Genomic DNA, 57,671 nt, shown 5'->3' with positions numbered 1-57,671 from the left:
CTTAATATTCTGCACCCAAGGGACGCATAAAACATGATGATATCAAGAAATTCGAAGAGGAGATCCGGGCTTGTCCAATCCAGGTCAACTTGGTCGGCGCTGAATGTGGTCCAAACATGTCTTTCTCCCTTGCGGGTTTGGTAAGGAGTAAGTAGTGGAGAGGCTCGGGGTCTGACAACCGAGGAAAGATCAGCTTCTTCATCTCCTTCAAGAATGTAATTACTTCCCGGTTCAATACCGGAAACATATTCGCGGAACCAAGGACTTTTCGAGGAACAGTGATTAAGGACCAAATCGAACATCAGTTCAAATTCTTCCGATAAACGGGAAACATCATCCCAATTTCCATACCTCTTATCCACCTCGCGGTAATCAACTACTGAAAATCCATCATCCGAAGTCCATGGATAGAATGGTAAAATGTGAATCGCGGAAAATGCACCCTTAAGCCGGGCGGTACAAAATTCTTTTAGGGTGGAGAATGGATGTGCCTTTCCATCCGAAACCATATCCGCATAAGTAATTAACACCGCATCCTTTTGGGAAATTACTTTGGACGACAAGTTGGTTCGGTTCACCCCTACTCCGTAACGCCCGATCATATGAAAAAATCGATCCAATAGAGTATCCGCTTCCTCTACTCCATACAGATTGGCCAAACGCTTTCTAATCGTTTTTAACTTAGCACTTGATACGTGTTTTACAGAGGATGTGATCGCTGAACTCTTCATAAATTAATAACCGGTTAAGCTGGCAATAAATGCACGTAAATTACTCCGCACAACAGAATAAGAATAAAAGTGACGGGCGACTTCATAGTTGAAATTGACAATCTCTTTTCGAAGCTCTGCATCAAACAGAATTTGCTTCACGCGTTTTGCCAAGCTTGGAGTAACAAATCCATCCATTGTTAATAAACGAAAGCCCTTGGGTTCAATATCGCGAACAAAAATAGAGTATCGATTAATCAATACTGGCTTTCGGAAGTAAATGGCTTCTAAGAGTGCATTTCCGAATCCTTCATAGGTACTGGGGTAAGTAACAAAATCTGCATGAAGATAAAGATCCCATAGGGTATATATTTTCTTACCTTCCGAATCACGTTGCCTCACTTCTCCCACTCGGTCTGCAACCACTCGCATATCAACACCTTCTTCATTTGCGAGTTGTTCGAGCATTCCCAAATATTCATATCCCTCGTCGCCAGCTTCATGGGAAATTACTAGTTTACAGCGCGGATCTTTCAGCAAACTGACTAATTTGATCGCCTGTTCAATTCCTTTTCTCGGTACCACGCGAGTGGGTTGAAGAATAAAAAAATCATCCTCTGCCAATCCTAGTTCTTCTCGAACATCCGAGGCATACTCGTCTATATGGTCGGGAGGATTATCAAAATCGAATACATTGGGAATTACCAATGATGACAAACCTTTCCGCAAAGCAAGCTGTTCCTGTGCCTCCTGGTTGATCACCACATTTCTCATATTGGAAAACTTGGGGGGGAAACTCATGTCCAAGTATTCGGGAACCGAGTTAACAGAAAAGCGAGTACGCTCCCAGAAAAAATCATGGTGATGGGCAATCGCAGGCATCTGTGTTTCCGATAGAAATTCGGTGAGCGCGATTCCGAGTGGGAGGTGCATTGGAATTGCCAGGCAATTTTGAGGAATTACGATATCAATATCAAATCTCTCCACAAATCGATAAATTGTACTTTTGATATAATCTGCAAGATCGCGAATCCTTGAAGAAACAAATCGATCTCTTTGACCGGAACCCCAAATTCTTTCGTTAATCCATTTATTTTCAGAAAAACCAAAATATGCTTCAGGCACTACGAAACTGATGTCTGGGTCCCGGTCACTCTGACCACTGTACCAGTAGCTGACATGTTCGTCCTCCCAAAGTACTTCTGCCCACTTTGCACTTTCAAGAGATACCCCGTCCTGCCCGGCAAAACGAGTTGAAATAAAACCTATATTTTTTGACATAAAACGAGGATCGTCATTTGCTATTAATTGCCACGAACGATCTCTCATTATGTGAAGTAACTCGAAGATTTTTTCAACCAATAAAAAGAAAAAATCACTTTGTAATGGCAAGATATTTAATAATACATTATGGCGAGTGTATCAAATGATGCTAGAAACTACTTCAAAAGAATTTGACCTTGGGAATTTGCTCCAAGATTTACCCACTCAAATCGAAAAACTTAAGGAAGCACGGAAACTTGTTCTAACCGATGCGGTTTTACTGGGCGAAGTTCCTTCCCCCACTTTTAACGAAGAAGATCGAATCCGACTGACGGTTGACCGATTTAGGGAAAATGGAATGGAGGATCCGGAAATAGATGAACAGGGAAATGCATCGGCGGTATTGCCCGGCAGTGAGGGACGATCCTCCATCTTGGTGATGGCGCATGCAGATTCCGTTTTTGATGCGACCACTCAGCATGTTTTAAACGTGGGTCCGGATTCAATTACAGGTCCCGGAATTGCCGATAATGCAATTGGCCTGGCCACTGTTGTGGCATTACCCAAGCTACTAAAAATCCTAGGAATCACCTTAAAGGATGACCTAATTCTGCTAGCGAACACAAAAAGCTTGGGTCGTGGAAACCTAGAAGGAGCAAGATATTTTTTAGACACCAAGCAACGGCCGATTAGTGCCGGAATCTGCGTGGAGGGAGCGAGTCAGGGTAGATTAAGTTATGCAGGACTGGGTACTTTACGGGGAGAGATTCGCCTCGAGGTGCCCAGTAATTATGACTGGAATCGTTTTGGTTCCTCCGGAGCAGTGGGACACCTAACTCGAATCATTAATCAATTATTGGAAATACCACTCCCCAAGGAACCCAAAACTAAAATGGTCCTTGGTGGATTAACCTGTGGGACGACTTATAACAAAACACCCCACCGTGGATGTTTGCGTTTTGAAATTACCAGCGAAGCGGATGAAGTGATTGCGGAACTTCAACAAAAAGTAAATGACCTTTGCGAACAATGCTCTCTTGAAAATGGGACCACTGTAAAACTTGAAGTGGTCGCGACCCGACCGAATTGTGGCATTCCATTTACTCATCCACTCGTAAAAGCAACCCGTTCAATAATGGATGAAATTGGAATCACCCCTCAAGTAATCCCTAGTACAGGAGACTTAAATGTACTAATCGAGGCGGGGTATGCCGGTGTTACTTTGGGCTTAACCCATGCAGAAAATATTGGTGAGGAAAATGAAACGATTCAACTTGCCCCCTTACAAGCAGGAATTGCCCAGCTTGTTACTCTTCTTCAAGCAATCGATAAAGGAATTTGCGAATCATGACAGGCGATAATCAAAAATGGCTCGAGAACAATACTTTTCACCACGGAGAATTTTGGGATATTTTGGATTTAGTGAAGGAGAAAGAAAAAAAAGATCTGAAAATTTCTCTATGCATTCCCACTCTTAATGAAGAAAAGACTATTGGGAAAGAAGTTTTGATTCTTCGTTCTGAACTAATGGAAAGATATCCATTAATTGATGAGTTTGCTGTTATTGATTCGGGCTCAAATGATAAAACCCTCGAGGTGGCTGAAAGCTATGGCGCAGATACTTACTTAGCCTCAGAAATCCTTCCTGAAGTCGGGGACAAGCGAGGAAAAGGAGAGAACCTTTGGAAAGCAATTCATCAACTCAAAGGAGACATTATCTGTTATGTGGATGCGGATATCTCCAATATTCATCCGCGATTTGTCTACGGGCTCGTTGCACCATTAATCAAGCAAGCGGAAGTACAATATGTAAAAGCTTTCTACGACAGACCACTCAATTACTCAAGTGGTCTCCGCTCCAGTGGAGGCGGACGAGTAACCGAAATTTTGATTCGTCCATTATTTTCTTTATTCTATCCTGAACTGACTAATATTATACAACCATTGTCTGGAGAATACGCGGCAAGAAGAGAAGTACTGGAAATGATTCCCTTTCCAATTGGATATGGCGTGGAAACCTCGCACCTTCTGGATTTGTACGAAAAATTTGGTTTAAATGCCTTTGCGCAAACTGACCTCGATCGAAGAGTGCACAGAAATCAAACCACAAATGCTCTGGGTAAAATGAGTTTTGGTATTCTCCAAACTTTTATTAATCGATTACACAGCCAAGGGAAAATTGATCGGGTTCCTGATGTGGAAACCTTCTATCGACGGTTCGAGGTGGAAGATGGTTCCTATAACCAACTCGTTCAGGAGGTCGTGGAAGAGGAAAGACCTCCCATGATTGAAATTGATGGATACCGTAAGCGCACGGGTAATTCTTGATTTCCCACACAAGAAACCCGTACTGAAATGAGGGTTGCAATCGTTCATTATCACTTGGAACCCGGAGGGGTTACCCGGGTAATCGAAAACACACTCGAGTCATTTAGCCAAGAACTTGAATCACCCCAATTTGTAGTCTTAACGGGTCGAAAATATCCGGGCGATAAAATCAAAAATGTCCAGATTGTCGAGGGACTTGATTATTCTTCACCTACTAATTCAATCTCCCCTTCTGTGCTAAAAGAACGATTGGAGAAGGCAGCAAAAGTCGGGCTTGGAGGAAAACCTGACATTTGGCATATTCACAACCATAGTCTGGGTAAAAACGCCTCTTTAACAAAAGCAGTTGCTCTGCTCGCAGAAGATGCAAATCCAATGCTGCTCCATCCCCATGATTTTGCAGAAGACGGAAGACCCTCGAATTTCAGTGCACTCAAAGAAATATACTCGTCGGCTTATCCCTCCTCCTCAACAGTTCATTACGCAACCCTTAACCATCGGGATCACACATTTTTAAAAAAGGTTTTTTCTACCAAAGCGAGTCCAGTCCATCTATTAGCCAATGCCATTTCTATTCCCTCCGCCGCACAGGAAGTAAATACCCTCCCCTTCCCTGAGTTACCGGATAATTTATTTCTCTATCCCGTTCGTGCAGTTCGAAGAAAAAACCTCGGTGAATTAGCATTGATCGCCGCTTCTTATCCTGAAAAACACTTTGCAAATAGTCTAGGTCCTACCAATCCCGAATTTCAGCCAATCTTTAAAAGATGGGCACAATTTTGTAATGAAATTAATCTTCCTGTTACTTTTGCTTTAGGGGAAAAAACCTCTGTTTCATTCCCAGAAATGGTTGATCATGCTGAAGGTATATTGTCCACCAGTATTGCAGAGGGTTTCGGTTTAGGATTCCTGGAACCATGGATGTCCGGAAAATTTCTGTGGGGTCGAAATATTCCAGAAATAACTCAGGATTTCTCAAGCCTCGGTATTAATTTAAATCACTTATACCAACGAATTAATATCAACCTGGAACACCTGCAAAACAAGGGATCACTGACATCAAAAATTCAAACGACACTTGAAAAATTCTTTCTCGAATACCAGCAGGAAATGCCAAGCAATGCGACGGATATTGCCTATCAATCAATGGTTCAGAATGATCAGGTCGACTTTGGCCGATTAGACGAGGTATTACAGGAGGAAATTATTTTATCTATTTCAAAATCCACAGAGGCACGGGATGAAATTCGATCGCAAGTTAAACTGGAAAGAATCGATTCAGAGATCATTCTGAAAAATAAAGAATCAATTAACGAAAACTTTGCTCCGAAAAGTTATACAACAAAACTAAAGCATATTTACGAAATGATCTTAGATTCAAAACAAGACCAGTACGAGTATGCACATGGCGAGCATCTACTCGATTCGTTTCTCTCCCCTGCCCGTCTAAACTTACTGAGAACCTAACTGTATTTTATTCTGCTGGTTCCAATCCCATTCCTTGCCCGAGCATATCCCACCAATTAGTTAACTTTATTCGTCCAGGAACTCCTTCAATAACAAGTGGTTCCCGTTTTAATGAGCGGTATCCCTGGCGGGCTTTTCCGGCAGCGAGAATGTTAACTACTTGAAGAAAATCGGCCCATTCATTTTTAAAGCCGGGGAAAATATTCATCTTGAAATTACCATTTGACGATAAGGATCCACTCCCCATTAGGCTAATATCTTGACCAGTTAAATCAGAGAGTGAAAAAAACCATTCTCCTGTACCTTTTCTGCTCATTTTAATGGAGCCATGCTCAAAGGAAATTTCGTCGATAAGATTGCCCAGAGCCTCAATCATTCTCGTTTGAGGAGCGGACCAGGAAAATGAACTTCCCAAGCTCTTTTCCATTCCCTCTTTGAGCAGATCGGCATTGATGTCCATCCCGCCATCCAATGGCATTACCATCAAGTTACTAATTTCAATACTACTTTGGAGTTCAAAGGTACCGTTCACTTCCCCCTTCGCATTGAGTTTCCAATTAACTAATCCATCCGTGCTCATTATTTTATTCGTGAATGAATTTAAAATAGACGCATTAGTATCTTCTCCAGTTAACTGGAGATTAAATGTCGATAGTTCCGAAGCATTGGAATCCACCCAATTGAATTGTAATTCGCCTTGAATGAGAGAATCTTGAATTTTGGATTGAAAGATAATGTTTTGATTTTCAAGATTGATCTCTGCCTTGAAATCGTTCAGTGCAATAGTAGGAGTTAGTAGAACAGTTTCGAAAGATAATTGCGGATTTAAATTTCTATTTTCTGTCAACCACCCGGCAATAATTGATTCATTTTGAATCGTCGGACGAATGCATTTTCGAAATAAATCAACCAAGTCCACTGCACTGATTTGCTTGCTATTAATTGTGAACGAATTCTTTTCTGGTACTAAACTTATTTCTAAATCTGAACGGAGGTTCTTTTGATAAGATAACTTCATCCAATGAGAAATTTGATCATTTTCATTTACTACGGTCCATTTGATTGGAATTTCAAAAGCAGGCTCTGAAGAAGAACCAAGCGTGGATAAGATCATTTGTCCGTCCAACACAAGCTGGTTCGTTTTATCAGTCCGCCAATCAAGATGATTAGTTTTAATGATCAAATTATTTAAGCTTGGAAATGGGGGGAATAAAAATCTATTTAACAACGGAGAACTAACTACAAAATCGTTGCTTGTTAAACGACTAACCCCGCCCTTTTGATTAAGGGAAATAGATAAATTACCCTCGAATCTATCTTCTTTTCTATCCATTAAAATAACATTATTTAATTCATAAATCCCCTGTTTGCCACGATGAGGGAAAAAATTCAAATCACATTGTATTTTGAAACTCTGCCCGCCCGTTGTTTGATTAGTATTTCCAATAACTTCCGTTTTGAAATTTTTAACCGTCCAGACCGGAAAGCCATTTTCAAATATAATTTCCCCAGAAAAAACAGAGTCTATTCCAGCAAAACTTAGATTTTGAAAATTTAAAAAGACTTCTGGTATAGAATCCTTACTGAAAAACGATATGGCACCGGAATTTCCTAAACTATTGGATTGGTAATTAACAAGGTCATTTTGCACAGATATTTCGAACGGATTCTCTACCCGTAAGGAAAAGAGTATATTTCTATCCTTTGTAATCAGTTCAGCATTACCGTTTTGGATAAGCCAATTGGTAGGTTGAATCACCCCTTGTAGATCGACTTTTTGAAATGAATATTGATTCGAATCCGAAAACTTTTCATGAACAAATCCGAGTGGAGCTAATTGTTCAGAAAAAGCCTCAATTTTAAAACTGAGATCCTCGGTTTGATTCAAATCCGAAAAAAGAGGAATCTTTGCAGTCACATTGAAATCTTTTTGTATTTTATCATTGTTTTTAATTTGTAAGTTACTGGATTTCAGGGAGAGTATTCCCTCGTTTACTTCTGATAAAAAATTTCCACTGAGAAGCGTACCATCTGTAAAATGTTGCTTCAATCGACCCACATCCAACGAATGGAATAACAGATTAACATTTTTGATTTCTCTCAAATCAGTAAAGGGAAGATTTGTTTCTGCCTCTATTCTTTCTCCTTTTTTATTTTCAATCTGAATACGAAAATTCTCAACACCCCACTGATCATCTGCTACTCGAACACGACTAATTATTTGACCACTAACAGTGCCCTCTTGCGGTAAAAAGAAAGAAGATACTGAAAAATTTCCCTCACCTTCTAACTCAACATTATTTCCTTGGGTATCAAACTTGATTCTACCAGAACTCTCTACGATTCCATCAACAAGGGAAAGGATAGGGAATTGTTTGATTAAATTGCGAGAAAGGATGGTAGTGTTCCAATCACCAGTAAATAGATTATCCTCAACTCCTCTTTGAGCATTTAATTCAAAACGAGCCATTTCTAATTGATTGCCCCCAAGATAAAGTTGAATCAATTCGGATTTGCTATCATGTAAATAACTCAACATTCCGAATTTTTTATTACGAATTGAAATTCTTAAAATCTGAGCTCCAAGAGCCTCCTCTCGTTGTATTTCAATATGGAGTAGTACACTTTTATCGATCGGAATAAATTGCTTAATGGTAGGAAATAAATCATCAAACCTTAACTCAATTGCTGCTTTAATAAGTCGATCCGGCTTCGAATAAGAAGCAAAAAGTGAAAATGGAACAGAGAATTTATTTTTTTCGATCCTCCCACTAATATCAATTGAATCAAAACCGTAGTTCAAGGAATTTAAACGTAGCGATTCAAGCACCTTCTCAATATCAAAGTTCGAATCGATACTTTCTTTTTCCACCACACGAAAATTCTTTAATTGCAAATGTTTGATTTGCGAATTTTCTTTCAAAAACCAATCAAGAGAAGAATAAGTAAATCGACCTTCTCCTAGGAATAAATCTCGATTTGGACTAAGCCACTGTCCACCCGATAAATATCCCTCATCCCAGTTTAACTCTGTAGTATCAAAACTAAGGTCGCCGTCCGCCATCGCACGGGCTAACTTTTTTTCAAATCGGGCAGGCAACCACCATTCAAAAATAACAAGGTCAGCCGTTGCAATAGTTACCAATAATACAAGTAATAACCATAAAGACTTTTTCATCAGTAATCTACTATGAAGAGAGTCATTCGATTGTTCCAACACCAAATTAATTCATACAAAAGATGAAATGAATCCCCAGAAGATCGGGGAAGTATGGAGTTGGTTAAAGAGAGAGTAACCGAGAAGTGAAAAATAGAATAACAGTTTTCTGTCTATTACAGAAAACTGCCTGTAAGTAACAAACTATTTACTCGCACGCCTTGCTTCAAAAAGCCGTTTTTCTTTTACCTTGTTCGCCTCTTTACCAATCCTGTCTCTCAGGTAGTACATCCGTGCACGCATGGTAACACTTTCCCGGTCCACTTCAACCTTGTCAATGAGGGGAGAATGAACTGGAAAAACTCGCTCCACTCCGACTCCAGATGCGATACGGCGAACAGTAAAAGTTTCATGAACTCCTGATCCCTTGCGCGCGATCACAATTCCGCCAAAAATTTGGATACGTTCTTTTTCTCCTTCTCGCACTCGAACATGAACTTTTACACCATCTCCCACTTTAAATTGGTCGCGGCCTTCTTTTAAATACTCTTTTGTTACTTCTTCTAGTAGTTGGTTGTTCATAATTCGGTATACTCTCAGGTTAATTTTTCAATAAATCAGGACGTAGTCTTTGGGTCTTTTCCAACCTTTTTGATTCACGCCATTTCGAAATTTGGGAATGGTTTCCGGAAAGAAGGACATCGGGAACCTTCATTCCACGGAATTCTGCTGGTCTTGTGTACTGAGGAAATGCAAGTAGTTGATCTTCAAAGCTCTCATCTTTGAGAGAATCTTCATCCCCCAACATACCAGGAATGTGTCGGCTAACTGCATCAATTAGAATAGAAGCGCTTAGAGTTCCATTAGTCAGAACATAATCTCCTACACTTATTTCACGAGTTACAAGACTATCACGAACACGTTGATCAACTCCTTCATAATGTCCGCTCAGTACCACAATATGTTTTTCTTGTGCAAGTTCTTTACATAAGGGAGTAGTTAATTTCTCACCATCTGGAGCCATGTAAATTACAGTGGATGATTGTTCCGCAATATCTTCAACTGCAGAAAACAAGGGTTCTGGTTTCATTACCATTCCAGCACCACCACCAAATGGTCGGTCGTCTGTTTCACGATGTTTTCCATCTGCCCATCGGCGTAAATCAAGAGAGTTTACCTCAATTAAGCCATTATCGATACCACGGGCGATTATACTTTCCCCAATAAAACCTTCTAATGTCTTAGGAAAAAGAGATAAAACATCGAAACGCAGAATTGGTTCCATCTTGCGAATCATCACAAAGTTTTAAAAACATACAGGAAGTAAGAGTGCCAGCTAATAGATAGCCTTACTTGGACTCTTCTTCCTTCGTTTTGCTCGCAGGAGCTTTTTTGACAGGCTTCGCTTCCTCTGCTTTCGCATCAGGCTTGGCTTCCTTTTTATCCTCTTTTGCTTCTGCGGCCGCTTTCTTTTCTGGTTTAGCTTCCTCCGCTTTCGCTTCTGGTTTGTCGGCAGGTGCTTCTTCCTTCTTGTCTTCTTTTACCTCTGCGACTGCTTTCTTTTCTGGTTTAACTTCCTCCGCTTTCGCTTCTGGTTTGTCGGCAGGTACTTCTTCCTTCTTGTCTTCTTTTACCTCTGCGACTGCCTTCTTTTCTGGTTTCGCTTCTTCCGCTTTCGCTTCTGGTTTGGCAGTAGGTGCTTCTTCCTTCTTGTCTTCTTTTACCTCTGCGACTGCCTTCTTTTCTGGTTTCGATTCCTCCGCTTTCACTTCAGGTTCGGCAACAGGTGCTTCTTCCTTCTTGTCCTCTTTTACCTCTGCGACTGCCTTCTCTTCTGGTTTCGATTCCTCCGCTTTCGCTTCGGGTTCGGCAACAGGAGTTTCTTCCTTCTTGTCTTCCATCTGAGGTGCAACATCACTCTTCTGAGCACGTGCTAATCGTTTAGCGGCTTCTCGCTCTGATTTCTTCAACCATTCCTCTGGAGTAAGACGACCTTGGCGAATTAAACTTTTAGCAGTGTCAGTGGGTTGTGCACCCACGCCTAACCAATGATCGATGCGATCCATCTTCAACTTGAGTTCTTCGGAACGAGCATGTGCCTTCGGACTATAAGTTCCGAGAACTTCAATAAACTTTCCGTCACGACGGGTGGTAGATGGAGTGACTACCATACGATAAAATGGGGAGTGGCGGGCTCCGTGTCTTTGCAAGCGAATCTTAATCATAATCTTCTTAGTAAATGAAGGGGTGCGAAATAAGGAAAAAGCTAAAAGAAAAGAATATTATTAACACTCTGTCAATGAAAAACCCCTTAATTATCGGGCATATCCACACCTTGAACTCAATGAATTTCGGTTACCAATTGTAAAGCAATCTTGTCTTTCTTCAAACGATTGTTTAAATAGGCTCAATCATGGTTTGTTCCTCCATTCTTACTCGTGCCAATGGGCAAGAAACAAAAGCAAGGCTTTTACGAACTACTGAAACATTATTCGCTTCAAAGGGTGTGGCCGGCGTTACGATGAGGGTCGTAGCCAAGAAAGCCAAAACGAATCTCGCATCTGCTCATTATCACTTTGGTTCGAAAGAAGCCATGGTCTTAGAAATGATCAAATCCAAGATAGAACCGATAAACTTAAAAAGGAGGAAAAGATTAGACGAGGCTAAAGTAAAATTCGCAGACAAAGCATTGCCCAATATAGAAATTTTCCGGGCCCTGATTCACCCCGTGGGAGAGGAAGTGGAGAAACAGATCACTAATCAAAACGGCATCATCGAAATCATTGCTCGTAGTTTTACAGAGCCAGCAGAATTTCTTGCTAAAATACAAAAAAGATTTTTCGGAGAATTATCTCAGGTTTTTATGACTGAACTGAAAAACTCCAATCCCGATGCAAACGAGGAGGATTTATATTGGAATTACCATCTGGCCGTTTCATCAATGTTAGGTACATTGGCACAACATCGTCGAATGATTGACTTTTCAGTAGGCAAATATAATGAAAATGCTGTCAGTGCCATGATCGATCGACTTATAATTTTTGTATCCAATGGTTTCGAGGCAGGTATTCAAATTAAACAATGAAAATTCACCCTATTTGTATCTTAATTCCTTTTTTTGCCCTTTTGTCGTGTCGGTCGACAAAAAAGGAAATATCAAATTTAGAGAAAAATTTAATTCCCGCCCAATGGAACTCCGATTTCGAGGTTAGATCAGCGGACCGCAATATAACCTACTGGACAGATTCTTTTGAAATCCCCCCGCTTACTCGTTTGATTTCGCAAGCGAATCAAAATAATTCTGAATTAGCATCCATGTATGAACGAATGGTTGCCAAGGGGGAAGATGCCACAATTGGGGGAGCCAATCTCTTACCATCTGCTAATGCAAATGTTACTGGAGCCAGAAATAAAAGAAATTTAATTGGGTTCAATTTTCCAAACAGTGAAACCTCATTTACTTCGAGCAGTTTCAATTCCGGAATAAATGTAAGCTGGGAAATAGATTTATGGGGAAAGATTAAAGATTCCCGTAATTCTGCTAAAAAGAGATTTGAATCAAGCTTAGCAGATTACCAAGCAGCCCGATTGTCACTAAATGGTCAAGTCGCGAAGGCGTGGTTCAATTTAGTCGAGAATTCTTTTCAGATAGAACTAGTTGAAAAAACAATTGAAACCTATTCCAAGAATCTCTCCTTTATTAATGACCGATACCAAACAGGACTGGCCACTGCACTGGAGCAAAAACTTGCGGAAGCCAGCTACCTTTCGTCTCAGGCAAACTTAGCCCAGAGAAAACGTTTGGCAATGAACTTAACCCAAACTCTTCAAGAATTAATCGGTGATTACCCGGATGGAAAAATGGATCTTAATTCTTCCATGTCTCTTCCTGACCTGGTCCTCCCTCCCCTTCCCCCCACTCCTGCAGAAGTGATCGAATCACGTTATGATTTAAACTCGGCTCGGTTAAAAGTTCAATCAACTGGATTGGATTTAAAGGTGGCGAATAAAAACCTACTCCCCTCCTTTACACTAACTGGTGCTCCAGGAAGCCGTTCGGATAATTTCAGTGATTTGGTCGATCAGAAATTTCGAGTATGGGATATTTCCGGTGCCGTAAGTCAACCGATCTTTCAGGGAGGAAGACTGCGGGCAGGAATAAGAAAATCAGAAGCCTTACAAAAATCTGCTCTTTTCGAACTGAAAGCGGTTATCCTTCGGGCATTTTTTGAAGTGGAGAATTCACTCTCTGCTGAAATCCACCTTGCAAATGAAGAAACGAAGTTACAACAGTCGTCCATTGCCTATGCAAACGCAGCTGAGTTGAGTTGGAAGAGATATCAGCGTGGAGTGGAGGGAATTTTTAATGCCCTTGATACAAGAAGGCGTTCATTTGAAGCAGAAAGTCGATTTTTACTCCTTAAAAAAGAAAGAATTCTGAACCGAATAAACCTTTACCTAGCAATTGGCATGGAAGCCATCGCCACAGAATCATGAAGAAGTTCAAAATGTTGATTATATGCGGGGTTATTATTACTTCTGCAATTTTGATTGGAAAATATCTGATCGAAAGTAAGCCCCAGTCGAAACCAAAAGAAATTGTTAAACAACTTCCCTTTGTCGACATCGTCGAAGCAAACCTGGTATCCCAAAGAGCAACAATAGAGGCATTTGGAACCGTACAGGCACGCACTCTTACCAATTTAATTGCCGAGGTACCTGGATTGATTGAAGGAGTGGCACCGTTTAAAAACGAAGTAAATCAATCGATTGCATCCTTTCAAAATGGAGGCTTTTTCGAAAAGGGAGATTTGTTGGTCAAAATTGTCGATATTGATCTCCTTGCTCGAGAGGCAGAAACATTGGCAAACCTGAGACGGACGGAGTATCAATTAGCACAGGAACGGGCACTTGCAGACCAGGCAAAAACGGAATGGGGTGACCGGGATTGGAAACTCGCCACGGCTTTAGTAAAAAGACAGCCCCAAATCTTAAAAGCAGAGGCCGAAGCAAAGGCAGCAGAAGCACTACATAACCAGGCCAAAAAAAATGTGCTTAAAGCAAATGTACGGGCTCCATTCAGAGGCAGAATCCTAAATATTTTAGCCGATGTGGGGCAACAGGTTGGTTCAGGTTCTTCCTCTGCACTCGCAAAAATCTATTCAATTAAAAAAGGGGAAGTTCAACTCGCACTTAGTAGGAAAGAACTTTCATTTCTTAATTTTAATGAGGGTTCTCCTCATGGAGAAAACCAAATTGCAGTCAAAATTGTAAATGAGGAAGGAAAGACAATCCATTCTGGCGTGATTGATCGATCTCAGGGAATAATCGATCCGCGCACTCGTCTGCACAACTTGGTTGCTCGTTTCGATAATTGTTTCACCGATCCTTTTAACCAAATTTCTAAAGTTGAAAACCCGTTAAGCATTGGACAATTTGTGAAACTAAAACTCATTGGACCAAAGATTGATGTATTCATAATCCCTATCTCTGCATTCAGAGAACAAAATACGATTCTTGTTTTAGACCAGGAGGATCGTTTGACTGTGCGGAAAGTTAAAAGTGTCAAGAGAGATGGACTGGAAGTGTGGGTTGTGGGTGGGATTCAAGAAGGGGAGAGAGTTTGCATCACACCGATGGATATTATTGCGGAAGGAATGAAAGTTAAAATTTCGTCTTCCACCGCAGACCAAAACAAGACACAGTAATGATTGCCTGGTTTGCCAAAAATGGGGTAGCAGCCAATTTACTCGCCGGGATTATTTTACTCGCCGGGATCATTTCTATTCGAGGTTTAAAAATGGAGCTATTTCCTGATTTCGATCTCGATATAGTTACAGTCTCAGTAATCTACCCGGGAGCTGCTCCACTTGAGGTTGAAGACGGAGTTTGCAAACAAATAGAAGAAAAAATTTGGGATCTTGTAGGCATCAAGGAAATGACTTCCTTTGCCCGAGAAAATACCGGTGTCATTAGCATCCAGGTTGAGAAAGGAAAAAGTGCCAAAGTTCTTGCTGATGAGATTAAAGTTCGAGTTGATGCGATCAATAACTTCCCCGAAGAGGCAGAAAAACCTATTGTTGAAGTTATGACTGCGAAACGAAGGGTTCTCGCCCTTGCGATACATGGACAGTCTGACATTCAATCAATTCGAAGGCTTGCCGAAAAAACACAGGATGACCTCACCAATATTGCAGGCATCACCCAGGTCGAAATATCAGGAATCAGAAACCCAGAAATCGGAATCGAACTCTCCGAGCAAGCAATGCGTGAACATGGGTTAAGCTTTGATTCCGTTTCCCAAGCTTTAAAGAGAAATTCAGTCGATATTCCAGGCGGAGTGGCTCGAACTACTGCCGGAGAAACACTTCTGCGCACGACTGGGAAAGCAAGGGAAGGCCGACAATTTGAACAGATTGAAATTGTATCATCTCCCAATGGTTCTTCCGTACAACTTCAAGATATTGCATGGGTAAAAGATGGATTTGAAGATAAGGTTTTATATACCACATTTAAAGGTCAACCTGCAGTAACCTTACGAATTTTTAGAGTAGGAAAACAAAGCCCACTTGATATATCCGAAAAGGTCTCAGACTATGTTGAGAAGCAAAAGCTCCTATTACCGGAGGGGATCAGCATGACGATTTGGCAGGACAGTTCCTATTACCTCCAAGGTCGATTAGATATGATGATCAGAAATGCCCAACATGGTCTAATTCTCGTATTTCTTGTTTTATCATTTTTCCTTCGTCCATCGCTGGCCTTCTTTGTTGCTCTCGGCTTGCCGATTTCCTTTATGGGTGCGTTTGCAACTATGGGAGTCATTGGTGCATCGATCAATTTGGTCTCTCTTTTTGCATTTATTGTAGTTCTCGGAATTCTCGTAGATGATGCCATTGTCGTGGGGGAGTCTGTTTACACGCTGGGAAAGAAAGGTCTCTCCCCCGTGGATGCGTCAATCAAGGGAACTCAATTAGTCGCGATGCCTGTGACCTTTGCCATTCTTACCAGTGTAGTGGCATTCGTACCCCTGCTTTTTTTACCAGGCTGGTTAGGGAAACTGATGAAAGATATCCCACTTGTTGTAATCCCTGCGTTGTTATTTTCATTGGTGGAATCAAAGTTTATTCTACCTTACCACCTCACCTTTTGTCGATTTAACCGGGGTGGAAAAAATTGGTTTTCTCGAATACAGGAATCAATTGCAGATGGTCTTGAGCGCTTTATAGAAAAAGTCTATTCCCCATTTCTCTTTAGGTGCCTCCGTTTGCGATGGCCCGTAGTGGCAGGATTCCTAGGCATATTGATAATAACCTTTGCCCTCATAATCGGTGGCCATGTTAAGTCTGTGCGCGGTGTACCGCCGGTACCTTCTGACTATATATCGGTCAAATTAACAATGCAGGATGGAGTCCCCGCTGCTACCACCGAGCACTCCATAAAACTAGTAGAGAATGCAAGGATTGAAGTGATCCAGTATTTGAAATCGGTCGGCGAGCCCAATCCCTTTCGATACGATATGATTACAATGGGTGCACAGCCATTTTCTGGTGGGCCGAAAAGTTCCTCCAATATTGTAAGCGGTTCCAATATCGGGGAAGTTAGTGTGGAGCTTATTAAATCGGAGGATCGCACCAGGAGTGCTCCCCAAATTTCCGCTCTTTGGCGCGAAAGAATTGGTCCACTTCCAGGAGTTAAACAAATTTATTTTGGTGATGTGGCAGCCGGGGGAAGTAAAACTGCATTGGATATAGAAATTTCCGGACAAAATTTAGAAACCATGAAAAAAGCGGCCCACCAGCTCAAAGAACATTTTAAAAAGTATCAGGGGCTGTTTGATATTTCTGATTCCTATTCCGGTGGAAAAAGAGAATTAAAATTAAAACTCAATTCGGCAGGTCGGGCACTAGGCTTGACCGAATCTGACCTTGGTCGACAAGTCAGGCAAGCTTACTACGGGGAAGAGATTCAAAGACTTCAACGGGATCGCGAAGAGTTGAAAGTAATGCTTCGATATCCGCTGCAAGACAGAAAAAGTCTCAGTGCATTAGAAAGCCTCCGAATTCGAACCCCGCAGGGCATTGAAGTTCCTTTGGAAGAAATTGCCCAGATATCGTACGGTCAGGGTTATCCCACAATTAAAAGATCGGATCGTGCCCGTATCATTAATGTGCAATCATCGGCAGACAAATTAATTGCTGATATACCCAGTATAGAGAGGGATTTGGATCAATCTTTTCTACCATCAATCCGCAAGGATTTTCCCTCCTTGCGCTTCTCATTTGTGGGAGAAAGAAAAGAGCAAAATGAAAGCGACTCAAGCCTTGCTCAGTCCGGTTGGATTGCCCTTTTTATAATATACGCATTATTAGCAATTCCATTTCGTTCTTATTTCCAGCCTCTTTTAGTAATGTCTGTGATTCCATTTGGATTAATTGGGGCAGTATTGGGACATTTGCTTTTCTCAATTCCTCTGAGTCAGTTGTCGATGTTTGGAATTGTTGCATTAACTGGAGTAGTAATAAACGATAGCCTAGTCCTGGTTCACTATGTAAATCAAAAAAGTAAAAATTCAACTTTGCTTGAGGCCGCTAAAAGTGCAGGAATGGCAAGATTCCGGCCCATTCTTCTGACCTCGCTGACTACCTTTGTTGGATTACTCCCCATTCTTTTTGAACGTAGCCTTCAAGCTCAATTCTTAAAACCGATGGCAATTGCGATCGGGTTTGGCGTGTTATTTGCCACATTTATCACCCTCATTATGGTGCCCTGTTTATATCTAATCTTAGAGGACATCTTACGGACCCTCAAAAGACCGCTCAAGTGGTTTGGTATATCGCAAGATACCCAACCCGATGCAATTATGCGAACTGAAGATTCTGCTTAAATACCCTTTTCGCCTGTAGCAAGCAGGGTCTCAAAAAATGGTTCGGTATTTTCCTTCGCAACAATTTCAACTTTAGCCTTTTGAAATCCTGACTCTTTGATTAAAGAATAAAGTTCGTTTTCAGCGAAGCCCAACCATCGATCGCTGTATAATTGTCGGGCTTTTTCAAATTGATGCTGCTTCAAATCAATTACAATTAATTGACCACCGGGTTTTAAAATCCTAAACGCCTCTTGCAGTGCTACATTTGGACGTTCTGCATGATGTAATGATTGACTCATTAAGGCTAAATCAACGCTATTATCTTGAAGGGGAACTTTCTCTAAATCACCGAGTTTGTAATTCAAGTTGGACAGTCCATTTTTCTTTGCCAGTTCTAGACCGAGTCTCACCATGCTTTTTGAGCGATCAATACAATACACTTTTTGTGCTCTCTCGGCTAATAATTGAGAGATCATTCCTTCGCCAGCACCCAAGTCAGCAATAATAATTTTAGGAACTAAACGAAGTAGGAAATGTCCGATCGCATCCCACGATCGTCCCGGTACATAATTTTTTCCTAATCGCCCGGCAACTTCATCAAAATATTGTTCGCTTGCCCGCATTCTTCTTTCAATGATTCGTTGCAATGCAGATTGATCCGTATTCCAAAATTCTTCATCTGAATCTACTTCTAAGGCGATTCTCACAAGTTCAAATTGTTTCGAACCTCCCAGAATTAAAGTATAGAAAGTTTTCTTTCCCTCCTTTCGGTCACTTACCATCTCATACCTTCTGAGTAACGAAAGGTGACTTGAAATACGAGATTGTCCCATTTCTAAGATTTCTTGCAATTCGGCAACAGACAGTTCTTCCTGCCCGAGTAGTCGTAACATACGCAGACGGGTGCTATCAGACAGTACCTGTAGTACCTCGGTGACCTTCATTGTCATATACTAGTAGGAATTGCCGAATAGAAACAATTAAGCAAAACTAATATTTGTGGTTTTGAAAATCAAGACAAACCACAACACAGAAAATAACTACTTCTTATCCAACCAACGAGATAATCCCTTGACCTTCCAAGTTTGGATATTTCCTGCTACATCAGTTTCGACAATATCACTAATTTTCTTCCCAAGTAACATTTGCCCTAAGGGAGTTAAATAAGAGAGGACATTGTTCTCAGGATCACTATCCCAAGCACCTAAAACCGTGTAAGTCTGTGACTTCGAATCAGATTGATCTTCCAATTCAACGATCGAGCCAATTCCAATTGAATCAGTGGGAGCATCCGCAAAATCAGTGGGCTTTGCGCGCATGATATCGGCTTGTAATTCCGATTGTCTGGCAAGAAGAAATTTTTGTTCGTCCTTCGCCATGTGGTATTCTGCGTTCTCACGCAAATCACCGTGTTCCCGTGCCGCTTCGATCGCCAAGGAATTTTCAGGGATTTTGACTTTCGTTAATTCATCAAGATCGCCCAACTTTTGATCATAGCTTGGTTGAGAGACAATTAACGAATCATCCGTCACGGTAGCACGATTGGATGAATCTGAATTCGCACTGCCATCAATGAGACTTTGGATCTCAGGAAACATTTTAATAAAACGGGCCAGTAACGAACGTTTACTTAAATCTTCAAACCCAGGATTTAATAAGAGGGCTTGGGCTAAATCCTGTGCATTTTCAGCACTTCCCTTGCACAAGATGTCAGGTAATAATTCCCGATCATCTGACAAAATCTCAGCAAGTGGAATTCTTCGAGTCGTTGCATTTTGCAAAGACTCATAGTCAATAGCGGAAAACACAGCAGTGAGGAGTTTAGGATTAATTAGTCCTTTCAGTATATCTTTAAATTTTACCAGTTCACGAAATTTTAACATCCATAATAGAACAGGTGCCTTTAAAGTCTGTTCATCTAGCCAGTTTGATAAGGATTTGATTAGAAGCTTCGTTTCGTCACGATCAATAAGAAAATGAGCACATTCTCCGGAAAACTTAACCGAGGAATGTTGCAATAAATTTACCACGACTGCTTTCCAATTGTCTGGATAAACTCGGGTTACGAGATCGAGAAAACGGGAATGAAATTTGGTGGGAAGCAAATTGGCAAGCCTAGGAAGGTCTGCTTCACATTCATGCAGTATGGACGCGGAAGTGGGTTCAAGCTTCTCCACATCCTCTTCAACGTCACGCGCCAAGTTATTTCTGACCCAAATACCATGTAAACGATCCGCTTCACTGAGATTGCGGGCTTCGAGAATCGCATTGGTTAAGTCCGCTAAGACTTGAGGCAAATCGGCTTGAAGGTCCTCTTTTTCAGAAGCTAAATCAAAAAGCTTTTCTGCAAGAGCAATTTTTACTTTAGATCTTTTCTCATCAAAAAAGTCTTGCAGGATTTCTTGTTCAGGCTTCACCGGTTCGTCACGCAAGACATAGGGTTCTGTCTTTTTGTTAGGAACTGCAACACGAGGGTCTTTCACCAAAAGTTTCTTCGTAGCAGTCCACCATTTCTTGCCTTTAGCTGAGCCAAACAAATAACCTAATATCCTCTCGATATCACGACTTGCGGCACAACCGTCCTCAAATTTTACTAAAATTTCAATTATTAAATTAACTGGTTCTTTTTTGGCTAGTGTATCGATTTCAGCCGGGTTTGAACGATGACGGGAGATAATGTGATCATCCTCTAAAAATTCGATTTTACCGAGGCAAAAGACTGGATCCATCGCATGGCTTTTTCTATCATCCTCTTCGAAGTCGATTAATAACATACCACGATCCGTGTCAAAACCGGTTATTTTGCCAAGACCCCAACTTTTATGGATGCAAGAAGCACCTTCATTCATAGCCTCGAGGGCTGGGCGTGAAGATTCTAGGGAAGGATCTTGTTCAATCAATTGATCGATTATTTCAACATTCATTCTAGTTTGAAGTGTAAGGTATAAACTGGCGATTATTTACTAACAGAAGAGCTAATCATAATAGGGTAAACTGATCGAATAGCGAGATAAAACGAGAGGAAGACCGAAGGATTTTTATTGATTCGTCTTGGGTTGAGGGACACGAAACAAGATCCAAGCCGGAAAGAGCAAAAATAATGCACCAGCTAGGTATGCAATCGAGGAGCCATATTTAAAATAAATCAATCCTGCAATTAATGGACCGATTGCCCGTGCCATTGAACCCGACGATCGAAATACTCCCAAATGAAACCCCTGATCTTGTTCACTGGAATAAAGGGAAGTAAGGGAAGTTAAGGTAGGACTTATAAATGCCACTCCAGTTGACATTAAAAATAGGGCAAAGAAAAACCAGTTTTCACCTTGGATACTAGAAAGCATCGCGAAGGCAAAAAGACCTATGAAAATTCCCATTAATGCCATTCTTTTCTCCCCTATTTTCCCCACAAATCTCCTTACAAAAAATCCTTGGGCAAAAATTAGAGTAACTCCGATAAGAAGAAACATTTTTGCAATTTGTATGGGGTCGTAAGAAAATCGTTCCACCGCCAAAAAGGTAAGTGTAAATTCCATTCCAGAGAACGAAATCATGTAGCACAGATAGGCGAGACAGGTATTGGATACCGCGGCACTTTTAACACTTCTTAATTGAAAGATGGCCGGTCTTGGTTCATTTCCACTTCCTCGTTTTTCCTTGGGCAGGGTTTCTTTAAATGAAAAGGCAAGCCAAAGCCAGTTAATCAATGCCAGGCAAAAACTAATTAACGCGGCTAATGAAAATGGGTTCAGCCCAAAGACCGCGTCTTCTCCATTGCCCCAAGACCATTGAGATGCAAAACCGCCCAAAGCAGGACCTATTATAAAACCTAACCCAAAAGCAACCCCAACGAATGCCATGCCCTTAGATCGGGACTTCCTAGATGTAACATCGGCGATCGAAGCAGTTGCAACGGAAAGATTGCCACTAGCCATACCACCGAGGATTCGGGAAAGTACCAAAATCCAGAATCCTCCGGCAAAAATCCATAATCCATACCCTAAGCATGTACCGGCAAGGGTAAACATCAAGACAGGCCTTCTTCCAATTTTATCCGATAACCGTCCCCATATTGGAGCAAAAAAGAATTGTAAAATCGCGTACAAGGAACCCAATGCACCTCCAAAAATAACCGTTTCAAAACGAAAAGCTTCATTTTGACTATTCCCTTCAAATGCAAGTCCCTGAAGTGACAAAACAAAATCAGTGAGCATTCCCCCACCCAGTGCACTTTCCCGGGCCAAATAATGATCGAGCATTGCCGGAAAAAGGGGAAAGATAACCGAAAATCCAACCATATCTAAAAATATGGTAAGGAAAACCACCCCAAAAGTTGCCCGTTTTCTTTTTGCTGCTGCTTTTTCTGTTTCGCTCACTTTAAAGTTCCTCCTTCGATTGGTTTTCGAGCGAAAGCTGACGTAATGCTATGGAAACATTTTCAGGAACTAATTTCGTATCACGATTCCCAAAAAGATGTACCTGCTTAATTAGGCTGGAACTGGTGTAAAAGTATTTTTCGTTAGGCATTAGGAAAATAGTCTCGAGTTCAGAATCTAAATGTCGATTCATTTGGGCCATTTGAAATTCGTATTCAAAATCGGAAACTGCTCGTAGACCTCTGACCACAGCACTTGCACCGCAATCTTTCGCATAGTCCACCAGTAGTCCACTAAAGGAATCAATCCGTACATTCGAATAATTGGTAGTATTTTCAAGCAAAAGTTTGACCCTGGTATTACAATCAAATGCAGTTTTTTTATCCGAGTTATCAGCAGAAACAGCCACAATTACTTCGTCAAAAATCTTGGATGCACGTTCTAACACATCCAAATGTCCGTTTGTAACCGGATCAAAAGTACCAGGGTAAATAGCTATGCTCATATAGTAAAGAGTCTATAATAACTAAGAATCGAAACAAGTCCACAACCAAGGATGCCGTTGAGATTGCAAATGAGTTCGAACCATGAAATGATTAGATTTAATTAGATGAACCTACCAAACCTTCTCACTCTCTCAAGAATACCTTTAATGCTGGTAGTCATTGCCTTACTATATCCGGCCTCCGATACCTCTCTGCCATGGATAAGAACCGGCGCACTTGTTGTTTTTCTCTTTGCCGCCCTCACTGACTGGCTTGACGGATGGCTTGCCCGAAAATTTGGACAGGTATCTGAGTTTGGTAAGTTTATGGATGCACTTTCGGACAAGGTTCTCACACTGGGAATGTTTATTAGTCTATTAGCTCTGGATGAAATTGCACGATGGGCACTTTTTCCAATTTTGCTGATTCTTTCTAGGGAATTTCTAATTACTGGTTTAAGATTAGTAGCAGCTGCACGCGGAAAAACTTTAGCCGCAGAAAAAATCGGTAAATTAAAAACAGTCATTCAACTTACTTGTATTTGCTTATTCCTTGGCAAAATTGCGGTGGAAGATGATTTTACTGGAATTTTTGCACCGGAGCTCCAAGAAAATCTGATTCATATTCTTTTGCTGTCTGGGCGAATCACTCTGATAGCCGCCACTCTCATTACGGTTATTTCTGGTATTATTTATTTATCCAAGTATTGGAGATTTTTTATCGAAGAAGATCAGTAATGGATTTTTTCATTCGAAATTTATCCACCCTTGGCCCCGTGGGTACAAACTTACCTGCACCCGGGACATTTGGTTCGCTTGCAGGCCTAGTTGTCTTCTGTTTTTTATTTTGGTTCTCCCCTCTTTCTCCGATAGGAATTATGATCCTATTTTCAATTCTTTTTATTGCAGGAATCCCTCTGTGTACACGTGCTGAAGTTCTTTTGGGAAAAGAAGACCCACCAGAAGTAATATGGGACGAATTTACCGCAATTCCTTTAGTATTTGTTTTCTGCCTAGATGAATTAAATTCCTTCTCTATTACTAAAGTTTTATTCTTTTTAACGATCGGGTTTATTCTTTTTCGTATTTTTGACATCGCGAAACCTATTGGAATTAAAAAGCTTCAAAATTTACCCAATGGGATGGGAGTGATGATTGATGACCTTGCCGCGGCACTTGCTTCCGCCTTGCTTCTTTTTGTAATCAAAACTTTTCCTTTGTCTTTTTTGTAATTTCCTCTTCTAATTTATCTTGTAATGAGTGATTCGGATGAAAACAGTTCGGCAGAAAACTTCTCTTTTACCCTTGAAGTTTCGAACAAAATGGGGATTCATGCCCGCCCTGCGGCCATGATCGTTCGGATTGCGTCTCGATTCAACGGAGATATCTGGGTCGAAAAAGAAGGTGAAAAAGTAAACGCTAAAAGTATCATGGGAATCATGATGCTCGCTGCGGCGAAAGGCACGATCCTTACTTTTTTTACTAAGCCAAAAGAAGGAAGTGAGTTTCAGAAAGAAATGTCTGAACTATTCGCTTCCAAGTTTCAAGACGAGTAAACTTGATCCTACTTGATCAAATCGGAAATCCGGTCGTCATAGAAATCTTTTAAACAAACCTTAATCTCAGAAGGCCGTTTCATTGGCTTAATTCGTTCGGCTAAACTTTGTGCTTCTTGCAATGTAAATCTTCGACCATAAAACTTAAGTTCGGGTAGTAGGATTCCCGTGGCACTTACAGTATCCAAACCCAAACCAATTAATAAAGGCAGAAAATGAGGATCACCAGCAATTTCACCACATAAAGTAACCTCCACATTCTTCTCTTTTGACACATCAAAAATGTGCTTCAATGAACGAATAACTGCTGGGTGATGGGGCTCATAAAGATAAGCAATTTCATTATTAATCCGATCTACTGCTAGTAAATATTGAACGAGGTCATTGGTACCGACACTAAAAAAATCAACTTCATCGGCCAACATATCACAAATGGTAACCGCGGATGGAGTTTCTATCATACACCCAACCTTGATCTCATTATCAAAACTGACTCCCTTCTCACTCAGTTGTCTCTTTGCGGTAAACAAGAATTCTTTTGCACGAACAAGCTCCTCTACCCCACTAATCATAGGAAACATTATTTTCACAGAACCAAAAGCACTCACCCGCAAAATTGCACGTAATTGATCCAAAAAGATCGATGGATTACGAAGGCAATAACGAATTGCTCGAAATCCCATAAATGGGTTTTCCTCTTTTTCGCGCCCAATTGAATCTAAAATTTTATCTCCACCCAGATCGAGGGTTCGTATAGTAACAGGTTTTCCGTCCGCTGCCATAACAAGTTTTTGGTATTCCTCAAACTGTTGATCTTCGCTGGGAATTTGATTTCTGCTCAGGAATATTGATTCTGTACGGAAAAGCCCTACCCCGACGCACCCGTTTTCAATTCCGCTTTTTACTTCTTCAGAAGTATCAGCATTTGCAAGGAAATGAATTTTTAGACCATCTTGAGTTTCGGGTGGTAAGGAAATTTCTCCAGCAAATAAATCCTTTATTTTATTTCTCTGTAATCCCACCTTTCCATACCGAAAAAGAGTACTTTCAGAAGGATTGATAATCGCAATACCTTCAAATCCATCAATTAATATGGTATCTCCTTCAGCTAATTTCTCGGTAAGCCCTCTTACCCCAACCACTGCAGGAACACCGCTCGCTCGAGCCATTATTACTGCGTGACTAGTACGACCGCCTGTATCTGTGGCAATACCGAGGATCTTAGATCGATCTAAAGAGGCAGTATCCGAAGGGCTTAAGTCTTCAGAGACTAAAATTCTCGGCTCTCCTAAAAAAGCAGTACCTGCCGCAGTTTCTCCAATCAAATTTCGAAGTAACCTCTTCGATATATCTTTTAAATCTGCCGCTCGCTCACGTAGATATTCATCCTCAAGTTGATTAAAATAATCATGGTAACGCTGGGTTACTCGATAAACACATTGTTCGATATTATCGCCTGTTTTTTTAATTTCTTTTTCGATATCGACAAAGAGTGCTTTATCTTCAAGCACGAGGATATGGGCGTCAAAGATACCCGCCTCTTTTTCACCTAAATTTTTCGCAACTTCATTTCTAATTCCCTCGATTTGAGTTCGAGTAATTGCGACTGAATCTTTGAAACGTTCGAGTTCAGACTCTTGCTCGGACTCACTTACCTGATATTGGGGAACTTCTACATCTCCATGCAAAAACCGAAACACCGGTCCATGTGAAACCCCCGGAGAGCCAGGAATTCCATAAAGAGCGATTTCTTTATTTAATTGAGACATACAAATAATAACTTCTTAAATAATTCTAAAAGAGCATATTATGACTCAAACTGATCAAAATTGAAAACAAAAACCATGCCCCTAGTTCAGCCTTATTCGGGATACCCAAAAACTAGCTTCAAGTCCAAGGGATCGAGAAATAAAATTCCGGACTGGTCTCTCGTCCACACCTTCAGAAACAAAACAAAAGCACGAAGATCCACTCCCAGAAACCTGAAAAGATAATCCAAAACAATCCCTTAATTCTTCGAAAATCGGCTTGAGGAACAAATACTTGGAAAGAAGTACTGATTCAAAATCGTTGTGACAAAAATCAGGAACACTTCGTTCTCCAGCTTCCCATTCTTGTACCACTTTATTGGCCCAGCAAGGGTCTGAATAAGATCCATTTTCTGCTAAGGCTTTGTAAATTAAAGGAGTAGAAAAACCAATCGGAGGTTGGAATAAGAATATTCTCTGTCCATTTATCTCATTTTGCTCGGTTCCCGGAATAATCCTTACTTTCTCGCCTCGACCAATTGCATGTCCAATACCATCATGAAGGAAAAACGGACAATCTGAACCCAGTTTTTCTGCCACTACGGCAAGATCCTCGTTGGTGTAAGGTTGGCCATGATATAAGTTAAGTCCACGAAGTGTGGCCACGGCATCACTACTTCCTCCGCCAAGTCCGGCCATTGCCGGGATTCTCTTGGCTATTGTTACCTTCATTCCCGTTCGGTCACCTGTAAACCTACGCCATTCTTCAATTGCCTTGTAGGCAAGATTATTGCGACCTGACAGTGTTTCATTTCCACTACAAACACATTGGATCTCATCTTGCTTGTCCGTTCTTTCCAATATGACTTGGTCACTTAACTCTAATTTAGCAAGTACTGTGTTAATTTCATGAAAGCCATCTTTTCTCTTCCCGGTAACGGCAAGAAATAAATTTATTTTAGCAGGTGCAGGAACGGAAATTCGACTGATCGCATTTTTAGCTTTCATCTGATTGGATTAGTTTATTTAACAAACAAAATTATAACAGGCGATTAGAAAGAATAGGATTGGCTCAATGAATCGACCCACCATGATGTCAATTCATGGATGATTCAAAAACAAAAGTTATTCTCGCACTCGATGTTGAAAGCCGTACAAAAGCAGAATCAATACTGGAAGCGACTGGGGAAAGTCTCCAATGGGTCAAAATTGGATTGCAAACTTATTTAAGAGACGGCCCTGAATTCCTGCATGATATTGCCTCAATTGGAAAATCAATATTTTTGGATTTAAAATTACATGACATTCCCAATACCATGGCAAAGGCGATTGAAAGCCTTGCCTCATTACCAATCAAAATGCTGACTCTCCATTCCACTGCAGGACCAGAAGCACTTGCCAGATGTGCCCAAGCCTCTGCTGAATTTCTTCCTGATACCCAATTACTTGCGGTCACCGTGTTAACTTCAATGAATCAAGAAAACCTCAACTCGATTGGGGTGGAATATAAAATCCCGGATCAAGTGGATAAACTAGCAAAAATGTCCACAAACTCTGGGATTAATGGAATTGTATGTTCTCCGCATGAACTTGTCAGGTTGAGGGATGCCCTGCCTCATTCCACCACATTCGTTACTCCAGGAATTCGTCCAAGGGGTTCTGCGACTGGCGATCAAAAACGAATTATGACGCCAAGCCAGGCAAGTCAGGCAGGTGCAAACTTTCTTGTCATTGGAAGACCCATTCTCGCTGCAGAAAATCCACAACAAGCACTCGCGGATATTCAACAAGAACTAGCCGAATGAAACATTGTGCAATCCTTCTCGCTGGGGGAAGCGGGTCCAGAATGAAGGCACAGGGAGAGGACAAACTTCTTTACCCGATCCATTCTACAAATTCTTTTCGTTTAAGTTATGAGGCATTTCTAAATACAAATAAAATTGATAATGTTGTAATAATTTACCGAGATCGCGAACAACTGAAATTATTAAAAAAAGAAATCGATATTGCCCATCAAACAGGAAATAGAAAATTCGATCCGATTTTAGTAAAAGGAGGAACAGAAAGAAAAGATTCCGTCCTCAATGGTCTAGCAAATTGTCCATCAACTTGTGAATTTGTCTATGTCCATGATTGTGCTAGGCCAATGATTCAAACCAAGACAATTAATCAACTCCATGAAATCGTCTCTCAAACGGGAGCGGTTGCAATTGCAAGACCGTTACGAGACACCATCAAGATTATCGAAGAAAAAGATACTGAAGATTGGAGAGCACCGTGCACTACAAAATCAATTGACCGATCGAATATTTGGATTATGGAAACACCGCAAGTCGCTCGAAAAGACTGGCTTCAAGAGGGAATGAACTTTGCTCTAGATCAAGATCTTCTTACTACCGATGAAGTCTCTGTACTAGAACTCATTCAAAAAAAAGTAACGATGCTCGAAACAGAATATCCAAATCCAAAAATTACATCGCAGGCTGACTGGCCATACCTTACCTTTTTACTGTCCTCAAAATGACCGATCCTTTACCCATTCGAATTGGCCATGGCTATGACTTACATCGCTTGGTTTCTGAAAGAAAACTAATTTTAGGGGGAGTAGAGATTCCTTTTCACCTGGGATTACTAGGACATTCAGATGCAGATTGCCTCACTCATTCTCTAGCAGATGCTATTTTGGGAGCACTATCACTTCCTGATATCGGTCATTACTTTCCAGATAATGACCCTGCAAATAAAGACTTGGATTCCAAAATTATCCTATCAAAGGCACTTTCCGAGACCGACAGACTCGGGTATCAAGTTGGAAATATTGATCTCACTATAATTGCAGAGAAGCCTAAAATCTTACATTATATCGAAAAAATAAAAACATCACTTTCCAACACAATGAACATTCCAAAAGAAAGAATTGGGATTAAAGCAACCACCAACGAACAAATTGGCGCAATCGGTAGAATGGAAGGAATTGCGACTTTTGCAGTCTGCAGCCTGATTAAGAAATAGTTCTAAGCGACAATCTGGTCGGCTTCAAAAAAGCGATTGATTTCAGCCAATGCAGAATCAGGGCTGTCCGACGCATGAACTACATTCTTCATTCGGTCAGTACCAAGGTCTCCCCGAATGGTCCCTTTGGGAGCTGCGGTGGAATCAGTCGGACCAATAAGATCACGAACACCCTGGATTACATTTTCTCCTTCTAACACAAGTGCCATCACGGGGCATGAACTCATGAATTCAGCGATTTCCGGGAAAAATGGCAAATCAGCCACATGGGCATAATGCTCGTTTAACAAGGAATCATCCAACTGTACTAACTTACTGCCAATAATCGAGTAACCAGCACCTTCAAATCGGCTAATCACTTGGCCCACAATGGCTTTTTGTATACAGTCAGGTTTTAGGAGAATAAGGGATCTTTGCATAAGAATAAACTATGGTTTATGGAATACAAAACCAATTCGGTTCTGTGTGGTAATGAATTAAGAATCAGATTCTTTATCTTCTTCTTTGGAAGAAGGCGACACAGAAACTTTTTTATCCGTCTCATCCTGAGAAAAATACAAAGAGGGTTCTTCATCTTCGGTCAAGAGTACACGAATAGATTTATTCTTTCTAAGACTGCCCGAGAGTACTTCCTCAGCAAGGCTGTCTTCTAGATATTTCTCAACAGCACGCCTAAGTGGGCGAGCACCCAATTTACTATCGTATCCCTTCTCGATAAGAAATTCTTTTACATCGTCAGAAATATGGAGCTTGAGTTTCTTATCCTTTAGACGATCAGTAACTTTTTTGAGTTCCAAATCGACAATAGCACGCATACTTTCCTTAATCAATGGACGGAAGATGACAATCTCAGTTAATCGATTAAGGAACTCAGGCTTAAAAGATTTCTTCGCCTCGTCCTTAATTTTGTCTTTGATTTTATCAAAATCATCATCAGCGTTGCCGGCTGAAAAACCAAGAGAGCTATTTCGTTGTAGGATATGTGCACCTACATTTGAAGTCATGATGAGAATCGTGTTACGAAAATCAACTTTTCTCCCTAAACTATCAGTAAGTCTACCATCCTCTAAAATTTGAAGTAGAATTTGAACCACATCTGGATGTGCTTTTTCAATCTCATCAAAAAGTATAACGGCATAGGGCTTGCGTCGGATTGCTTCAGTTAACTGACCACCCTCTTCGTGCCCAACATAACCGGGGGGAGAACCAATCATGCGCGAGACTGCATGCTTCTCCATGTACTCGGACATATCGATTTGAATCAAGGAATCTTGATCGCCAAAAATTCGTTCCGCAAGGACCTTGGCAAGGTGGGTTTTTCCAACTCCTGTCGGCCCTAAAAACATAAAAGAACCAATTGGGCGCTTGGGATCTTTCAAGTCAGCTCGTGAACGTCGCAGCGCTTTTGACACCACTTCAGTAGCAAAATCCTGTCCAATAATTAACTTTCGAAGTTCTGATTCAAGTTTGAGGAGTTTCTTCGATTCCTTCGCTTCCATGCGATTCAATGGAATGCCTGTCCAATCTGCAATTACTTGAAGCATATCGTCTTCATCCACGGAAGCGCGCTTTTCGTCCCGACTTTTTTTCCAACTTTCTAATACTCGTTCTCTTTTGGCACGAAGCTTTTTTTCTTTATCTCGAGCTTCTGCTGCTTCTTCGAAATTTTGGTCTGAAATTGCGGATTCTTTTGCCGCACAAATTTCTTTGATTTCATCGGATAAATTTTCAATCTCAGGAGGTCTCTTCAATGTCTCCATCCGAGAACGTGCACCCGCTTCATCAATTGCATCAATCGCTTTGTCAGGAAGAAATCGTCCAGTAACATAACGGTCTGTCAGCTTGGCGGCAGCGGCCAATGATTTATCAGTGAAATTTACATTGTGGTGTTCTTCATACTTGGGACGGATTCCCTTGAGTATAAGGATTGTATCTTCGACAGAAGGAGCCTCGACCTTAACAGACTGGAATCTACGATCTAATGCACTGTCTTTTTCGATATACTTACGATACTCAGCAAGAGTAGTTGCACCGATGCATTGCAATTCGCCACGACTGAGTGCAGGCTTAAAGATATTGGACGCATCCATCGCACCCTCCGCTGCACCAGCCCCTACAATTGTATGGAGTTCGTCAATAAAGATAATAATGTTTTTCGCCTTTCTAAGCTCATCCATTACTGCCTTGATCCGTTCCTCAAACTGGCCACGGTATTTGGTGCCCGCGACCATAAGAGCGAGGTCAAGAGTGACCACACGCTTATCTAAAAGATTCTCCGGCACCATGCCAGAAGCAATTTGTTGGGCCAGTCCTTCCACGATTGCGGTTTTTCCAACCCCCGCCTCACCGATCAATACAGGATTGTTTTTTGTTCGTCTGCAAAGAACCTGAGTCATCCGGCGAATTTCATTTTCGCGTCCAATCACAGGGTCCATTTCACCCTTCTTTGCAATTTCAGTAAGATCTCTTCCAAAAGCCTTTAGTGCAGGAGTTTTTTGATCTTTACCTTTTTCCTCGGGTGCACCAGCTCCAACTACTGAAGCTTCGGACTCATCAGAGGAAGAAAAATTAGGGTCAAGCTCGGACAAAATTTCATTCCTGCACCGCTCGACATCGATATCTAAAGACTTTAAAACTCTTGCAGCAACGCCTTCACCTTCACGAAGTAAACCAAGCAATATGTGTTCGGTACCGACATAGCTATGATTCAAAGACTTCGCTTCTTTACCTGCTAATGCTAAGACTTTCTTAACCCGTGGGGTGTAAGGAACATTACCGGAGGGTTTGGCTTCAGGTCCAAGGCCCACCTGTTCATCTACAGCCTGTCGAACCGTGTCAAGATCAAGCCCCATTTTCTGGAGAACATTGACCGCCACTCCCTGCCCAAGATTGATCAAACCTAAAAGAAGGTGCTCAGTACCAACATAATTGTGGTGAAAACGGTCTGCCTCTTTTCTGGCAAGAGCAAGTACTTGCTGTGCACGAGGCGTGAAATTACTCATCGGTTCAGACATAATAAATATTTATAACCTTCTATTTAACAAAGTCAACTATGGCTAGATAGATCCAGGAGGGGGGCTCGTAAAAATTGATTGCGTAAAAGCTCTGCCCGTAATTCATCGCGTTGATTTGGCTCAATTGCCTCTCCGGCAGATAATTGTACATGACCAGGTTGTACCTCGATAAACATTCGATCAGCCAAACCGCGAAATTTATCTGGCATCATTCCAAAATCAGTGGCCAAGCGAACGAGAGAAAGTAAGTCCATCGCTTCTGCACTTTGGATCAAATGACAGGTCTTCAAACTCCCAATCGCACGACTCATTTTATCAATTAATCGAGTACGATCATCCTGTAACAACTTGTCACGAGCAAAGTTTTCCTGGCGAACAAGGCTTTCCAAAGTACTGTTTAACCGGTCAATAATCGCAGATTCAGACTCCCCCAGGGTTTGCTGGTTAGAAATTTGAAAAATACTTCCATTCGCATCTGATCCCTCGCCAAATAAGCCCCGCACGGCAATGCCCAATTGATTAACTGCATTTATCACCTTGTCCATATTCTTGGACATTACCAAACCCGGAAGATGCATCATAACAGACGCTCTCATTCCGGTGCCTAAATTAGTGGGACAGGCAGTCAAAAAACCTAATTCTCCATCGTACGCATAGTTAATGGCCGATTCAATTCCGGAGTCAACCTCATCGGCATGTTTCCATACCGAACTAAAATCCAAACCGGGGCGCAGTACCTGAATTCGCAAATGATCTTCCTCATTAATCATTATACAACAGGAACGGTCTTGGGTTAAAACAATGCCCGAACCCTCTTCCACCTGAGAGAGCTCAGGGCTGATCAAGTGTTGCTCCACCAATATTTGGCGATCTAGTTCACTTAAATCGTCTACCTCAACCGAAATCGAGTTATTAAGACCCTTTATTCCGCTCATCGCGTCAATACACTTCGATAATACCGCACGTTTCTGAGCCACTTCAGCACGGCCGGGGAAAGGGAACTGCCTCAAGTTTCTTGCCAAACGAATCCTGGTGCTCAAAGTCACAGGAATTGCCTTGGGTTGTTTTTTACCTCCCGATTCTTTACTCAATATTTTGTGAAACATATAGAAAAAAATTAAACCGTCGCCTTGGATTCGTTCTGTAAATCACGGAGTTGATCTCTTAATTCCGCCGCTTTTTCAAAATCTTCTTTCTCGACTGCTTCCTGCAATTTCTTTTTCAAAGAACCCATTGACTGTTCAAAGTGAATTCTGGACTCGGAACCAGCCGGTACTTTCCCTAAATGCTTAATTCCTGCATGCATGCCATCGAGCAAAGGATCTAGTACAGGACGAAATACATGATAACATGCTTCACAACCGAGACGCCCCCCTTTCTTAAACTCTTGATGGGTCGTGCCACAACTTTCGCACACCATTGATGTGTTAGCGGTATCGACCTCCATTTCTACCTTATCCATCAAATTGCTAATAGAAAGGTTCTCTGGATTGGTGACGCCTTTTGCCTGTGCACAAGTCTCGCACAAATCCATTTTGTGCATTTGTCCGTTCAAAATTTGTGTGAGATGAACGGTGGCTTGGTTATCGCAATGGTGACATTTCATTTGTAGTGATGATTGTTGGCTTGATTACATACTAGTAATTATAATTAAAAAACTCAACGCATATGATGCGCGAAGTTAATAATGTGTGGGACAGCTGTTTAATCTTGTTCATTCAAATGCACACCGTCAGACAGAACCATCTTCCGGAAAAGGTCAATTAATCGACGAGTCATAACACCAGGGGTGCCGTCTCCCACCTGTCGATGGTCCACTTCCACGCATGGGATAACTTCAGCTGCCGTACCGGTTAAAAAGCATTCGTCCGCAGTCCAAAGATCATATCGAGTTAGTGCCTGCTCGCGGCAAGGTAGTTCCAACTGGGCCGCTAAATCAATTGCCGCACCCCGTGTGATACCTCGCAAAGATCCGGCATCCAGGGGAGGGGTATAGAGAATGCCCTTTGCTATTATGAAAACATTATCCCCAGTACATTCGGCAATCTCTCCTTTATCATTGAGCATTAAGGCTTCCTGAAAGCCCACTTTCTTGGCCTCGATCTTGGCTAATATATTGTTAAGATAATTTAAACTTTTAATTGCTGGCGGGAGAGCAGAAGAATTAATCCGACGAGTGGGAACTGAAATAATTTTGAGACCTTTCTCATATAATTCCTCCGGATAAAGCTGTATATCGTCAGCAATGATAATTACATTTCCAGGACCGCAACCATCTGGAGTTAATCCGAGGTGGCCAGGACCACGAGTCACTACAAGTCGAACATATCCATTCTGCATGTCATTTATTCGACAGGTATCGCAAACGGCTTTTTTCATTTGCTCGCGATTCAATGGTAATTCAAGAAGAATTGCCTTGGCAGAATACTCCAACCGTTCGAGATGTTCATCTAGCTTAAAAACACAGCCGTCATATAACCGGATGCCTTCAAACACTCCGTCTCCATAAAGTAAACCATGATCAAAGACAGATATCTTAGCATCTTCCTTCGCTACAAAATCTCCATTCAAATAAATTTTCATTTCTATAATATTACATGAATGAAAATTTTGAAATTGGCGAGCGCCAAGAAAAAAGGTTATTCACCTATTCGCAATTAAGTGCTCCACCACACTTGGATCGGCCAAGGTTGACACATCTCCAATTTGATCGGTTTCATTCGTTGCAATTTTCCTTAAGACCCTTCTCATAATTTTCCCCGAACGAGTCTTGGGTAATGCAGGAGCCCAATGAATTTGATCGGGAGTGGCAATTGGACCAATTACGGTACGAACCTGCTTTTTTAATTCTGCTCTCAGTTCTTCCGAATACTCGACCCCTGAGTTTAAGGTGACAAAAGCGTAAATTCCTTCTCCCTTTACCTCATGAGGAAATCCAACCACTGCCGATTCAGCGACATCCTGATGAGCAACCAGGGCACTTTCCACCTCTGCCGTGCCCATCCGATGTCCGGATACATTAATTACATCATCCACCCGACCAGTTATCCAGTAATAACCATCTTCATCCCGCCGGCAGCCATCACCCGTAAAATAATATCCTTTGTATTGTTGAAAATAGGTACTTTCAAAACGATCGTGGTCTCCATAAATAGTTCGCATTTGTCCCGGCCATGGCTCTTCTATGGCAAGTACTCCATTTACGCCATTCCCCTTTATTTCTTCTCCGGACTGAGGATCCAGTATAACCGGCTTGACGCCAAAGAAGGGAAATGTGGCAGAACCCGGCTTCAGGGGGGTTGCGCCGGGTAGAGGTGAGATAAGAATGCCCCCGGTCTCTGTCTGCCACCATGTGTCTACAATCGGGCATCTCTCTTTTCCCGCATTTCGGTGATACCAGCGCCAAGCTTCCGGGTTAATCGGTTCGCCCACGCTCCCCAAAATCCGTAAACTTTCCATTTTATACTTACTGGGCCAATCTTCTCCCGCAGCAGCAATTGCACGAATCGCGGTGGGTGCAGTATAAAATTGATTGATCCTCCACTTTTCAATTACCTGCCAATAACGATCAGGATTGGGATAAGTGGGAATACCCTCAAACATTGTAGTGGTCGCTCCATTTGCGAGCGGACCGTAGACAATGTAGGAATGCCCAGTAATCCAACCGATATCAGCGGCACAAAAATAAATATCATCTTCGTGGTAATCAAAAATATACTTGTGAGTGGTTGCAGTATATACCAAGTAACCGGCACTGGTATGCAGGACACCCTTGGGTTTCCCCGTAGATCCAGAAGTGTACAAAATAAATAACGGATCTTCCGCATCCATTTCTTCACATGGGCAATCAGCACTCGCATTTTGCATCTCTTCATCCCACCAAAGATCGCGCCCCTCTTTCATCTCGCACTCAATTCCAGATTCCTCCCCTACCCGCTTCACGACGATACAGGTTTCCACATTCTCTTCCATCTGTTCTGATGCCCGTGCCATTGCCGTGTCTGCATTTGGCTTCATCGGGATTGCTTTCGCACCACGAAAAGTCCCATTTGCGGTAATGAGCGTTTTGCAAGTCGAGTCCACGATTCGGTCGGCTAATGCCTCTGCTGAAAAACCACCAAATACAACCGAATGGATCGCACCAATTCGGGCACAGGCAAGCATTGCCACAGTAGCTTCAACCACCATTGGCATATAAATTGAAACTCGGTCGCCTTTTTTTACTCCCCTACTCTTAAGAACATTTGCAAATTTACTAACCTGTACATGCAGTTCTTTGTAACTTACCGTCTTATCTTCTCCCGGTTCATTCCCCTCCCAAATAATTGCAGTCTTGTTGGATCGATATTCGAGGTGCCTATCCACGCAATTATAACAAACATTTGTTTTTGCCCCCTCGTACCACTTAATATCGATCGGTGCATTCTCACTATTGTAGTTAAAAGACCGAACTTGATCCCATTTTTTATACCAATAAAAGTTTTCCGCCACTTCAGACCAAAAATCTTCAGGATCATTTATACTTCTTTCATATTGTTTGAAATATTCTTCCATGCTTCCCACATGGGCTTTCCTGGAAACTTTTTCGGGAGGATTAACTAAGTCAACTGGCTTATTTTCACTCATAATATCTATGGATTAAGGTTGTAAAGAAGTTTTAGGCGATTGCACTTCGCTTGTCGATGCGTTTTAAAGAGTGACTCATGCTCACGAAAGAATTGGAGTACCCCTTACCCAAAGAATTGATTGCTCAAACGCCAACCGATCAGCGCGACCAGTCTCGCCTGCTTGTATTTAACCGTTTATCCCAAGACCTCACCCATCACCACTTTCACGAGTTACCAAAGCTTCTTCCGCCTAATCTTTCTATTCTGCGCAATGATGTTTCGGTACTAAAAGCACGACTCGCCGGGAAAAGGCCCGGTGGTGGATCTGTGGAATGCCTTTTGCTTCGCCCAACCTCTCAACCCGAAACTACCTGGCGATGCCTTTTAAAACCAGGAAATAAAACCGCGAAAGCGGGGAGATTTGGACTGGAGAACGAATATTCTGCCGAAATTATTGAAAGTCTTCCTTCGGGAGAATATGTGGTCCGCTTCCAACTCCCCCAAGACAACGACCCAGCCTCCCTTGCCCAAAGAATCGGATCTCTTCCCTTGCCCCCCTATGTTCGTCGCCCTGCTGACCAGGCAGACGCGGAGCGCTATCAAACCGTTTATGCGAACCAAGGAAACCGTTCCGCGGTAGCGGCCCCCACCGCGGGACTGCATTTTACACCTGAATTACTCAAGAAACTTCAAGTAGAGGGACATACCATCCACGACCTTACTCTCTCAGTTGGATTGGGGACCTTCCGCCCGGTTGAAACCGAACGAATTGAAGATCACCCCATGCATGCAGAGAAATATTTTCTTTCCCCGTCTACTCAGGCCATCCTATGCGACTCTCAGAAAACCAAGCTTGCAATTGGCACAACCTGTGTCCGGGCGATCGAGCACTACCTAAGTCATGAAGAACGAAAAACGACCCAACCTATGGAATCTGAGGCCGAGCTATTCATCCGCCCCCCCTATCATTTTCTCGGAGTGGATCACCTGCTTACTAATTTCCACCTTCCTGGATCTACGCTCATGTGCTTGGTCGGTGCTTTTCTTTCCCCAGGCAAAAATAATGGAGTGACTAAGCTTAAGGAAATCTACAACGAAGCAGTTGAAAAAAAGTACCGCTTCTTTTCCTACGGAGATGCGATGCTTATTCTCTAGAAAGGCAAAGGTTGAATGAACAAACAAAATGATCGGAACCAGTAACCCCTATTGGGAATGTTCCATTTCCCTGGAGGATTGATTGTAAAATACCTTTTGTGGATGAGCTTCAACAATGTAATAGATCCATGTCCCGTCTCGGTTACGGAACAAGTGGGGATATACTCCTGGCCCAGTCCACATCCACTCTTGCGAGGAAGACCAAATCCAAAGCGAGGACGGTTGTTCTGTTGTGGTGTAAAGCCATCCAAGCTTTGCATGATGAACCCAATCGTTTCCTCCTTCATAGTAATTCCCAAACCAAGGGGAGCTTTTCCAACCTGCCTGGGGAAGATCAACGGAATCAGAAAAAACATTCTTCGGGGAATCAATCGGGTCTTGGGAGGGAGTGGAATCTGAAATATTATTTTTCAGGCGAATAAAAAATACTGCGGTCATACCTTCTGCGGTTGCTTTGATTGATACCCTCGAGTTGGCCGAGATATTTTTGGCCGTGGCGAAGTCATCCTTAATTAAAAGTTCTGTACTGGTACTTTCCCACTGGGTTGAACGGGTAGGCAGTTGGGTTATTGTGCCATCATCTAAAGAGATCGACGCCGTAAGCTTTGTAAATTCACCTGAGAGCAATGAACTTAATTCCGAACGAACATTCAATTTCGTGGGAACCGAAAACTCAGCATTGGGACCCACTTGATTTACGATTAAGCCAGAAGAATCAGCATTTACTCCGTAAAACGAATCACCGATGAAACCTTCGTTTTTAATGTTTGCGAAAGAAAAGTTAGTAAAACCAAATATAAAGAAAGCTAACTTAAGACAAAGAGTATGTGTGATTTTCATATTGAATTGTTACATTAAAATGATGCAATTTAAGTACCGGTCAAGTAAAAATTAACCCCTTAATGAGAAGACGAATCGACAAGCCAACTCCTTTTATCTACATTGGTGATTCGTGATGTTCATAAAGAAAATAGTAAAATTCTATCTTTGGTGCTTATTAATATTCGCCCATTTTGCTTTCGGTGTGACTGAGTTTGATCTCCAACCATTGGGAAAACTTAGCCAAATTGATGTCAGACTGCAAAAAGGTGCGCTATTTGGGGTTGGTCAAGTCAGAGGTTCTTTCGATAGAGTGAGGGGAAGAATCCAATTTTCAACAAAATCTCCTTCGAAAACAGTGGGTTCAGTCCACTTAGATGCAAGAGCACTTCATTTTGGATACCATAAAGTAGACGGGGATGCCCATCAACCCATATGGCTTAATTCAATGAAGTATCCTAAGATTGTCTTCAAACTAGAAGGATTACGGAATGCCCATTGGCAAGGTGATGCCCTGAACGCAGATGCTTTTGGTTCGCTACTACTGAAGAATAAAACCTCTCCTATTACCCTCCCGGTAACAATTAAATATCTTCGAAATGGCCGAAAAAAGTATGATCGAAAACCGGGGGATTTAATTATTCTTAAAGGACAATTATCACTGAGTAGGGAAAAATTTGGAATAAACCCTGGTTCTATGCTAGATGTAATTCAGGACGGAATAGTCGTGCATGTGACTCTAGTGGGGTGCTCCAGTGGAAAACGCCCTCTTTTGCCGTCCCGGTTGTTTATTTAATACTTCTTCTAGCCTGGGTGCCAAGTTAAAGCATGGCATAAAGCAAGTCCAAGGGCATCCGATTGGTCGTAAGGCAAAGGCTGGGGCAAATGTAGCATTTGTGCAAGTGTCTGCGACATTTGTTCCTTACTCGCCCTTCCAAAACCAACTACCGCCTGCTTGACCCGAAGAGGAGCATATTCAAAGACAGGAACATCCCGGATTGCCGATGCAGATAATGCCGCTCCCCGGGCGGCACCCATAATTTGAGCAGTCTTAAAATTCTGCACATAAATGGTTGCCTCGCAGGACAAATGATAAGGTTTCCAAAGATCAAGTAACCGTGAAACCGCCTGATGAATCATTCCTAGGCATGCAATAGAATCAATCTTAGGTTTTAATTCGAGAGTTTCTGAATAAAGTAGCTTAAAACTGCTTCCTTCACATTCTAATACCGCCAACCCAGTGCCACGAAGGCTGGGGTCAACTCCGAGGATTCTTCCTTTAAATGGGGTTTTTCGCAATAAAGTTTTGGTATCAACTTGTGTTGATCGGGTAGATCTTCCCGCCAGATGATCGGCCCATAATTTTCGAGAACTTTTACTCATATATTTCCTTTAACTAAAGAATCATCCGAATTCCTGCAAGTACGATGAAAAACCAAACCATTCGTTCAAATAAAGTTTGGTTGATATACTGTACAATCAACGGAGCAATTGCTGCTCCTATCATCGCGGGAATAAACATCCACCAACTCACGGACATTGAATCAAGAGTAATAATTTCGAGATCGATCATAAATGGAATCTTGATCACATTTACGATGAGAAATAACCAGGCGGATGTTCCAATAAAGGCATATTTTGGAAGTGCCATTGCTAAAAGATAAAGTTGAGCAATGGGTCCAGCGGCATTGGCTAACATAGTAGCAACCCCTCCAAGCAAGCCAAAAATAAGACCGAGCAGAATTGAACCTTTGGGTATTTCTCCTTGCTCTTTTTGCTTATTTCTTGTCATCCCTTTTCGAATTTTGACGAAAAAATGAAGTGCAGTCATACTCAGCAAGATACCTCCAATTACATACTTCAATTGCCTAACTCGATCATCTCCACCTTGAAAATAATCAAAGACCCACCAACCAATAATTGTACCAATAATAAAACAGGGGAGTAAGCGAATAATAAAATTCCAATCAGTATGCTTTCGATAAACCAGCGTGGCAGTGAGATCGGCCGATATGAGAACAGGAAGAAGCAATCCAACCGACAAAGGGACCCCGATTGGACCCAATGCGTCCTCTAATACCAGGGCATAGATTGCCACCGTTAGATTTCCAGCGCCGGGCAAGCCTCCTTTACTCATGCCCATAATGAGGGAGCCTAAACCTAACAGGGACCAATGGGTGATTGTAAGGACTTCCATAAATATTAATTCACTTTACGAAACATCAAACATTTAGGAAATCAAGAAAATGGAGTTTTTTTGGAAAAAACCTAGTTTTTTACAAATTTACCTGCATCTACTTGAAAAGATTCCCAGTTACTTTTCTCATCAGTAGTTGGAAAACTAGTACCGGTAGCAAAAACCTGTGTTTTGAGGGGAAGAAGGTCTTTAAAATTGGCCTTTCTCTTTTCATCTAATTCTCCAAGAACATCGTCGATTAATAAGATTGGTGTACGAGAAAGACTCTTTTTCAAATATTCAAACTCCGCAAACCGTAAGCCCAAGACCAAGCCACGTTGCTGGCCTTCAGAAGCAAAATTACGAGCATCTTTTCCATCCAAAAGGAATTCGAAGTCATCCCGGTGTGGTCCCCTGCGGGTCGTTCCAAATTGGCGGTCTTTCATTCGCTCATTCAGCAATCGATTTGAAAAATCTGCCAATGTAGAAAGTTCCAGATCCGGTCGATACAGTACACTCGCCTTTTCCAAGCCGTTTGAAAGAGATTCGTAGTAAAAAGACAGAGTTTCCGAAATAATCGGTAATGCTTGTAAACGAAATTGGTAAATTCGATAGGCATTTGGAATTAAACTTTGTTCAAAGGCATCTAATTCCCTATCTCCCCCGCCCTTCTTGAGCAAAGCATTACGTTCGCGTAATGATCGATGATAAATTTTTAAAGCCTCGAAATATTCAGCCGAGGAGGAGGATAAAAGTAAATCAAGCCATTTTCTCCGATCGGACGGGCCCTCTCGAACTAACCTAAAATCTCTCGAAGAAAAAGTAACTGCAGGAAATTCACCCAGGTAATCCGAAAAACGCTTAATTTTCTCTCCATCTACTTCAAGTTGCTTTTCACCTTTATCGTGAAACTGAAATAAGGTTTCTCGGTCCTCTTCTTTCTCATCTTTAAAGCGAAAGAAAAGCCTACTGGTTTTCGTTCCCACCCGAACCAAGCCATCCATACCAGATTTCCGGAAAGATCTTAAATTCGAGGAAATCCCAATTGCTTCTAACAAATTTGTTTTTCCCTGTCCATTTGCTCCAATAAAGAAAACATGATTTCCGGAAAAAGTTAAATTTGCAGATTCAATGTTCCGAAAATTTTCTAAATTTAAATCAAGAAGGCGCACTTACTATTTTAAAAAGAGATAACAGATGAATACGCCCCTTCCTGATGAAGTTCTTTACTCACTTGCTCAAAAGCAGAAAGCAGATTGACCCAATCACTTTCCCCGTGCTCCCAATACGAACTTACCCGAATTAACCTTCGAACTTCACTCGTCGACAAACCCATCGATTGAGCGATCCCTGAATGCCCTGCCTTACCGGTGGAACAGGCAGACCCCGTGGAAACTGAAAAACCTAGTTTATCTAATTTCCCGACCCAACTTAAATTTTCGAAATCGGGAAGTACAAACATTGAAGTATTCCAGAGGCGTGGACTATTTAAACCCAGAATTTTCACTGCCGGAATTAAATTGATTAAGCTCTTCTCAAATTGATCCCTCCATTCTGTCCGGTTGCCCGGAGAATTTAGCTGAAATCGAACCTCTTTCCACGCGGTAAGCATAGAGGTGATTGCCGGATAATTTTCTGTCCCTCCACGCTTTGACATTTCCTGCTCTCCTCCTAATTGCATACTGATTGGTTCTTTACTTGCAAACCATCCAACGCCCTTAGGACCTGAAAACTTGTGCGCACTGACAGAAAAAGAGGAGCATAGATCAAAATCATCACTGGGTAATTTACCAATCCATTGAGTCGCATCACAGTGAAAGAAAACACCTTTTGAAAAACAAATCTCTGCCAACTCTTTCCATGGTTGAAGGACGCCAGTTTCATTATTTGCTGCCATAAGAGAAACAAAACAAATATTATTTTCACTCAAAAGATTTTCAATATTTTCAAGCACCACCCTTCCCTCCTGATCAATGGGAAGGTATCTTATTTTGTCCTTAAACCAATACCTTGCAGGTTCAAGAATGCTGGGGTGTTCAAAAGGTGAAACGAGGCAGCATAAACCAGCATTCGCTTGGGTCGCAAAATGAGCAAACACTCCATTATTTGCCTCCGTTGCACCAGAGGTAAAAATAATTTCTTCTTTTTTTAATCCAAGATCTTTCGCCAATTCTTCCCGGTCTAATTCCATCCTCGCACGAATTCGGGCACTCGACCGGTAGGGAGAAGATGGATTATGCCAATCTTCCGCAAGTGCCCTGCGATAAACCTCTAAAGCATTTTCGCTAATCGAAGTGGTCGCGTTGTTATCAAAATACGCCATTTCAACACTCATTAACTAACGAGAAGGCGGAATTGAGGGAATTACTAAAACTTGGCCTAACTTTAAACTATCCTTACTCGGCAGAGATTTTCGATTGGCTTGAAATATTCGATCAATATGGGAGGAATCCCCGTAAAGTTTCCTACTAATTGCATATAAACTATCCCCTTGTTGTACGGTATAGGTTCGTGCTCGAACAGTGGGACTGGTCTTTGGCTTGGGAGGAAGTGCAATGGGTAGTCTGGGTGTAACATTTTCTGACTTGGTAGTACTAATCTGTCTCGAATTTAATGGAAGCCCTTGACTTGCCCGAAGGTCTGCGATCTCTCTTGTTAATCGATCATTTTCTTTTTTTAATGATAACGAATCGAGTAGGTCAGAATAAGGTTCGCCGGGAAGTTCTCGAATGATTTCATGCTCTGCAGTTACAATTAATTGCCTAACCTTTGGTGCTTCTCGTGACTCGTTTTCAAGTAAGAGAAATCTTCTAAAATGATAAATTGCAGCAATTGGATCTTTTCGGGAGTCAAGTGTTAGAAATAACCGGCCGGCCTCAAGGTGAGAATTGGGAGAATTCATCGCTCGACGGGTAACAGAGAGGAACTCGTCTAATGCCTCTTCCTCTTTTCCTACTTTTAAGAAGGAACGACCGCGTTGAAACGCTGCATCTTCTTCCTCATCCACTATTGGACCACTTTGACTGCATGCCCCCACAAGAAGTGTGAGTAAGATAATGTTTAAAAATTTACAAAAATAATCTCTCATTTATTCTCCAATATAACTAAAGATAAGCGTTCGTGAATGAGGGGCACTGCGATGTTCCCACAAAAAAAGCCCCTGCCAAGTACCGAGATCAAGCCTACCATTTGTAAATGGGATAGTTTCACTCGTTCGGGTTAAAGCCATCTTTACATGGGAAGGCATATCATCTGGACCTTCTAGTGTATGAACAAAGTCAGGATAATCTTCCGGCACAAGGTTCTCCATGAAATTTTCCAAATCCAATCGAGCAGTCGGGTCCGCATTCTCCATTAGTACAAGACTACAACTAGTGTGTCGGACAAAAACTGAAACGACGCCATCGGAAAGACCTGAATCATTTAACCCAAGTTCTACCTCTTCGGTAATTTCATATGTTCCTTTTCCTTTTGTTTTGTAGTTCCAATCTTTTTTATACACTGCCATTTTAAAAGAATACTTTCCCTTTTCTAGAAAAGGAAAATACTTTTGGCAAGGGTTGAGAGTGAAGAATGAGATAATGACTTACTTTAACTCTTTCTGCTCAACTTCAATAAACATTGAAAAGAGATTTTTTAAGCTTCATTGGCTTTACGATTAACAGCGAAGTTCCGTTTCTGAATTCAACCATGCACGCAACGAATGGATTAGGTTTAAAACTAACTCCTTTTTAGGGTCTTGTTTCGCTAATGAAGTAATCAACACAAAGGTTGCTAGTTCTTTTTCTTTCTGTTCAAGGTTTGCTAACCAATCTTGCTTGACTGGTAATCCTTCTAGCCTTCCAAACTGAAATAGTGTCTTAAGCCAAATTAAAGTCGGATCTAATCCTTTTTGCAATGCGGTAAGAGAACGAATAAAAAGGGTTCCAAAAGGCAAAGTGTCCTGAAGGTGAGAACCATTGTCCAAAAATAAACGAGCGAGGGAAGAGGCCACTTGAAAGCGAAAGTGATTGTGTGCGATTTCCGGCCTCTTGGATAAGATTTGGAAATCCTTTACAAATGGAAGTCCTTGACCATCGCTCGATTGCCTGGTGACCAATTCAACCTCATCAAAAAGGTCGGGGGGCGGTTGAGAAAGTACCTTTTTACTCAGCCGAAATAAGACGACTCGCAAGCCATACCGTCCAGAGAATAATGATATTCGAAGATGTGACTCGCCCGTTTCGACTCGGTCAAGTATCGTGCCCTCCATTGCTTGGACAGGAGACGGCATCGCAATTTAATCCTTAGAAACAGGAGGTTTCTTCGTGGTTTTGCGGGTTCCAGAACGAGGAGTATTTTTCTTCGACGGGCTACTCTTTTTGGACGGCGAAGGTTTTTGCTCTTCCTCCTCTTTTAATGCTTTGACGGTGGAGGGTGGGATAACAGCGCCTCCAGAAATTAACATCTTCATCCCATCACCCACTGAAATACTCAATCGGTAAATATCTTCGGGAGGAAGCATAAGTAGAAATCCACTTGTGGGGTTGGGAGTAGTGGGCACAAAAACATTAGTCAGTGGTTTCCCAATTACTTCAACAGTCTCCCCCGATGCATCGTTGGTTAAAAAACCGAGCACATAGCAGTCAGGTCTGGGATACTCAACCAGTACCACTTCTTTAAAAACGGCTCGATTTTCTTTCCCAAAAGTTTCCACGATCTGCTTAACCGAGTGGTAGACAGTATTAATAAAGGGTACTTTTCCCAGTACTTTTTCAGCCGATGAAATAAAAAACTTCCCTAATACATAATTAGATAAAAAACCAAGGATGGTTAATGATAACACCCCCACAATTAACCCCAACAATCCAAGTAAGGATTCAAGTCCAAAGAAAAAACTTTCCTCTCCTAAGCCCAACTGGCTAAACAATCGAGTAACCGGCTCCTTAAAAAGGTTTAATAAAAAATCGAGAACAAATATTGTTGTTCCCAGGGGTAAGAAAATAAGTAATCCAGTAAGAAATGCGTTCCGGAACTTTCTCGAGAATGGTGCGATTTTAGTTGTCACTTCTCTTCGCTAAACCTCAAAAGATTGGGGTGCGAGAAGAAAATTAGGCCAAAGCGAATCTTTCTCAACAATAGCCAATGCATTTGCCTCCTCAATACGCATATTTTTTCGATCGGTGTCATTCCGGTCATCAAACCCAACAAGGTGTAACCAACCGTGGATTAAATAAAGGCTGAGTTCTTTCTCTAGAGTCAGATCACGGCTTTCTGCCTCTTCTCTCGCTTGGTCCACTGACACACATATTTCACCCACCATTTCATTTTCAGGATCTGCGGGAAAAGTAATTACATCGGTAGGACGATAATCCTGAAGAAAATCACCGTGAAGCTTTGAATGTTCGGCTTTATTTAAAAAAGCTACTGAAAGCACGCCATTCGACATATTTTCGTGAATTAAAAAAATTCGTTGAAAAAACTTATTTAACTTATCCTCAGTATATGAAAGTGCAGGATGTAAATTGGTATACTCGATCGTGATCAAAATTTTATCATTTTTTTGATTGATCACTAAAAGGGGACGAACTATCACGGCCCGGAGACTTTGCATTCTTTTCTTCCTCAGGATATTCAATTCGAGTATGAAGCATATTCAATGTGGTTTTGATAAAACTTTTTTTGATTTTAGCGACCTCCTCCAGGGTTAAAGGGCATTCATCTAATTGCCTGTCTTCCAACCGGTCATGGAAAATACTTTCTAGTAATTCTTCCACACTATGCTGAGTAACTTTAGGCAGACTTCTCGCAGCAGCCTCTACCGAATCAGCAAAGAAAATAATCGCGCTTTCCTTAAAGCGGGGCTTAGGGCCATCATAGCGATAAGTGGACTCATCGGGTTCTTCGGTATCAAGTTCCCCATAAGGCAGTTTTTCCTGTTTAATTTTTTGCTTCGCCTGGTGGTAAAAGTATTTCACCAGCGTGGTCCCGTGGTGTTGCCTAATCACATCTCTAAAAATCTTGGGCAGTCCACTTTCCCTTGCCATTTCAATCCCTTCTTTCACGTGGCTTTTTATGATTAAAGCACTCATGGCGGGATTCTGCCTATTGTGGGGGTTTCCGAATTCACCTTGATTCTCAGTAAAATAATGAGGCTGCGCCATCTTTCCGATATCATGAAATAGAGAACATGCTCTACATAAAATTGGATTTGCACCTACCGCAACAGCCGCATTTTCCGACAAATTAGCCACCATTAAGCTATGGTGATAGGTACCCGGGGCTTCGACCTGCATTTTACGAAGAAGCGGATGATTAAAATCAGTTAACTCAAATAAAGTAGCATCGGTCGCAACTTTAAAAATGTGCTCAATTAAGGGCATTGCAGTGAGCACAAGACCACCGGTGAGAACTCCCATTACTAATGATGCCAACGCATGATTAACCGAAGCTACCCCCCATCCTCCCGAGGCAAAGCCAATACCGAGTGCTAAAATCGCCCCCGTTAATCCCGCCATAGCTCCTGCCTTGAGAGCACTTCCCCGAAGCCTGATTTCCCGGCAGAAAAAAGCACCGACCAAACCCGCACTTAAAGAAATCGCCAAAGCTTCAATCCCTGCATTTTGCATCGTAGCGTGAAAGATACTCGTCATCAGGGCCGATAGTGCAGCCATTCTCGGTCCCACAGTAATCATCACGATCATCGGTGCAAAAGCAATCGGGATGAGGTAAGGAATTAAGCCGATCAATATAGTGTTTCCCCCAAACAGATCCGTGGATCCCAATTCTAATATTAGCCTGGACAAACATAAATTGGAAAGTATCGCCACTGCCACGATAGTAGAACGGATAGTATCTCTCCAAAAATTAGGCAGTACCAAACTGATGTAAAAAATGGCAATAAGGAAGGTTCCTGCAGTAATAAAGATTCTCTTGGGCAAGAGGTCTCGGTCTTCCACAGTGAGGGAAAGAAATTCTCCAAACTTTTCTAAGTCACTTTCGGTTAATTTACTCCCTTTCTTAAGTATGACATCGCCCTCCTGCACCATCACCACAGGTTGCTCCATCTCGGCGATGGCACGATTTTGTGCAGCTGTGGTTGCTTCACGATCGATATCTCGTAAGAAAAGACCTTTTTTGACAAATACCGAAAGATTACCCGCAAGTTCATTACGGAACTGTTGAGCGGAAAAAGAGGCATTTTCATCTACGCTCTCAATAAAGTCTTCCAGTAACAATCCGGTCTCTGGAAAGGGGCCATCATTGCTTAAATGTTCTTTTAATTTATTTAAATAAAGGGAAAGTTCGGGGAAATCAGGAGCCAAACTCTCTGCATCAAGATTAAATCGCAAACCGTTTTGTATGCCTTCGATCACAATAAGGTTATTGGATAGATTCACCATCGTATTATTGATTAAAAGAGTAGCATTCGCCTCGGAATGAAATTTCTGGTCGACAGAGGGAAACTTGACCACTCCAGTTAGATGAAGTTTACCGAGAAGCTCCTTAATAATCTCGAAAAACGAGGATGGATCAGAAAAGTTACGCCATAAAAAAAGACCATCCAGTTCAGCTTGACTCACATTGAGATTAAAATTGGCCTCTAATTCATCCCGCAAGGATTCTCGTGCGATAACCTGGCTTTCCAAATCCATTGAACTCAGTAAAACGAGCCCTTCCTCTAAACGAATCATCGCTTTTTTAAAACTTTCCTCGCCCGCAATATTCTGAGAAAACTCACGGGGAGTACTGCTACGAATCCATTCTTCCGCGTCCCTTCTTCTAATTTCACTCTGAAAAGAAAAAGCACGATCTGAATAAACATTCTCAGGTGCCACTTCCCCCAATGAGCGCAATCCAGGTGGATCTTGTCCAACGAAACAGATAAAAACAATGGAGGTGGCAAAAATCAGAGTAAAAAATACTTGCTTTCCCACATTCTCCCAAACTCCTCGAATCCCAGATGACAATTTTAAATCCTCGCTCCCCTCCTTCAGGCTTTTCCTTCTACGGGCGAGCTTGCGACCATTCTTTTTTCGTAAAGGTTTTTTTTCTTCCATTACAATTACAGGAATTTAGCATTCAGGCTTTTCATAAGCCGAGATTATTTTACTCACGAGCGGATGCCGAACTACATCTCGATGATCAAATTGATGAAAATATACTCCATCTACATTCGAAAGCGTTTTGTGGGCTTCCACTAATCCAGATTCCTGCTTGGATGGAAGGTCAATCTGTGTGACATCTCCAGTTACCACCATTTTACTGCCTTCCCCCAATCGAGTCAAAAACATCATCATTTGAGAACGAGTTGTGTTTTGAGCTTCGTCAAGGAGTGCAAAGCATTTCCCCAGTGTGCGTCCCCGCATGTAGGCAAGCGGAGCAATTTCAACCACTCCAGTTTCAATTAATTTACGAGCCTCAATGGGACCAAGTACTTCATCCATTGCATCGTAGAGGGGTCTTAAGTAAGGTAACAATTTTTCCTCTAAGTCACCCGGTAAGAAACCGAGAGCTTCTCCCGCTTCTACAGCAGGTCGGGCAAGAACAATGCGCTGCACATCTCCTCTCAACAATGCATCTAGTGCTAATATCATAGCGAGGAAAGTCTTTCCGGTACCAGCGGGACCGATCCCAAAGACAAGGTCATGTTTAATAATCAAATCTAAAAAGTGTCTCTGACTAAGATTACGAGGAACAATCGAAGTTTTTCTTATCTTTAAAACCAATGGTTTTGAAAGTAATTCGCGAAGTTCCTTGGATTGACCAGTTGCAATTTTTTCTAAAAAACGAATAAAATCGGCTCCTCTCGGTATAAAACCCTGTTCTTGTCCGATTTGGAGAAGAGAAAATAACTCTTCGCATTGATTGACGCCCTGCTCATCACCACTTATCTGAAGCGAAGAACCTCGAGCAACTAAATGAACACTTAGACTCTTTTCAATGGATCTTAAGTTTTTCGGCTTTTCTTCGTAGAGCTTGTGAAAATCTCTTTCTGAATCAAATTCTAAGGTACTTTCAGCCATGAAAATTAGAGGACATAAAAATGATCAACTGAGATCATAAAGGATGCTTTTTCGGAACGATCAAAGACCAATTTAGCTCACGAGAAAAGCGAGAAAAAAAGTGACGAATGATTGTGGGGAAGAGAAATTCATGGAAATCGTAATTGAGAGATTACAATACATTACCTGCATAACCAATCGCAAGTCTTGAATAAAGAGTTAAAAACGATTCAAGTTGCCAATCAAACCAGTTACCTTTTGTGACATTGGATGAATATAATAAAAAATCATAAATGAATGTTCTTTTTGTTAGTCCCGAAGTGGGTCCATTAGTACGAGCGGGTGGACTAGGAGATGTAGTCGGGGCACTTCCACTTGCCCTTCGCCAATTGGGAGTGGATGTAAGAGTTCTCTGTCCATTGCACAGGGAATGCAAGCACTTGGATTCTAAGTTATTACCCACTACCATTACTCTTAAATTTGGATTCAAATCATATTTATTTCAATTTTTTGAAACAAGGCTTGGCGATTCAGATATTCCCGTCTATCTGCTCGAAAATAAATTTCTTTTTGACCGTCCAGGAATTTATGCCGATGAAAATGGCGATTATATTGACAACCCGCTCCGTTGTTTTGCCTTAAGTAAAGCGGCATTATCCATAGAAAAGGCGACCGGTTGGAGACCCGATATTTTTCACGCCCACGATTGGATGGCGGCGCCTTTACCTGCCTACTTAAATGCTCAATCATCCCCCAAAAGAAAGTCTCGATCGGTTCTCACCATTCATAATTTGGAACATCAGGGTTCATTTCCAGAAAAAACTTTTTCACTTTCAGGTCTTCCGAGCATATTTGGCGGAATTGAAGGTTTTAATCATTACAATGCAATGAACCTCTTAAAAGGAGGTATTCAGCATGCAGACAAGATCACCACGGTGAGTCCCAGTTATTCAGAAGAAATACGTACTCCACATTATGGTCAGGGCCTTGAAACTTCTTTGCAATACAGAGGTGCCGATCTGATCGGTATTTTAAACGGAATCGATGAAAATAGTTGGAATCCAGAGACTGACATTGCCCTAAAACATACGATCCATCCAGCCGAACCAGAAAAGGGGAAACGAGCCAACAAAATCGCCCTGCTTCAAGAAATGAATTTACAATTTGATGAGAAAACCTCTGTTTTTGGAGCAGTCTCTAGATTGTACCATCAAAAAGGCTTGGATTTATTAGTGGACTCTCTTCCCGATCTCTTCGCCACACACAGAAACTTTCAATTTATCTTACTCGGTAGTGGAGATAAAAATGAAGAAAACAGATTCAAAAAACTGGCCGAACAATTCCCGCAAAACATTAGTGTTTTTATTGGGTTTGATGATGGACTTGCCCGCAGAATATTTGCGGGTTCTGATTTCTTTTTAATGCCCAGTCGGTTCGAGCCCTGTGGACTAGCGCAACAGTATGCTATGAGATATGGCACCATCCCGGTCGCTCGCAAAACAGGAGGCCTTGCAGACACAATCGTAGACCTATCAAGTAACCAGTCTTCCACTCCCAATGGATTTCTTTTCGAAGAATGCACATCCGCATCACTCAGTGAAGTTATTAACAGAGCTTTAGTACTCTTTAACAATGCAAATTCTTTCCGGCAAATCCGAAAAAATGCAATTGAGAACCCTTGTTCATGGGATTTAGCGGCCAAAAAATACACCGAAGTATATGACTGGGCATTGCGCGAAGATTTGCATGGGTAAGTCTGTGTGCATAACTTTCTTCTAAAATCAAGGGTTTCCCCTTGCGAACTAACATCTAGAAAAATTAAAATGTAGCATTTATTTTGTAATTTCTCTCTCTATTTATGATCTCTAACGGCCCTGCACGAACATTCACCCGAAATGCGGTGGAAGCATGGCTATTTCGTCTCTCCGAATGTGATTGGGAAAAATTCATAAATAAAGATCATCTTAAAATCGGCCGATCCTTTTATCGAGAAGGCACTCTTTCCTCGCTTGATATCCAAACAAGTCAAATCATTGTGACCCGCAAGGTGAATCGGGTAGAAACCTATTCCGTGATTGAATGGAACGAGCAAAGACCTGAAATTCGAACCTCTTCCCCCGACGATACACTCGGAATCGCCCTCGGAACCGCCGGCCTTTATGAAATTGAAGAATTGGTGGCCGAGATCCATGAGGAAGATCCTCTTCTTGAACAACTCACTCCCTCGGAGGTGGAGATACCGAAGGAACCAGAAGAACTCGAAGAAGAACCTGCTCCTAAACCCACCTCTACTAAGAAGCAGGCACCTACTCTTATTCCAATCACTGTCTTAATCGAGGTCTCAACTTCTAAAGGGTTAACGGCAACCCCACTATGGCAGATATCAAAAAAGAATCAACAGCGAGCCTATGGTTTGCCCATTACCTCGAAGCTTGAAAATACTGACCGCCCCACCCTAATGAACTTCGTTGCAGAAGCGGGGAGAAAAGGTTTTTTGTTTGAAAAAACCAAAGGCCTCTTTCGGCTAAAAGATTGGAAAAATGTAGCCTTATTTGCAGAAGAAGTCCTACCCCATTGGGAGAGAAGCTTTACTCTTCAATTTGAAGGGGATGCCAAATTACTTCGGCATGGGCAAAGAAAACTGAGCTGGGAAATTGAGGCACGGAGTAATAATGAGCAGGAAATGACTCTTCGAGAAAGCTTTCAGCTTGGCACTCTTCGCCTCGGAAGTGAACATACTAGGAAAATTGCAAGAGCTCGAAACGGAACGACATATATTAGAGGTCATGGATTGGTTCGTCTCGACCAAGACCAACTGGAAGACTTTGAATGGTGGCAAAGGAATCGGGGGGATAGCAGAAGAACAAACTGGCCTCGGTATATGCTATTTTCTCTCTTCGCCCGAAAATATTTAAATGCCCGACCAGATGGAAAATTAGCTGATTGGCAAACAGCGATAATGAACCCAGAGAAAAATGGGATTTCAAAAAAGTTTTCCTTTTTACGACCTTATCAAAAAGACGGAGTGGCTCACCTGAACACCTTGCACAAATTGGGATGCCATGGGTTACTTGCCGATGAGATGGGCTTGGGAAAAACCATTCAAACTCTCGCAATTCTTGCCGGAAACTCTCAACAAACTCTTTCCGACATTGTGATTTGCCCCGCTTCAGTCGTTCCAGTGTGGGTGAGGGAAGTAAAAGAACGCTTTTCACAAATTAAAGTTCAAATTTTAAATAAAGAAAATCACTTTGAAAAAAAGGAAGAGCCATGCCTTTGGGTGGCCAGTTATACCCAACTGAGAAGACATCGCAGTCTGCTTGATGAAAATAAATTTAGGTATGCGATTTTAGACGAAGCTCAATTAATTAAAAACCCGAAGGCAAAGGTTACTCAAGCATGCCTATCGATCGAAGCTGATCATAGACTTGCATTATCTGGAACTCCGATCGAAAATACTGCCCTTGATTTGTGGACAATTTTTCGCTTTCTCATGCCCGGATTATTAGGGGGAAGAAAAGAATTTGAAAATGAATTAATTGCAGATCCAGAAGCTACTGCAGTACTTCTTCGTAAACAAGTTACTCCCTTTGTATTACGAAGAATTAAAAGCGAAGTGGCTAAAGAATTGCCTCCAAAACTAGAAAATGAAATAAGCTGCGTTTTAAACGATGAACAGAGAAAAGAATATCGCAAACTAACTGAAGGTGCGATTGCAGAACATGGAGACAACTTAAAGCAAGCAATTAAGCACGCTCCCACTCATGTATTTTCCTTACTCACCCGACTCAGGCAAGTGTGCTGTGACCTTGCCTTGCTCCCATGGAGAGAAGGATTACCGCCTACTGGCTCAAAAGGTGAGATTTTGTTGGAAAAACTCAATGAACTTACCAGTTCAGGGACAAAAATAATCGTATTCAGCCAATTTACCTCCTTTCTCAAAATTTTAAAAAATTCGATTACTCAGCAAATTCCAGACCTGCAAATTTTAGAACTGACCGGCTCGACCCGAAATCGCACACTGCCCGTGGAAACCTTTGAAAACTCCTCCGGTCCAACTGTAATGTTAGCCTCTTTGAAAGCCGCCGGTCTTGGAGTTACCTTAAAATCGGCAGATTATGTATTCCTAATGGACCCGTGGTGGAATCCAGCAATAGAGGAACAAGCAATTGACCGGGCACACCGACTAGGCCGGACCAAGCCCACCTTTGTCTATCGGTTGGTGACTAAGGGAACTGTGGAGGAAAGAGTCCGGGCACTACAAATCTCAAAAAAGGAAACTTTTCAAAAGATTATCGGCGACATGGATCGTCCCAAAGCACTGACTAACCACTTTACAAACCTAAAAGATTTAGTCGAATTAACTGATAGCTAGGGGCTTAGAACTTAATCGTACGTAATTTTACGCTTCTTCTGTATCAGTAACCGATGAAGTAGACTTCTTCCGCCATTTTCTAAACATTCGAAAGCCGGGTAGCATAAATAAACCAGTTACCATTATGTAAGTGGAAGGTTCAGGTGCAGCCGAAAATTGCAAATAAAAATCTCCACTGTCGTAATGTACACTCCAATCCTGTCCCCATTGATTGTATTGTCCATTATTACTAGCGTTGTAGGCTAAATCATCAAAACGAAATTCAAAATAGTCATCTATATTTCCCGCATTCCATGCTCCCCAAGTAATACCACCACCGGATCCTCCTCCATCTGTGAGAAACTTAAATCCATTGGTTGTCTGCCTAGACTTCCCCCATATGCTACCAAAATTATCTGGTGCACCTTCTGTTCCATCGCTTGACTGAATCCCCATAATGTTAATCGTAAAGCGATCACTACTTGAACCAAAGCTAAGGTTTGTAAAGTTCATAACATCGTAATCTGTACCACCCGTTGTGCCATCAAAATCTTGCATCTCCCAATCATAAACCCCTCCTCCTTGTAGGCTTAGAGTGGTTGCTGTAAATGAACCAATTGCATCGTCAGCATCACCATTTCCAAATCCAATTTGTTTTTGAGATGGACTTAATGAAGAAGAGATGCCCTGTCCTGGAGACAAGTAATCAACTTCATTAGCACCAGACCCAATAGTAACACTCGATACAGTGCCATCTCCTCCGATTAAACTCTTTCCAGATCCACCCTGGATGGTCTCACTTATGGTAACCCCAGAACTAACCTCAAGTTTACCTTTATTGATGGTAATAGTACCACTTCCAAGTGAATCATCATGCCCGGCAACTACCGTTCCGTCATTGATATCCATCCCCCCGCTAAAGGTATTATCTCCAGTTAATTTCAAACGACCAACGCCCGATTTTGCCAATTTTTCAGATCCACTTATTACTCCAGTTTCAAATACCTGTTCTTTCGCGTAATCAGCGGCGGTCGTTCCTGTTGCTACTTTGATGATATTGGATGAGCCAGTTCCCGTGAGTACCACTCCTCCAGAAAATGTTGCTGTGGATTGTGATTGTGCAAACCCTAATTCAATTGTACTGGCACCCGTATTATCCAAGGTAAGGGTTGTTCCTGCTGCTCCTTTTAAATACTCAATCACCTGTGTTTCACCACTACCGGGATTTAAAGTTAGTCCACCATCGGTAAGATTGATAAAACCCTTATCACCACTACCAGATGCCAAATTTATATTTCCCGTTAATTCTTGATCGCCTGCACCCGTCTTGATTATCGATAAGTCGGTACTGGCAGAAGAGGTTTCGTAAATATTGCCAGTAAAATCAAAAGCATCGGTTCCGGTATTACCTGCTGCAGAGTGTATTGTGAGTGTACTTCCATCATCGCCTCCCAATATATTTCCTGAACCGGTCAAACCACTGAGGACGGTAGAACCAATTCCGGATGCATCAAGATCTATATTCCCCGAACCACTGTAGTGGGTTACAGTCGCAACATAATCGTCATTTTCAACTCGAGTGTTACTAGTTCCTACTTTTGCCAGATTTGCGGTGTAAGCATCAGTATTATCAAACTCAAAAATAAGAGCCGTGTTGAGAGACATGCTCCCAGAACCATCATTTTCGTGAATTGCCATATTCAAAGTCTGGTCGTCAGTAGATTGCCAAACCCAGTCCGGATCCATAATTGTGTTATACCTTGTGGTTCCGTTTACTTTAGTAGCACCATTAGTGCCTGAAGGCGTGGGAGGATTACCTGCGGTGTTAATGTCATAAAAACGAATACCAAGCTTTGCATTGGTTGCTGCGGTTAACAAAGCCCAATTTGTAGAAAGATCTGTATCTTCGCCGCCAGTTTGTTGATCCGCGATCTTAAATCCCGACTCAATGGGAGTGTGCCAGTTTACAAAGGCGGTATCATCATCATTAATTCCATCGCCATTGTTGATTGTCACATTAAAACCGAATTCCCCTGCGGGAATAGATTGTTCAGGACCTGCAGAACCAAGTCCTGCAAGCCATTTGGCATCTTGACCTATAGTTGTCCTACTCGTTAACGGAGTCCAATAACCCTTGAAATTGGTAGTAGAGGCAGAATCTGCATTTCCGCCAGTTCCACCAACTGCTCCGTCATCACCCAAATCTTTGAAAAATCCTAATTCGATCAAATCTCCGTTATAACTTTGATTATCGGCTTGGTCTTCATAAAGTGCGGTTGGAGACCCTCCTGCTGCAGTTAAGCCTTTCAGAAGTTTGGTGGCACCCCCAGGATCACTCGCATTCAAATTAGAAAAATCAATCCACGTTGAAAAGTTGATTGTTTGTTTTGCGGAGAACAACTTGATTTGTACCAAGAAAGCAAAAATCGTAACCCAAAACCACTTGGGCACACGGTATAAGAAAATAGCGGGCATTGTAGAGCTATAATATCAATCCTAGAATCAGGCAGGTCAAATTAAAAATTAGTAAATTAAATCATCACATCATTAGATTAAGTTATATCGAATTATTAATCAATTTCATGTATATTTCTCCTCAATTTTATTATGGGAATATACTTGCAAAATGGGGTATTCTGAGAGTAGATTTTCTAGTATGAGATTAAGCCCTATCTCAAATAAACTTTTTTTTGTAATTCTAAAACAATTTTGGATTCATTCGTGCTAATTAAAATTGCGAGAAATCCTTACTATAACATACTTTTAGAAGTTTGTATTCGTTTATTCTTTGTTTGCTCATTGGCGACATTCCATTCCCTTAAATTAAAAGGAAATGAACAACAAATAGTTATCCACTGGACTACGGAAACCGACCTAACGAGTTCAATTCTTCTCAAAGACAGAAATGGTGTTAATCTGGATTCAGGTTCTAGCAGTAACGGAGATGGTACCCTCGCGACTTTGGGCTATTTTGATTTGGCGACCAACAGCAACCCATTCACAGGAACTTGGATTCCTTTGACATTTGGAACTAGGCTAGGTGACTCGAGTAGTGGTTATGGTTTTGCAGACGGGACTTTCGGTTTTACAACCGTTTTTACAAAAAACTCAAATGTGGTGAGCGTATACCCAAATGAACCAGCCAATTACAATGTTAATTCTGGTATCACTATTGTAACGAATGCTCCTCCTGCAAATCATCCGATTGCAATTCGATTTTATGACCGAATGATTACTGGTCCTTCTGCAAGATATAATACAGTTACCGGCCCGCAATGGAAATGGCCCGCATTTTCATCTGGTGTACCCTCAAACTTATATTTAAAGATTAGCAATGCAACTCCTCCGAGTGGTTCCACTTGGAATTACGGCAGTACATTTGAAGATTCAGATCATAACTTTTCGACCTTCCTACAAGTGAAGGCAAACTTAACTGCCTCGGTATCTACAGGAGGTTCACTCAACCCTGATCCTACCGGGGCACATGACTATGATTCACTCATTGCGCTCAATGCAGTTCCTACTAACATTCATTGGGAATTTGTCCAGTGGACAGGTTCCGGTGTAACTGATTCATCTATCGCCAACACAA

48 protein-coding genes and 1 pseudogene (1 of these 49 running past the window's edge) are annotated in these 57,671 nt (G+C 41.7%); 18 read left to right on the top strand and 31 right to left on the bottom strand.

The window, feature by feature from the left end:
* Positions 1-731: the beginning of a sugar phosphorylase gene (locus ACKPQ5_RS06405; protein ID WP_407678270.1), read on the bottom strand. Its footprint begins 1,033 nt before the window's first position; 731 of the gene's 1,764 nt are visible here — the first part of the coding sequence; the start codon lies at positions 729-731; its stop codon lies off the left edge, out of view.
* Positions 732-734: 3 nt separating this feature from the next.
* Positions 735-1,991, bottom strand: a complete 1,257-nt coding sequence (locus tag ACKPQ5_RS06400) for a glycosyltransferase (protein ID WP_407678269.1) — start codon at positions 1,989-1,991, stop codon at positions 735-737.
* Positions 1,992-2,136: 145 nt separating this feature from the next.
* Between ACKPQ5_RS06400 and ACKPQ5_RS06395 the strand changes: the two genes are divergently transcribed.
* From ACKPQ5_RS06395 to ACKPQ5_RS06385, 3 genes are read left to right on the top strand one after another with little or no spacing between them, the layout of a single operon-like run.
* A complete protein-coding gene (locus ACKPQ5_RS06395) occupies positions 2,137-3,324 on the top strand; it encodes a M20/M25/M40 family metallo-hydrolase (RefSeq protein ID WP_407678268.1) in 1,188 nt (395 codons plus the stop codon).
* A complete protein-coding gene (locus ACKPQ5_RS06390; RefSeq protein WP_407678267.1) occupies positions 3,321-4,301 on the top strand; it encodes a glucosyl-3-phosphoglycerate synthase in 981 nt (326 codons plus the stop codon). Before ACKPQ5_RS06395 ends, ACKPQ5_RS06390 begins: the two co-directional genes overlap by 4 nt.
* Before the next feature lie 27 nt (positions 4,302-4,328).
* On the top strand, positions 4,329-5,768 hold the full coding sequence (locus ACKPQ5_RS06385) for a glycosyltransferase family protein (RefSeq protein WP_407678266.1): 1,440 nt from the start codon (positions 4,329-4,331) through the stop codon (positions 5,766-5,768).
* A gap of 7 nt (positions 5,769-5,775) precedes the next feature.
* Here the strand turns inward: ACKPQ5_RS06385 and ACKPQ5_RS06380 are convergent, their stop codons facing one another.
* From ACKPQ5_RS06380 to rpsP, 4 genes are all read right to left on the bottom strand, one after another.
* On the bottom strand, positions 5,776-8,946 hold the full coding sequence (locus ACKPQ5_RS06380) for a hypothetical protein (RefSeq protein ID WP_407678265.1): 3,171 nt from the start codon (positions 8,944-8,946) through the stop codon (positions 5,776-5,778).
* Positions 8,947-9,129: 183 nt separating this feature from the next.
* Positions 9,130-9,507, bottom strand: a complete 378-nt coding sequence (gene rplS, locus ACKPQ5_RS06375; protein ID WP_407678264.1) for a 50S ribosomal protein L19 — start codon at positions 9,505-9,507, stop codon at positions 9,130-9,132.
* A 19-nt stretch (positions 9,508-9,526) separates the two neighbouring features.
* Complete coding sequence (gene trmD / locus ACKPQ5_RS06370) at positions 9,527-10,222, bottom strand: tRNA (guanosine(37)-N1)-methyltransferase TrmD (protein ID WP_407678263.1); 696 nt, start codon at positions 10,220-10,222, stop codon at positions 9,527-9,529.
* Positions 10,223-10,274: 52 nt separating this feature from the next.
* A complete protein-coding gene (gene rpsP, locus ACKPQ5_RS06365; protein ID WP_407678262.1) occupies positions 10,275-11,150 on the bottom strand; it encodes a 30S ribosomal protein S16 in 876 nt (291 codons plus the stop codon).
* A gap of 188 nt (positions 11,151-11,338) precedes the next feature.
* Here rpsP and ACKPQ5_RS06360 point away from each other — a divergent pair, with 188 nt between their 5' ends.
* From ACKPQ5_RS06360 to ACKPQ5_RS06345, 4 genes are read left to right on the top strand one after another with little or no spacing between them, the layout of a single operon-like run.
* Positions 11,339-12,010: a TetR/AcrR family transcriptional regulator gene (locus ACKPQ5_RS06360; RefSeq protein ID WP_407678261.1), complete on the top strand. Its 672-nt coding sequence runs from the start codon at positions 11,339-11,341 to the stop codon at positions 12,008-12,010.
* Complete coding sequence (locus ACKPQ5_RS06355) at positions 12,007-13,422, top strand: TolC family protein (RefSeq protein ID WP_407678260.1); 1,416 nt, start codon at positions 12,007-12,009, stop codon at positions 13,420-13,422. The genes ACKPQ5_RS06360 and ACKPQ5_RS06355 overlap by 4 nt, the downstream gene beginning before the upstream one ends.
* On the top strand, positions 13,419-14,633 hold the full coding sequence (locus ACKPQ5_RS06350) for an efflux RND transporter periplasmic adaptor subunit (protein WP_407678259.1): 1,215 nt from the start codon (positions 13,419-13,421) through the stop codon (positions 14,631-14,633). The genes ACKPQ5_RS06355 and ACKPQ5_RS06350 overlap by 4 nt, the downstream gene beginning before the upstream one ends.
* A complete protein-coding gene (locus ACKPQ5_RS06345) occupies positions 14,633-17,812 on the top strand; it encodes an efflux RND transporter permease subunit (protein WP_407678258.1) in 3,180 nt (1,059 codons plus the stop codon). The genes ACKPQ5_RS06350 and ACKPQ5_RS06345 overlap by 1 nt, the downstream gene beginning before the upstream one ends.
* Here ACKPQ5_RS06345 and ACKPQ5_RS06340 read toward each other — a convergent pair.
* The 4 genes from ACKPQ5_RS06340 to coaD form a co-directional block, all read right to left on the bottom strand.
* Complete coding sequence (locus ACKPQ5_RS06340) at positions 17,809-18,738, bottom strand: ArsR/SmtB family transcription factor (RefSeq protein WP_407678282.1); 930 nt, start codon at positions 18,736-18,738, stop codon at positions 17,809-17,811. The genes ACKPQ5_RS06345 and ACKPQ5_RS06340 overlap by 4 nt on opposite strands.
* Positions 18,739-18,834: 96 nt before the next feature.
* The gene (locus tag ACKPQ5_RS06335) at positions 18,835-20,718 is read right to left on the bottom strand and encodes a GreA/GreB family elongation factor (RefSeq protein ID WP_407678257.1); all 1,884 of its coding nucleotides are present in this window, start codon (positions 20,716-20,718) and stop codon (positions 18,835-18,837) included.
* 114 nt (positions 20,719-20,832) lie between these two features.
* Complete coding sequence (locus ACKPQ5_RS06330; protein WP_407678256.1) at positions 20,833-22,170, bottom strand: MFS transporter; 1,338 nt, start codon at positions 22,168-22,170, stop codon at positions 20,833-20,835.
* A gap of 1 nt (position 22,171) precedes the next feature.
* Positions 22,172-22,675 (bottom strand): pantetheine-phosphate adenylyltransferase, encoded by a 504-nt coding sequence (coaD, locus tag ACKPQ5_RS06325; RefSeq protein WP_407678255.1) that lies wholly within the window; start codon positions 22,673-22,675, stop codon positions 22,172-22,174.
* 105 nt (positions 22,676-22,780) lie between these two features.
* On the opposite strand from coaD, the gene pgsA reads away from it, so the two are divergent.
* From pgsA to ACKPQ5_RS06310, 3 genes are read left to right on the top strand one after another with little or no spacing between them, the layout of a single operon-like run.
* On the top strand, positions 22,781-23,392 hold the full coding sequence (pgsA, locus tag ACKPQ5_RS06320; RefSeq protein ID WP_407678254.1) for a CDP-diacylglycerol--glycerol-3-phosphate 3-phosphatidyltransferase: 612 nt from the start codon (positions 22,781-22,783) through the stop codon (positions 23,390-23,392).
* The gene (locus ACKPQ5_RS06315) at positions 23,392-23,886 is read left to right on the top strand and encodes a phosphatidylglycerophosphatase A family protein (RefSeq protein ID WP_407678253.1); all 495 of its coding nucleotides are present in this window, start codon (positions 23,392-23,394) and stop codon (positions 23,884-23,886) included. Before pgsA ends, ACKPQ5_RS06315 begins: the two co-directional genes overlap by 1 nt.
* 24 nt (positions 23,887-23,910) lie before the next feature.
* Positions 23,911-24,210: an HPr family phosphocarrier protein gene (locus ACKPQ5_RS06310; RefSeq protein ID WP_407678252.1), complete on the top strand. Its 300-nt coding sequence runs from the start codon at positions 23,911-23,913 to the stop codon at positions 24,208-24,210.
* A gap of 8 nt (positions 24,211-24,218) precedes the next feature.
* Here ACKPQ5_RS06310 and ptsP read toward each other — a convergent pair whose 3' ends face one another.
* Both ptsP and ispE read right to left on the bottom strand, forming a co-directional pair.
* The gene (gene ptsP, locus ACKPQ5_RS06305) at positions 24,219-25,979 is read right to left on the bottom strand and encodes a phosphoenolpyruvate--protein phosphotransferase (RefSeq protein WP_407678251.1); all 1,761 of its coding nucleotides are present in this window, start codon (positions 25,977-25,979) and stop codon (positions 24,219-24,221) included.
* An 81-nt stretch (positions 25,980-26,060) separates the two neighbouring features.
* Positions 26,061-26,966 carry a 4-(cytidine 5'-diphospho)-2-C-methyl-D-erythritol kinase gene (gene ispE, locus ACKPQ5_RS06300; RefSeq protein ID WP_407678250.1) on the bottom strand — a complete coding sequence of 302 codons (906 nt, stop codon included), beginning with the start codon at positions 26,964-26,966 and terminating at the stop codon, positions 26,061-26,063.
* Between the two features lie 95 nt (positions 26,967-27,061).
* Here ispE and pyrF point away from each other — a divergent pair, with 95 nt between their 5' ends.
* From pyrF to ispF, 3 genes are read left to right on the top strand one after another with little or no spacing between them, the layout of a single operon-like run.
* Positions 27,062-27,763, top strand: coding sequence for an orotidine-5'-phosphate decarboxylase (gene pyrF / locus ACKPQ5_RS06295; RefSeq protein ID WP_407678249.1), 702 nt, complete (start codon positions 27,062-27,064; stop codon positions 27,761-27,763).
* Positions 27,760-28,482 (top strand): 2-C-methyl-D-erythritol 4-phosphate cytidylyltransferase, encoded by a 723-nt coding sequence (locus ACKPQ5_RS06290; protein WP_407678248.1) that lies wholly within the window; start codon positions 27,760-27,762, stop codon positions 28,480-28,482. Before pyrF ends, ACKPQ5_RS06290 begins: the two co-directional genes overlap by 4 nt.
* Positions 28,479-28,970 (top strand): 2-C-methyl-D-erythritol 2,4-cyclodiphosphate synthase, encoded by a 492-nt coding sequence (gene ispF / locus ACKPQ5_RS06285; protein ID WP_407678247.1) that lies wholly within the window; start codon positions 28,479-28,481, stop codon positions 28,968-28,970. Before ACKPQ5_RS06290 ends, ispF begins: the two co-directional genes overlap by 4 nt.
* A 2-nt stretch (positions 28,971-28,972) precedes the next feature.
* Here ispF and ndk read toward each other — a convergent pair whose 3' ends face one another.
* From ndk to acs, 6 genes are all read right to left on the bottom strand, one after another.
* Positions 28,973-29,389: a nucleoside-diphosphate kinase gene (ndk, locus tag ACKPQ5_RS06280; RefSeq protein ID WP_407678246.1), complete on the bottom strand. Its 417-nt coding sequence runs from the start codon at positions 29,387-29,389 to the stop codon at positions 28,973-28,975.
* Between the two features lie 57 nt (positions 29,390-29,446).
* On the bottom strand, positions 29,447-31,984 hold the full coding sequence (locus ACKPQ5_RS06275; protein WP_407678245.1) for an ATP-dependent Clp protease ATP-binding subunit: 2,538 nt from the start codon (positions 31,982-31,984) through the stop codon (positions 29,447-29,449).
* A 32-nt stretch (positions 31,985-32,016) separates the two neighbouring features.
* A complete protein-coding gene (locus ACKPQ5_RS06270; RefSeq protein ID WP_407678244.1) occupies positions 32,017-33,075 on the bottom strand; it encodes an ATP--guanido phosphotransferase in 1,059 nt (352 codons plus the stop codon).
* A gap of 26 nt (positions 33,076-33,101) precedes the next feature.
* On the bottom strand, positions 33,102-33,590 hold the full coding sequence (locus ACKPQ5_RS06265) for a UvrB/UvrC motif-containing protein (protein ID WP_407678243.1): 489 nt from the start codon (positions 33,588-33,590) through the stop codon (positions 33,102-33,104).
* Between the two features lie 98 nt (positions 33,591-33,688).
* Positions 33,689-34,567, bottom strand: a complete 879-nt coding sequence (ilvE, locus tag ACKPQ5_RS06260; RefSeq protein WP_407678242.1) for a branched-chain-amino-acid transaminase — start codon at positions 34,565-34,567, stop codon at positions 33,689-33,691.
* Positions 34,568-34,627: 60 nt separating this feature from the next.
* Entirely contained in the window at positions 34,628-36,610 is a 1,983-nt protein-coding gene (gene acs / locus ACKPQ5_RS06255) for an acetate--CoA ligase (protein ID WP_407678241.1), read from the bottom strand.
* 77 nt (positions 36,611-36,687) lie between these two features.
* Here acs and queA point away from each other — a divergent pair, with 77 nt between their 5' ends.
* Positions 36,688-37,746 carry a tRNA preQ1(34) S-adenosylmethionine ribosyltransferase-isomerase QueA gene (queA, locus tag ACKPQ5_RS06250; RefSeq protein WP_407678240.1) on the top strand — a complete coding sequence of 353 codons (1,059 nt, stop codon included), beginning with the start codon at positions 36,688-36,690 and terminating at the stop codon, positions 37,744-37,746.
* Between the two features lie 48 nt (positions 37,747-37,794).
* Here queA and ACKPQ5_RS06245 read toward each other — a convergent pair whose 3' ends face one another.
* A complete protein-coding gene (locus ACKPQ5_RS06245; RefSeq protein ID WP_407678239.1) occupies positions 37,795-38,586 on the bottom strand; it encodes a hypothetical protein in 792 nt (263 codons plus the stop codon).
* Between the two features lie 184 nt (positions 38,587-38,770).
* On the opposite strand from ACKPQ5_RS06245, the gene ACKPQ5_RS06240 reads away from it, so the two are divergent.
* Positions 38,771-39,361: a YceI family protein gene (locus ACKPQ5_RS06240; protein ID WP_407678238.1), complete on the top strand. Its 591-nt coding sequence runs from the start codon at positions 38,771-38,773 to the stop codon at positions 39,359-39,361.
* An 8-nt stretch (positions 39,362-39,369) separates the two neighbouring features.
* Here ACKPQ5_RS06240 and ACKPQ5_RS06235 read toward each other — a convergent pair whose 3' ends face one another.
* The 11 genes from ACKPQ5_RS06235 to ACKPQ5_RS06185 form a co-directional block, all read right to left on the bottom strand.
* A complete protein-coding gene (locus tag ACKPQ5_RS06235; RefSeq protein WP_407678237.1) occupies positions 39,370-39,948 on the bottom strand; it encodes a crossover junction endodeoxyribonuclease RuvC in 579 nt (192 codons plus the stop codon).
* 13 nt (positions 39,949-39,961) lie between these two features.
* Positions 39,962-40,762, bottom strand: a complete 801-nt coding sequence (locus tag ACKPQ5_RS06230) for a sulfite exporter TauE/SafE family protein (RefSeq protein ID WP_407678236.1) — start codon at positions 40,760-40,762, stop codon at positions 39,962-39,964.
* 71 nt (positions 40,763-40,833) lie between these two features.
* The gene (recF, locus tag ACKPQ5_RS06225) at positions 40,834-41,913 is read right to left on the bottom strand and encodes a DNA replication/repair protein RecF (RefSeq protein WP_407678235.1); all 1,080 of its coding nucleotides are present in this window, start codon (positions 41,911-41,913) and stop codon (positions 40,834-40,836) included.
* Positions 41,914-41,921: 8 nt separating this feature from the next.
* Positions 41,922-43,076 (bottom strand): cysteine desulfurase family protein, encoded by a 1,155-nt coding sequence (locus ACKPQ5_RS06220; protein WP_407678234.1) that lies wholly within the window; start codon positions 43,074-43,076, stop codon positions 41,922-41,924.
* A gap of 3 nt (positions 43,077-43,079) precedes the next feature.
* Positions 43,080-43,829 (bottom strand): Cell division protein CpoB, encoded by a 750-nt coding sequence (locus tag ACKPQ5_RS06215; protein WP_407678233.1) that lies wholly within the window; start codon positions 43,827-43,829, stop codon positions 43,080-43,082.
* Positions 43,830-44,249, bottom strand: coding sequence for a secondary thiamine-phosphate synthase enzyme YjbQ (locus ACKPQ5_RS06210; protein ID WP_407678232.1), 420 nt, complete (start codon positions 44,247-44,249; stop codon positions 43,830-43,832).
* Between the two features lie 150 nt (positions 44,250-44,399).
* Positions 44,400-45,014 carry a hypothetical protein gene (locus tag ACKPQ5_RS06205; RefSeq protein WP_407678231.1) on the bottom strand — a complete coding sequence of 205 codons (615 nt, stop codon included), beginning with the start codon at positions 45,012-45,014 and terminating at the stop codon, positions 44,400-44,402.
* Between the two features lie 6 nt (positions 45,015-45,020).
* Positions 45,021-45,788, bottom strand: a complete 768-nt coding sequence (locus tag ACKPQ5_RS06200; protein WP_407678230.1) for a DUF502 domain-containing protein — start codon at positions 45,786-45,788, stop codon at positions 45,021-45,023.
* A gap of 9 nt (positions 45,789-45,797) precedes the next feature.
* Positions 45,798-46,295, bottom strand: a complete 498-nt coding sequence (gene ybeY / locus ACKPQ5_RS06195) for an rRNA maturation RNase YbeY (protein WP_407678229.1) — start codon at positions 46,293-46,295, stop codon at positions 45,798-45,800.
* Positions 46,276-48,780, bottom strand: coding sequence for an HD family phosphohydrolase (locus ACKPQ5_RS06190; protein WP_407678228.1), 2,505 nt, complete (start codon positions 48,778-48,780; stop codon positions 46,276-46,278). Before ACKPQ5_RS06190 ends, ybeY begins: the two co-directional genes overlap by 20 nt.
* A gap of 15 nt (positions 48,781-48,795) precedes the next feature.
* Positions 48,796-49,746: a PhoH family protein gene (locus tag ACKPQ5_RS06185; RefSeq protein ID WP_407678227.1), complete on the bottom strand. Its 951-nt coding sequence runs from the start codon at positions 49,744-49,746 to the stop codon at positions 48,796-48,798.
* Positions 49,747-50,018: 272 nt separating this feature from the next.
* On the opposite strand from ACKPQ5_RS06185, the gene glgA reads away from it, so the two are divergent.
* Positions 50,019-51,479, top strand: a complete 1,461-nt coding sequence (glgA, locus tag ACKPQ5_RS06180) for a glycogen synthase GlgA (protein ID WP_407678226.1) — start codon at positions 50,019-50,021, stop codon at positions 51,477-51,479.
* 104 nt (positions 51,480-51,583) lie between these two features.
* Positions 51,584-54,100, top strand: coding sequence for a DEAD/DEAH box helicase (locus tag ACKPQ5_RS06175; RefSeq protein ID WP_407678225.1), 2,517 nt, complete (start codon positions 51,584-51,586; stop codon positions 54,098-54,100).
* 27 nt (positions 54,101-54,127) lie between these two features.
* On the opposite strand, the gene ACKPQ5_RS06170 is transcribed toward ACKPQ5_RS06175, so the two are convergent.
* Positions 54,128-56,554: a beta strand repeat-containing protein gene (locus ACKPQ5_RS06170; protein ID WP_407678224.1), complete on the bottom strand. Its 2,427-nt coding sequence runs from the start codon at positions 56,552-56,554 to the stop codon at positions 54,128-54,130.
* A gap of 324 nt (positions 56,555-56,878) precedes the next feature.
* Here ACKPQ5_RS06170 and ACKPQ5_RS06165 point away from each other — a divergent pair.
* Positions 56,879-57,671, top strand: a pseudogene (locus ACKPQ5_RS06165) (hypothetical protein); the annotation flags it as partial.

The sequence above is a fragment of the Candidatus Seribacter sulfatis genome (assembly GCF_964187635.1).
Taxonomy (GTDB): domain Bacteria; phylum Verrucomicrobiota; class Verrucomicrobiia; order Opitutales; family Seribacteraceae; genus Seribacter; species Seribacter sulfatis.
This window is presented reverse-complemented; position numbering and strand designations above follow the sequence as displayed.

Excerpts from the sequence above, each read along its gene's own strand:
- ACKPQ5_RS06400 (WP_407678269.1), bottom strand. The coding sequence starts at position 1,991 with ATGTCAAAAAATATAGGTTTTATTTCAACTCGTTTTGCCGGGCAGGAC.
- ACKPQ5_RS06395 (WP_407678268.1), top strand. The coding sequence starts at position 2,137 with ATGATGCTAGAAACTACTTCAAAAGAATTTGACCTTGGGAATTTGCTC.
- ACKPQ5_RS06390 (WP_407678267.1), top strand. The coding sequence starts at position 3,321 with ATGACAGGCGATAATCAAAAATGGCTCGAGAACAATACTTTTCACCAC.
- ACKPQ5_RS06385 (WP_407678266.1), top strand. The coding sequence starts at position 4,329 with ATGAGGGTTGCAATCGTTCATTATCACTTGGAACCCGGAGGGGTTACC.
- ACKPQ5_RS06380 (WP_407678265.1), bottom strand. The coding sequence starts at position 8,946 with ATGAAAAAGTCTTTATGGTTATTACTTGTATTATTGGTAACTATTGCA.
- rplS (WP_407678264.1), bottom strand. The coding sequence starts at position 9,507 with ATGAACAACCAACTACTAGAAGAAGTAACAAAAGAGTATTTAAAAGAA.
- trmD (WP_407678263.1), bottom strand. The coding sequence starts at position 10,222 with ATGATTCGCAAGATGGAACCAATTCTGCGTTTCGATGTTTTATCTCTT.
- rpsP (WP_407678262.1), bottom strand. The coding sequence starts at position 11,150 with ATGATTAAGATTCGCTTGCAAAGACACGGAGCCCGCCACTCCCCATTT.
- ACKPQ5_RS06360 (WP_407678261.1), top strand. The coding sequence starts at position 11,339 with ATGGTTTGTTCCTCCATTCTTACTCGTGCCAATGGGCAAGAAACAAAA.
- ACKPQ5_RS06355 (WP_407678260.1), top strand. The coding sequence starts at position 12,007 with ATGAAAATTCACCCTATTTGTATCTTAATTCCTTTTTTTGCCCTTTTG.
- ACKPQ5_RS06350 (WP_407678259.1), top strand. The coding sequence starts at position 13,419 with ATGAAGAAGTTCAAAATGTTGATTATATGCGGGGTTATTATTACTTCT.
- ACKPQ5_RS06345 (WP_407678258.1), top strand. The coding sequence starts at position 14,633 with ATGATTGCCTGGTTTGCCAAAAATGGGGTAGCAGCCAATTTACTCGCC.
- ACKPQ5_RS06340 (WP_407678282.1), bottom strand. The coding sequence starts at position 18,738 with ATGAAGGTCACCGAGGTACTACAGGTACTGTCTGATAGCACCCGTCTG.
- ACKPQ5_RS06335 (WP_407678257.1), bottom strand. The coding sequence starts at position 20,718 with ATGAATGTTGAAATAATCGATCAATTGATTGAACAAGATCCTTCCCTA.
- coaD (WP_407678255.1), bottom strand. The coding sequence starts at position 22,675 with ATGAGCATAGCTATTTACCCTGGTACTTTTGATCCGGTTACAAACGGA.
- pgsA (WP_407678254.1), top strand. The coding sequence starts at position 22,781 with ATGAACCTACCAAACCTTCTCACTCTCTCAAGAATACCTTTAATGCTG.
- ACKPQ5_RS06315 (WP_407678253.1), top strand. The coding sequence starts at position 23,392 with ATGGATTTTTTCATTCGAAATTTATCCACCCTTGGCCCCGTGGGTACA.
- ACKPQ5_RS06310 (WP_407678252.1), top strand. The coding sequence starts at position 23,911 with ATGAGTGATTCGGATGAAAACAGTTCGGCAGAAAACTTCTCTTTTACC.
- ptsP (WP_407678251.1), bottom strand. The coding sequence starts at position 25,979 with ATGTCTCAATTAAATAAAGAAATCGCTCTTTATGGAATTCCTGGCTCT.
- ispE (WP_407678250.1), bottom strand. The coding sequence starts at position 26,966 with ATGAAAGCTAAAAATGCGATCAGTCGAATTTCCGTTCCTGCACCTGCT.
- pyrF (WP_407678249.1), top strand. The coding sequence starts at position 27,062 with ATGGATGATTCAAAAACAAAAGTTATTCTCGCACTCGATGTTGAAAGC.
- ACKPQ5_RS06290 (WP_407678248.1), top strand. The coding sequence starts at position 27,760 with ATGAAACATTGTGCAATCCTTCTCGCTGGGGGAAGCGGGTCCAGAATG.
- ispF (WP_407678247.1), top strand. The coding sequence starts at position 28,479 with ATGACCGATCCTTTACCCATTCGAATTGGCCATGGCTATGACTTACAT.
- ndk (WP_407678246.1), bottom strand. The coding sequence starts at position 29,389 with ATGCAAAGATCCCTTATTCTCCTAAAACCTGACTGTATACAAAAAGCC.
- ACKPQ5_RS06275 (WP_407678245.1), bottom strand. The coding sequence starts at position 31,984 with ATGTCTGAACCGATGAGTAATTTCACGCCTCGTGCACAGCAAGTACTT.
- ACKPQ5_RS06265 (WP_407678243.1), bottom strand. The coding sequence starts at position 33,590 with ATGAAATGTCACCATTGCGATAACCAAGCCACCGTTCATCTCACACAA.
- ilvE (WP_407678242.1), bottom strand. The coding sequence starts at position 34,567 with ATGAAAATTTATTTGAATGGAGATTTTGTAGCGAAGGAAGATGCTAAG.
- acs (WP_407678241.1), bottom strand. The coding sequence starts at position 36,610 with ATGAGTGAAAATAAGCCAGTTGACTTAGTTAATCCTCCCGAAAAAGTT.
- queA (WP_407678240.1), top strand. The coding sequence starts at position 36,688 with ATGCTCACGAAAGAATTGGAGTACCCCTTACCCAAAGAATTGATTGCT.
- ACKPQ5_RS06245 (WP_407678239.1), bottom strand. The coding sequence starts at position 38,586 with ATGAAAATCACACATACTCTTTGTCTTAAGTTAGCTTTCTTTATATTT.
- ACKPQ5_RS06235 (WP_407678237.1), bottom strand. The coding sequence starts at position 39,948 with ATGAGTAAAAGTTCTCGAAAATTATGGGCCGATCATCTGGCGGGAAGA.
- ACKPQ5_RS06230 (WP_407678236.1), bottom strand. The coding sequence starts at position 40,762 with ATGGAAGTCCTTACAATCACCCATTGGTCCCTGTTAGGTTTAGGCTCC.
- ACKPQ5_RS06220 (WP_407678234.1), bottom strand. The coding sequence starts at position 43,076 with ATGAGTGTTGAAATGGCGTATTTTGATAACAACGCGACCACTTCGATT.
- ACKPQ5_RS06215 (WP_407678233.1), bottom strand. The coding sequence starts at position 43,829 with ATGAGAGATTATTTTTGTAAATTTTTAAACATTATCTTACTCACACTT.
- ACKPQ5_RS06210 (WP_407678232.1), bottom strand. The coding sequence starts at position 44,249 with ATGGCAGTGTATAAAAAAGATTGGAACTACAAAACAAAAGGAAAAGGA.
- ACKPQ5_RS06205 (WP_407678231.1), bottom strand. The coding sequence starts at position 45,014 with ATGCCGTCTCCTGTCCAAGCAATGGAGGGCACGATACTTGACCGAGTC.
- ACKPQ5_RS06190 (WP_407678228.1), bottom strand. The coding sequence starts at position 48,780 with ATGGAAGAAAAAAAACCTTTACGAAAAAAGAATGGTCGCAAGCTCGCC.
- ACKPQ5_RS06185 (WP_407678227.1), bottom strand. The coding sequence starts at position 49,746 with ATGGCTGAAAGTACCTTAGAATTTGATTCAGAAAGAGATTTTCACAAG.
- glgA (WP_407678226.1), top strand. The coding sequence starts at position 50,019 with ATGAATGTTCTTTTTGTTAGTCCCGAAGTGGGTCCATTAGTACGAGCG.
- ACKPQ5_RS06175 (WP_407678225.1), top strand. The coding sequence starts at position 51,584 with ATGATCTCTAACGGCCCTGCACGAACATTCACCCGAAATGCGGTGGAA.
- ACKPQ5_RS06170 (WP_407678224.1), bottom strand. The coding sequence starts at position 56,554 with ATGCCCGCTATTTTCTTATACCGTGTGCCCAAGTGGTTTTGGGTTACG.